63 protein-coding genes and 1 pseudogene (2 of these 64 running past the window's edge) are annotated in these 54304 nt (G+C 57.5%); 9 read left to right on the top strand and 55 right to left on the bottom strand.

Annotation, left to right across the window (positions count from 1 at the left end):
• From pstB (CIC07_RS08680) to CIC07_RS08660, 5 genes are all read right to left on the bottom strand, one after another.
• Positions 1-575 carry the 5' portion of a phosphate ABC transporter ATP-binding protein PstB gene (gene pstB / locus CIC07_RS08680; RefSeq protein WP_048745432.1) on the bottom strand. 181 nt of this gene lie to the left of the window's left edge, so 575 of the gene's 756 nt are visible here — the first part of the coding sequence; its start codon is at positions 573-575; the stop codon falls past the left edge of the window.
• Positions 576-606: 31 nt separating this feature from the next.
• Positions 607-1413 carry a phosphate ABC transporter ATP-binding protein PstB gene (gene pstB / locus CIC07_RS08675; RefSeq protein ID WP_083688382.1) on the bottom strand — a complete coding sequence of 269 codons (807 nt, stop codon included), beginning with the start codon at positions 1411-1413 and terminating at the stop codon, positions 607-609.
• A 24-nt stretch (positions 1414-1437) separates the two neighbouring features.
• Positions 1438-2325: a phosphate ABC transporter permease PstA gene (pstA, locus tag CIC07_RS08670; protein WP_076358526.1), complete on the bottom strand. Its 888-nt coding sequence runs from the start codon at positions 2323-2325 to the stop codon at positions 1438-1440.
• A 2-nt stretch (positions 2326-2327) separates the two neighbouring features.
• Positions 2328-3344, bottom strand: a complete 1017-nt coding sequence (gene pstC, locus CIC07_RS08665; protein WP_234993013.1) for a phosphate ABC transporter permease subunit PstC — start codon at positions 3342-3344, stop codon at positions 2328-2330.
• Between the two features lie 106 nt (positions 3345-3450).
• Positions 3451-4365: a phosphate ABC transporter substrate-binding protein PstS family protein gene (locus tag CIC07_RS08660; protein WP_021877762.1), complete on the bottom strand. Its 915-nt coding sequence runs from the start codon at positions 4363-4365 to the stop codon at positions 3451-3453.
• Positions 4366-4551: 186 nt separating this feature from the next.
• Here CIC07_RS08660 and CIC07_RS08655 point away from each other — a divergent pair, with 186 nt between their 5' ends.
• Positions 4552-5427 (top strand): LysR family transcriptional regulator, encoded by an 876-nt coding sequence (locus tag CIC07_RS08655; protein ID WP_076358274.1) that lies wholly within the window; start codon positions 4552-4554, stop codon positions 5425-5427.
• Between the two features lie 41 nt (positions 5428-5468).
• Here the strand turns inward: CIC07_RS08655 and CIC07_RS08650 are convergent, their stop codons facing one another.
• From CIC07_RS08650 to CIC07_RS08630, 5 genes are all read right to left on the bottom strand, one after another.
• Complete coding sequence (locus tag CIC07_RS08650) at positions 5469-6155, bottom strand: TerC family protein (RefSeq protein ID WP_076358275.1); 687 nt, start codon at positions 6153-6155, stop codon at positions 5469-5471.
• A 193-nt stretch (positions 6156-6348) separates the two neighbouring features.
• Positions 6349-6708 (bottom strand): DUF3243 domain-containing protein, encoded by a 360-nt coding sequence (locus CIC07_RS08645; RefSeq protein WP_076358276.1) that lies wholly within the window; start codon positions 6706-6708, stop codon positions 6349-6351.
• Between the two features lie 133 nt (positions 6709-6841).
• Positions 6842-7507: a nitroreductase family protein gene (locus CIC07_RS08640; RefSeq protein ID WP_076358277.1), complete on the bottom strand. Its 666-nt coding sequence runs from the start codon at positions 7505-7507 to the stop codon at positions 6842-6844.
• Between the two features lie 176 nt (positions 7508-7683).
• Complete coding sequence (locus CIC07_RS08635) at positions 7684-8343, bottom strand: hypothetical protein (protein WP_076358278.1); 660 nt, start codon at positions 8341-8343, stop codon at positions 7684-7686.
• A 94-nt stretch (positions 8344-8437) separates the two neighbouring features.
• Positions 8438-9274, bottom strand: a complete 837-nt coding sequence (locus CIC07_RS08630; protein ID WP_076358279.1) for a transglutaminase domain-containing protein — start codon at positions 9272-9274, stop codon at positions 8438-8440.
• A gap of 339 nt (positions 9275-9613) precedes the next feature.
• Between CIC07_RS08630 and CIC07_RS08625 the strand changes: the two genes are divergently transcribed.
• Complete coding sequence (locus CIC07_RS08625) at positions 9614-9868, top strand: GlsB/YeaQ/YmgE family stress response membrane protein (RefSeq protein WP_076358280.1); 255 nt, start codon at positions 9614-9616, stop codon at positions 9866-9868.
• A 293-nt stretch (positions 9869-10161) separates the two neighbouring features.
• On the opposite strand, the gene CIC07_RS08620 is transcribed toward CIC07_RS08625, so the two are convergent.
• From CIC07_RS08620 to CIC07_RS08590, 7 genes are all read right to left on the bottom strand, one after another.
• Positions 10162-10641 carry a hypothetical protein gene (locus tag CIC07_RS08620; RefSeq protein ID WP_139334440.1) on the bottom strand — a complete coding sequence of 160 codons (480 nt, stop codon included), beginning with the start codon at positions 10639-10641 and terminating at the stop codon, positions 10162-10164.
• 432 nt (positions 10642-11073) lie between these two features.
• Entirely contained in the window at positions 11074-11337 is a 264-nt protein-coding gene (locus CIC07_RS08615; protein WP_076358282.1) for an HPr family phosphocarrier protein, read from the bottom strand.
• Between the two features lie 2 nt (positions 11338-11339).
• Positions 11340-13064 carry a phosphoenolpyruvate--protein phosphotransferase gene (gene ptsP / locus CIC07_RS08610; protein WP_076358283.1) on the bottom strand — a complete coding sequence of 575 codons (1725 nt, stop codon included), beginning with the start codon at positions 13062-13064 and terminating at the stop codon, positions 11340-11342.
• A gap of 45 nt (positions 13065-13109) precedes the next feature.
• Entirely contained in the window at positions 13110-14249 is a 1140-nt protein-coding gene (locus tag CIC07_RS08605) for a mannitol-1-phosphate 5-dehydrogenase (protein WP_076358284.1), read from the bottom strand.
• Complete coding sequence (locus tag CIC07_RS08600; protein WP_076358285.1) at positions 14246-14683, bottom strand: PTS mannitol transporter subunit IIA; 438 nt, start codon at positions 14681-14683, stop codon at positions 14246-14248. The genes CIC07_RS08605 and CIC07_RS08600 overlap by 4 nt, the downstream gene beginning before the upstream one ends.
• 5 nt (positions 14684-14688) lie before the next feature.
• Positions 14689-16878 carry a BglG family transcription antiterminator gene (locus CIC07_RS08595; RefSeq protein WP_076358286.1) on the bottom strand — a complete coding sequence of 730 codons (2190 nt, stop codon included), beginning with the start codon at positions 16876-16878 and terminating at the stop codon, positions 14689-14691.
• A gap of 78 nt (positions 16879-16956) precedes the next feature.
• Positions 16957-18426, bottom strand: coding sequence for a PTS mannitol transporter subunit IIBC (locus tag CIC07_RS08590; protein WP_277345206.1), 1470 nt, complete (start codon positions 18424-18426; stop codon positions 16957-16959).
• A 278-nt stretch (positions 18427-18704) separates the two neighbouring features.
• On the opposite strand from CIC07_RS08590, the gene CIC07_RS08585 reads away from it, so the two are divergent.
• Positions 18705-19877, top strand: coding sequence for a M20 family metallopeptidase (locus CIC07_RS08585; protein ID WP_076358288.1), 1173 nt, complete (start codon positions 18705-18707; stop codon positions 19875-19877).
• Positions 19878-20680: 803 nt separating this feature from the next.
• Here CIC07_RS08585 and CIC07_RS08580 read toward each other — a convergent pair.
• A complete protein-coding gene (locus tag CIC07_RS08580) occupies positions 20681-21760 on the bottom strand; it encodes a Gfo/Idh/MocA family protein (protein WP_076358289.1) in 1080 nt (359 codons plus the stop codon).
• 177 nt (positions 21761-21937) lie between these two features.
• Between CIC07_RS08580 and CIC07_RS08575 the strand changes: the two genes are divergently transcribed.
• Entirely contained in the window at positions 21938-22813 is an 876-nt protein-coding gene (locus tag CIC07_RS08575) for a helix-turn-helix domain-containing protein (protein WP_076358290.1), read from the top strand.
• Between the two features lie 133 nt (positions 22814-22946).
• Here CIC07_RS08575 and CIC07_RS08570 read toward each other — a convergent pair whose 3' ends face one another.
• The 6 genes from CIC07_RS08570 to CIC07_RS08545 form a co-directional block, all read right to left on the bottom strand.
• Entirely contained in the window at positions 22947-23666 is a 720-nt protein-coding gene (locus CIC07_RS08570; RefSeq protein ID WP_049867018.1) for a response regulator transcription factor, read from the bottom strand.
• Between the two features lie 179 nt (positions 23667-23845).
• The gene (gene pnpS / locus CIC07_RS08565; RefSeq protein ID WP_076358291.1) at positions 23846-25633 is read right to left on the bottom strand and encodes a two-component system histidine kinase PnpS; all 1788 of its coding nucleotides are present in this window, start codon (positions 25631-25633) and stop codon (positions 23846-23848) included.
• A gap of 596 nt (positions 25634-26229) precedes the next feature.
• Positions 26230-27864 carry a glycoside hydrolase family 3 protein gene (locus CIC07_RS08560; RefSeq protein WP_083688394.1) on the bottom strand — a complete coding sequence of 545 codons (1635 nt, stop codon included), beginning with the start codon at positions 27862-27864 and terminating at the stop codon, positions 26230-26232.
• A 53-nt stretch (positions 27865-27917) separates the two neighbouring features.
• Positions 27918-29528, bottom strand: coding sequence for a response regulator transcription factor (locus CIC07_RS08555; RefSeq protein WP_076358292.1), 1611 nt, complete (start codon positions 29526-29528; stop codon positions 27918-27920).
• Positions 29525-31321: a cache domain-containing sensor histidine kinase gene (locus tag CIC07_RS08550; RefSeq protein WP_076358293.1), complete on the bottom strand. Its 1797-nt coding sequence runs from the start codon at positions 31319-31321 to the stop codon at positions 29525-29527. Before CIC07_RS08550 ends, CIC07_RS08555 begins: the two co-directional genes overlap by 4 nt.
• Positions 31322-31381: 60 nt before the next feature.
• Complete coding sequence (locus tag CIC07_RS08545; protein ID WP_076358294.1) at positions 31382-32722, bottom strand: extracellular solute-binding protein; 1341 nt, start codon at positions 32720-32722, stop codon at positions 31382-31384.
• Positions 32723-32915: 193 nt separating this feature from the next.
• On the opposite strand from CIC07_RS08545, the gene CIC07_RS08540 reads away from it, so the two are divergent.
• Positions 32916-33260 (top strand): PadR family transcriptional regulator, encoded by a 345-nt coding sequence (locus CIC07_RS08540; RefSeq protein WP_076358295.1) that lies wholly within the window; start codon positions 32916-32918, stop codon positions 33258-33260.
• Positions 33260-33835: a DUF1700 domain-containing protein gene (locus CIC07_RS08535; RefSeq protein ID WP_076358296.1), complete on the top strand. Its 576-nt coding sequence runs from the start codon at positions 33260-33262 to the stop codon at positions 33833-33835. The genes CIC07_RS08540 and CIC07_RS08535 overlap by 1 nt, the downstream gene beginning before the upstream one ends.
• Before the next feature lie 74 nt (positions 33836-33909).
• Here the strand turns inward: CIC07_RS08535 and CIC07_RS08530 are convergent, their stop codons facing one another.
• The 4 genes from CIC07_RS08530 to CIC07_RS08515 all read right to left on the bottom strand — a co-directional run bounded on the left by CIC07_RS08530 (position 33910) and on the right by CIC07_RS08515 (position 39482).
• The gene (locus CIC07_RS08530) at positions 33910-34083 is read right to left on the bottom strand and encodes a hypothetical protein (RefSeq protein WP_157741882.1); all 174 of its coding nucleotides are present in this window, start codon (positions 34081-34083) and stop codon (positions 33910-33912) included.
• Positions 34084-34123: 40 nt separating this feature from the next.
• The gene (locus CIC07_RS08525) at positions 34124-37009 is read right to left on the bottom strand and encodes a DEAD/DEAH box helicase (protein ID WP_234993012.1); all 2886 of its coding nucleotides are present in this window, start codon (positions 37007-37009) and stop codon (positions 34124-34126) included.
• On the bottom strand, positions 37006-38679 hold the full coding sequence (locus CIC07_RS08520) for an SWIM zinc finger family protein (protein WP_076358297.1): 1674 nt from the start codon (positions 38677-38679) through the stop codon (positions 37006-37008). Before CIC07_RS08520 ends, CIC07_RS08525 begins: the two co-directional genes overlap by 4 nt.
• Positions 38680-38801: 122 nt before the next feature.
• Complete coding sequence (locus tag CIC07_RS08515) at positions 38802-39482, bottom strand: hypothetical protein (protein WP_076358298.1); 681 nt, start codon at positions 39480-39482, stop codon at positions 38802-38804.
• 254 nt (positions 39483-39736) lie between these two features.
• On the opposite strand from CIC07_RS08515, the pseudogene CIC07_RS25375 reads away from it, so the two are divergent.
• A pseudogene (locus CIC07_RS25375) lies at positions 39737-39820 on the top strand (helix-turn-helix domain-containing protein); the annotation flags it as partial.
• A 51-nt stretch (positions 39821-39871) separates the two neighbouring features.
• On the opposite strand, the gene CIC07_RS08505 reads toward CIC07_RS25375, so the two are convergent.
• From CIC07_RS08505 to CIC07_RS08430, 16 genes are all read right to left on the bottom strand, one after another.
• On the bottom strand, positions 39872-40102 hold the full coding sequence (locus CIC07_RS08505) for a hypothetical protein (RefSeq protein ID WP_094247997.1): 231 nt from the start codon (positions 40100-40102) through the stop codon (positions 39872-39874).
• A gap of 25 nt (positions 40103-40127) precedes the next feature.
• Positions 40128-40616: an ArpU family phage packaging/lysis transcriptional regulator gene (locus CIC07_RS08500; RefSeq protein ID WP_206109143.1), complete on the bottom strand. Its 489-nt coding sequence runs from the start codon at positions 40614-40616 to the stop codon at positions 40128-40130.
• 20 nt (positions 40617-40636) lie between these two features.
• A complete protein-coding gene (locus tag CIC07_RS08495; RefSeq protein WP_157741881.1) occupies positions 40637-40909 on the bottom strand; it encodes a zinc-finger domain-containing protein in 273 nt (90 codons plus the stop codon).
• Positions 40899-41138, bottom strand: a complete 240-nt coding sequence (locus CIC07_RS08490; RefSeq protein ID WP_094247995.1) for a hypothetical protein — start codon at positions 41136-41138, stop codon at positions 40899-40901. Before CIC07_RS08490 ends, CIC07_RS08495 begins: the two co-directional genes overlap by 11 nt.
• A 15-nt stretch (positions 41139-41153) precedes the next feature.
• A complete protein-coding gene (locus tag CIC07_RS08485) occupies positions 41154-41405 on the bottom strand; it encodes a hypothetical protein (RefSeq protein ID WP_094247994.1) in 252 nt (83 codons plus the stop codon).
• Positions 41383-41829, bottom strand: coding sequence for a hypothetical protein (locus CIC07_RS08480; RefSeq protein WP_094247993.1), 447 nt, complete (start codon positions 41827-41829; stop codon positions 41383-41385). Before CIC07_RS08480 ends, CIC07_RS08485 begins: the two co-directional genes overlap by 23 nt.
• A 12-nt stretch (positions 41830-41841) precedes the next feature.
• On the bottom strand, positions 41842-42195 hold the full coding sequence (locus CIC07_RS08475; protein WP_094247992.1) for a hypothetical protein: 354 nt from the start codon (positions 42193-42195) through the stop codon (positions 41842-41844).
• Positions 42185-43492, bottom strand: a complete 1308-nt coding sequence (locus CIC07_RS08470; RefSeq protein WP_094247991.1) for a DnaB-like helicase C-terminal domain-containing protein — start codon at positions 43490-43492, stop codon at positions 42185-42187. Before CIC07_RS08470 ends, CIC07_RS08475 begins: the two co-directional genes overlap by 11 nt.
• The gene (locus CIC07_RS08465) at positions 43492-43761 is read right to left on the bottom strand and encodes a replicative helicase loader/inhibitor (RefSeq protein ID WP_094247990.1); all 270 of its coding nucleotides are present in this window, start codon (positions 43759-43761) and stop codon (positions 43492-43494) included. The genes CIC07_RS08470 and CIC07_RS08465 overlap by 1 nt, the downstream gene beginning before the upstream one ends.
• Entirely contained in the window at positions 43751-44581 is an 831-nt protein-coding gene (locus CIC07_RS08460) for a hypothetical protein (RefSeq protein ID WP_094247989.1), read from the bottom strand. The genes CIC07_RS08465 and CIC07_RS08460 overlap by 11 nt, the downstream gene beginning before the upstream one ends.
• Before the next feature lie 12 nt (positions 44582-44593).
• Positions 44594-44989, bottom strand: a complete 396-nt coding sequence (locus CIC07_RS08455) for a hypothetical protein (RefSeq protein WP_094247988.1) — start codon at positions 44987-44989, stop codon at positions 44594-44596.
• Positions 44990-45002: 13 nt separating this feature from the next.
• Positions 45003-45272, bottom strand: a complete 270-nt coding sequence (locus tag CIC07_RS08450) for a hypothetical protein (RefSeq protein ID WP_094247987.1) — start codon at positions 45270-45272, stop codon at positions 45003-45005.
• 144 nt (positions 45273-45416) lie between these two features.
• Positions 45417-46052 (bottom strand): hypothetical protein, encoded by a 636-nt coding sequence (locus CIC07_RS08445; RefSeq protein ID WP_094247986.1) that lies wholly within the window; start codon positions 46050-46052, stop codon positions 45417-45419.
• The gene (locus tag CIC07_RS08440; RefSeq protein WP_240923510.1) at positions 46045-46230 is read right to left on the bottom strand and encodes a helix-turn-helix domain-containing protein; all 186 of its coding nucleotides are present in this window, start codon (positions 46228-46230) and stop codon (positions 46045-46047) included. The genes CIC07_RS08445 and CIC07_RS08440 overlap by 8 nt, the downstream gene beginning before the upstream one ends.
• A 59-nt stretch (positions 46231-46289) precedes the next feature.
• On the bottom strand, positions 46290-46445 hold the full coding sequence (locus tag CIC07_RS08435; RefSeq protein ID WP_157741880.1) for a hypothetical protein: 156 nt from the start codon (positions 46443-46445) through the stop codon (positions 46290-46292).
• Positions 46446-46522: 77 nt separating this feature from the next.
• Entirely contained in the window at positions 46523-46744 is a 222-nt protein-coding gene (locus tag CIC07_RS08430) for a helix-turn-helix domain-containing protein (protein ID WP_094247984.1), read from the bottom strand.
• Between the two features lie 230 nt (positions 46745-46974).
• On the opposite strand from CIC07_RS08430, the gene CIC07_RS08425 reads away from it, so the two are divergent.
• Entirely contained in the window at positions 46975-47376 is a 402-nt protein-coding gene (locus CIC07_RS08425; protein ID WP_094247983.1) for a helix-turn-helix domain-containing protein, read from the top strand.
• Between the two features lie 196 nt (positions 47377-47572).
• The gene (locus CIC07_RS08420) at positions 47573-47803 is read left to right on the top strand and encodes a helix-turn-helix transcriptional regulator (RefSeq protein ID WP_094247982.1); all 231 of its coding nucleotides are present in this window, start codon (positions 47573-47575) and stop codon (positions 47801-47803) included.
• 226 nt (positions 47804-48029) lie between these two features.
• On the opposite strand, the gene CIC07_RS08415 is transcribed toward CIC07_RS08420, so the two are convergent.
• The 11 genes from CIC07_RS08415 to CIC07_RS08365 form a co-directional block, all read right to left on the bottom strand.
• Entirely contained in the window at positions 48030-48437 is a 408-nt protein-coding gene (locus tag CIC07_RS08415) for a hypothetical protein (protein WP_094247981.1), read from the bottom strand.
• Between the two features lie 12 nt (positions 48438-48449).
• Positions 48450-48581 carry a cyclic lactone autoinducer peptide gene (locus tag CIC07_RS08410; RefSeq protein WP_094247980.1) on the bottom strand — a complete coding sequence of 44 codons (132 nt, stop codon included), beginning with the start codon at positions 48579-48581 and terminating at the stop codon, positions 48450-48452.
• Positions 48578-49111, bottom strand: a complete 534-nt coding sequence (locus CIC07_RS08405) for an accessory gene regulator B family protein (protein ID WP_094247979.1) — start codon at positions 49109-49111, stop codon at positions 48578-48580. Before CIC07_RS08405 ends, CIC07_RS08410 begins: the two co-directional genes overlap by 4 nt.
• The gene (locus CIC07_RS08400; RefSeq protein WP_094247978.1) at positions 49108-49746 is read right to left on the bottom strand and encodes a hypothetical protein; all 639 of its coding nucleotides are present in this window, start codon (positions 49744-49746) and stop codon (positions 49108-49110) included. The genes CIC07_RS08405 and CIC07_RS08400 overlap by 4 nt, the downstream gene beginning before the upstream one ends.
• On the bottom strand, positions 49743-49961 hold the full coding sequence (locus tag CIC07_RS25825; protein WP_157741879.1) for a helix-turn-helix domain-containing protein: 219 nt from the start codon (positions 49959-49961) through the stop codon (positions 49743-49745). Before CIC07_RS25825 ends, CIC07_RS08400 begins: the two co-directional genes overlap by 4 nt.
• 94 nt (positions 49962-50055) lie before the next feature.
• Entirely contained in the window at positions 50056-52410 is a 2355-nt protein-coding gene (locus tag CIC07_RS08390) for a type IV secretory system conjugative DNA transfer family protein (RefSeq protein ID WP_094247976.1), read from the bottom strand.
• Entirely contained in the window at positions 52407-53090 is a 684-nt protein-coding gene (locus CIC07_RS08385; protein WP_094247975.1) for a M23 family metallopeptidase, read from the bottom strand. Before CIC07_RS08385 ends, CIC07_RS08390 begins: the two co-directional genes overlap by 4 nt.
• A gap of 5 nt (positions 53091-53095) precedes the next feature.
• A complete protein-coding gene (locus tag CIC07_RS08380) occupies positions 53096-53557 on the bottom strand; it encodes a hypothetical protein (protein ID WP_094247974.1) in 462 nt (153 codons plus the stop codon).
• A gap of 113 nt (positions 53558-53670) precedes the next feature.
• A complete protein-coding gene (locus CIC07_RS08375; protein WP_157741878.1) occupies positions 53671-53814 on the bottom strand; it encodes a hypothetical protein in 144 nt (47 codons plus the stop codon).
• A 79-nt stretch (positions 53815-53893) separates the two neighbouring features.
• The gene (locus CIC07_RS08370) at positions 53894-54136 is read right to left on the bottom strand and encodes a hypothetical protein (protein ID WP_157741877.1); all 243 of its coding nucleotides are present in this window, start codon (positions 54134-54136) and stop codon (positions 53894-53896) included.
• Positions 54126-54304, bottom strand: partial view of a ParM/StbA family protein gene (locus CIC07_RS08365; protein ID WP_094247972.1) — the end only. Its footprint extends 637 nt past the window's final position; only the last 179 of its 816 coding nucleotides appear in the window; its start codon lies off the right edge, out of view — the gene reads right to left on this strand; it ends in the stop codon at positions 54126-54128. The genes CIC07_RS08370 and CIC07_RS08365 overlap by 11 nt, the downstream gene beginning before the upstream one ends.

Genomic DNA, 54304 nt, shown 5'->3' with positions numbered 1-54304 from the left:
TCGCGGACGAGCTCCTCGATCTTGAGCGTCGAGATCGGGTCCAGAGCGGATGTGGCCTCGTCCATGAGCAGCACCTCCGGCTCCACGGCCAGCGCGCGCGCGATGCACAGCCGCTGTTGCTGGCCGCCCGAGAGGCTCAGCGCGGACTTGCCGAGCAGATCCTTCACTTCCTCCCAGAGGGAGGCGCCGCGCAGGCTGCGCTCGACGATGTCGTTCAGGCGGGATTTGTCCCGGATGCCGTGCAGGCGCGGACCGTAGGCGACATTGTCGAAGATCGATTTGGGAAAAGGATTGGGCTGCTGGAACACCATGCCGACACGCTTGCGGAGCACTTCCACGTCGGTGTCCGCGCCGTAGATATCCTGTCCGTCCAGCTTGACGCTGCCGCCGATCTGAACGCCCGGCACGAGGTCGTTCATCCGGTTCAGCGTGCGGAGGAAGGTGGACTTGCCGCAGCCGGACGGTCCGATGAAGGCCGTCACGGTTTTTTCGGGAATGCCGAGATTGATCTCCTTCAGGGCGTGAAAGTCTCCATAATGCAAATTAAGACGGTCGATCTCCATTACCTGGTTCATAGTGTCCCCTGCTCCCATTCGTCTTGGAATCTTAGCCGAAGCGGCCCGAGATGTAATCGTCGGTCTGCTTGTTTTCCGGATTCGTGAAAATGATGTTCGTATCGTTGTGCTCGATCAGGTTGCCCATATAAAAGAATGCGGTCTTGTCCGACACACGGGCGGCTTGCGCCATGTTGTGCGTGACGATGACGATGCAGTATTCCTGCTTCAGCTCCGAGATCAGCTCTTCGATCTTGGACGTGGAGACGGGATCCAGCGCCGATGCCGGCTCGTCCATCAGCAGCACTTCCGGCTCGACCGACAGCGTGCGGGCGATGCACAGGCGCTGCTGCTGGCCGCCGGACAGCGACAGCGCGGACTGGTTGAGGCGATCCTTCGTCTCCTCCCACAGAGCCGTACGGCGCAGGCAGGATTCCACGATCTCGTCCAGCTCCCGCTTCTTCTTCACGCCATGATAGCGCGGACCGAAGGCGATGTTCTCGTAGATCGACTTGTAGAACGGATTCGGCTTCTGCCAGACCATTCCGATCCGCTGCCTCAGGGAGACGACATCGGTGCCAGGAGCATTGATGTCCGCTCCGTCGAACCAGATGCTCCCGGTCATGCGGGCATCGGGAATGGTGTCGTTCATCCGGTTCAGGCTGCGCAGGAACGTCGACTTGCCGCAGCCGGAAGGACCGATCAAGGCGTTGACGCTTCCCTTGGCGAAGCGCAGGCTGACCTTCTTCACCGCTTCCTTTTCCCCGTAAAATACGCTCAGGTTATCCGCGCTAAGCGCATCCGTCCCGGCGTGTTCCTCTGCACGGGCCCCGGGGGCCGACTGTGTAGACAATGCCATGGAATATAGCCTCCTCAGATGAGATTAACGAGATGCGGTCAGCTTGCGGTATAGGAAGCGGCCCAGCCAGCGCGACCCGAGGTTGAACAGCAGCACGGTCAGGATGAGCACCGCCGATGCGCCGGCGGCGATCTGCGCCGCGTCGGGCGCGACGCCTTCGCTGTTGATCTTCCAGATGTGGACGGCCAGCGTCTCGGCAGGCCTCATCGGATTGAGAGGCGATACCGGACTGAACGGATTCCAGTCCGTGAAGTCCAGGCGCGGAGAGCTCATGCCCGCCGTAAACAGCAGCGCCGCCGCTTCGCCGAAGACGCGGCCTGCAGCGAGGATGGTGCCGGTCAGAATCGTCGGCAGCGATACCGGCAGCAGCACCTTGGTGATCGTATGCCAGCGGGTCAGGCCGAGCGCAAGCCCGGCTTCCTTCTGTTCACGCGGCACTCCGCGGATGCCTTGCTCGGTGATCCTCACCATGAGCGGCAGGTTGAACACCGTCAGAGCCAGCGCTCCTGCGAGCAGCGAGAACTTAAGGTCGAAATACTGCACGAACACGAGCAGGCCGAACAGGCCGACGACAATGGAAGGGAAGGAAGAGAGCACTTCGACAACGAGGCGGATGAAGTCCGTGAACCGTCCCGGACGCGAATATTCCGCCATATAGATGCCGGCTCCGATGCCGAGGGGAACCGTTATGATCATGGTCAGAACAAGCAGGAACAAGGAGTTGAAGAGCTGCGGCCCGATGCCGCCTCCCGTCTTGAACGTCTCTGGAGGAGAGGTCAGGAAATGCCAGCTGATCTGTCCGAGGCCCCGGTACAGGATGAATCCGATCAGCGAAGCCAGGACGGCGATGATCAGGAAAGCGAAGAAATAGAATACGGCGGTCGCGATGCGGTCGGCCGTTTTGTTGGACATTCTCATCTGCGTGCTCTCCTCTCCAGAAGGCGTACAATGCCGACAAATACAAACGTCATGACGAGCAGGACGAGAGCCAGGCTCCAAAGAACGTTATTCTGCACGGTGTCTTTGACCGTGTTGCCCATGCTCAGCGTAATGACGCTCGTCAGCGTGGAAGCCGATTCGAACAGGGATCTGGGAATATGCGGCGAGTTGCCGATGACCATCTGAACGGCAAGCGCCTCGCCGAACGCGCGGGCGATGCCGAGCACGACGCCGGTCAGCATCGATGGAAGCACAGCGGGCAATATGCTGCGGGAAATCGTCTGCCAGCGGGTGGCTCCGAGCGCATAGCTGCCTTCCTTGAGGCCGCGCGGCAGGTTGGACAAGGAGTCCGTGGCGATCGAAGTGATCGTCGGAAGGATCATGATCGAGAGGACGATTGCGCCCGCGGCGATGCCGAGTCCCTGTCCGGGAAAGATCGAGCGCAGGAACGGCACGACGACGCTGAGGCCGACAAAGCCGTACACGACCGAAGGAATGCCGGCGAGCAGCTCGATGACCGGCTGCATGAAGCGTTTGCCGAACTTCGGCATCAGCTCCGTCATGAAGACGGCCGCGCAGAAGCTGAGCGGCGCCGCGATGCAGGCCGCAAGGATGGAAGTCGCGAACGATCCCGTGATGAACGGAAGCGCGCCAAAAGACGGAGGCTCGCCGTCCGGCGACCACTTGATGCCGGTCAGGAACTCCGATATGCTGACCCCGTTTTTGAAGAAGGTGGCAAGCCCTTTGGATGCGACGAAAAAGACCATCGAAAAAATCGTGATAATAAGTATGGCTACGCAAATAAGGGTATAGGCCTTGCCCTGCCATTCGCTCGCCGTGCGGCTGCGTCTGGAACGCTTCGGCCGAGCTGGATTGCCGGCGGAAGGCCCCCCCTTCTTGGCTCCGGCGGAATCAGGCTTGCCTTCGGCTGGCGCTGCTGCAGGCTTTGCGTCTCCGGGGCCGCCCGGGGAAGGTTGTCTCATGGCGTTCATTTCTCATCTCTCCTTACGCCTTGGCATTATCATGGCGCAAAGCCAAGGCGCGGAAGTGGTTTCCGCGCACTTGGCCTGCTGCAGCGCGCCGTTGGCGCAACTGATCTTATTTCGTAATATTGCCTGCTTCGTCACGTTTTACTTGCATCTCGTGGATCGAGATGTAGCCCAGATCCGTGATGTCGGTTTTTTGAACGTCGTCGCTCAGCATGTAGTCGATGAAAGCTTTCACGATTTCGTTAGGCTCGCCTTTCGTGTACATGTGCTCGTAAGCCCATACCGGGTAAGAACCGGATTTCACGTTGTCGGCCGTAGCGTCTACGCCGTCAAGCTTGATCGTTTTGACGGAATCGTCCAGGTAGGAGAGAGCCAGGTAGCCGATGGCTCCAGGAGTTTCGCCGACAAGCTTCTTGACTGTGCCGGAGGAATCTTCTTGAATGTTGCCGGGAAGGTCTTCGGATGCCGTTCCAAGAGCGTATTTCTCGAATGTCTTGCGCGTTCCGGAGCTGGATGGACGGTTGACGATGACGATTTTCTCGTCTTTGCCGCCAGCGTCTTTCCAGTTCGTGATCTTGCCGGTGAAGATATCGACCAGCTGCTGCTTCGTCAGGTTGTCGATGCCGACTTCCTTGTTCACGACCGTTGCCATGGCTACGACTGCGACTTGATGGTCAACCAGCTCTTGAGCTTTCGCCGCATCGGCATCTTTGAATTTCTCGCCGGCGAAGATGTCGGAGTTGCCGATATCGGCTTGACCTTCGGATACTTGCGTCAGGCCGGTGCCGCTGCCGCCGCCTTGGACTTGAACGGTGATGCTGGAATATTTGGAGTCGGCCATGAATTTCTTGGACACCTGCTCAACCAGCGGCTGCATAGCCGTCGAGCCTGCTGCCAGGATGGAACCGCTGAGCTCGGAGCCGCCTGCTGCATTGTTCGTGCCGTTGTCGTTTGCTTTGCTTCCGCAGGCTGCCAGCGTCAGCGCAAGCACCATCGTCATCAGGACCAACATCGTTTTCTTCATTTCGTTTTAAATCCCCTTCCGAGAACCAAGTTTGTTCTGCCTCACAAGACTTATTGTACAAGCGCCTTGTTAAAGGGATATCTTCGGTTTGTAAAGGCAATTGTAAAATTGAATAGATGTTCTCTATGAATATCCAATAAAATGATATACTGATTCTATACTCTAACCGGAATGAGGTCATTTATCATGACGTTGATCAAATGGAGAATCATCGTGCTCCTTGAACAACTGAAAAAAGTCACCTTGGTCGCTCAGGAACTGGGCCTGAAGCAGCCTACGGTGACCTTTCATATGAAGTCGATGGAGGAAGAATGGGGAATGCCTCTGTTCGAAATAAAGACAGGCCGGATCCTTCTGACGGACGCAGGCCGCAGGCTTCACCGGTACGCGCTGAAGATGCTGGCGCTGCAGGAGGAGGCCGCTCGCGAGATGAGGCTCCGGGGAGGCAGCGTGAAGCGCTTGTCCCTGCTCGCGGACGCTTCTTGCAGCAGCATCATGGCGTCATTCGCCGCGTTCGCGCTGGAGCCGGCCGGGTACGGAATCGAATGGCTCCGGATCGAAGAAGAAACCGTCATGCATGCCGATATCCATATTCGGGAGCGGCAGGAAAACGCTGAAGCGGACTGGCTGCCCCTTCCCGATGCCGACCTGAGACTTGCCGTCTCCCGTGAATGGGCCCAGGCAGCAGGAATCCAAGCCGCGCAGGCCGCCCTGGAATCGGGCAGGCCCTGGATCGCGCCGCCGGCCGGCAGCAGGCTGCGGAGCCAAATCTTGTCCTGGGCGGCAGCTAGGGGACTGGATCTGGAAGAGGGGCATACGGTGCCGGATGCCGGCATCGCGGCTTCGCTCGCGGCAGCCGGGCTTGGCATGGCTGTCGTGCCTGTATTTTCGGATTCCCGCCTCGCCGAAGCGTCGTCAAGCGTCCTGCCGGATCCGAGCCGAATGCTGCTGCTGCCGATGAACGGCATTCTGCCCTATCAGCTTGAACTCAAGCTAGGCGCCAGACTTCCATCCGAAGCGCGGCTCGCGCTATCCTCCTGGCTGCAGAGCCCGACGGAATAAGCAGCTGCAAGCCGCATCTGGCTTGCAGAGCGGCCGACCGCTCAACGGTCCCCCGCCTCCGGCTTCGGTTCCGCCGATGAATGGCGGCCGTTCAGGATGCGCCCGGCAACCAGCACGGCAATGGCGATGGCGACCGGGATGATGTGGTCCGCATAAGCGAACAGCCCGGACAGCTTCTCCCCGACCGCCTTGTCGTCCAGAAGCATCTCCCCTGCCGTATAGCCGAGCAGCGCGGCTCCAAGAATGACGATGATCGGATACTTGTCCATAATCATGACGAGCAGCTTGCTTGCCCATATGATGAGGGGAACCGTCATGGCCAGGCCGATGAAGATGAGCAGGTAGTTGCCTTGCGCGGCGCCGGCCATGGCCAGCACGTTGTCGAGGCTCATGACGAGGTCCGCGAGAATGATCGTCCGGATCGCAGCGCCCAGTGAGCCGCCTGCCTTGATTTCCTCTCCCTTGTCTCCGGTCTGGAGAAGCTGCACGGCGATATATACGAGCAGGATGGCACCGGCCAGCTGCAGGTAAGGGATCGAGAGCAGCTTCACCGCCACGAACGTCAGCATGACCCGCAGTGCGATGGCTCCGACGCTGCCCCACAGGATCGCCTTTTTTTGCTGTTCCGGCGGCAGCTTGCGGCTTGCCATCGCTACAACGACCGCGTTGTCTCCGCTCAGGACGATATTGATCAGGATCAATTCCAACAATCCAACCCAAAATTCCAACGCAAGTCCTTCTTTCCGGAGCAGGCTCCAGCCTGCTGCCCGTCCATAATCTTGATGAGTAAACTTATTATATGTAAACATATTATAAAACCCAGATCAAATTCCGCTTAGGCTCGGCTTGTCTCGAAGGCCAAACGAAAAGGCATCCGCTCCGGGCTGCGACGCAGCCTCGGCCAGATGCCTTCTCCTCCTGCTAGGAGCGCTCGATTGCAGGCTCATTCGTTTCCTGGCTCAAGCGGACCAGCATGTGAGCAAGCTTGTGGCGCTCATCGTCCTTGCCGACCTTCCACAGCTCCTGCAGCAGCTTCTCCTCGCTGTTGCGGGGCTCTTCGTGCTTGGCCAGGTAATCGGCGACTTTCTCGGCGGCTACCGCCAGCTGCTCTTCATCGAGGCCGATTCTCCTCGCCAGATCGATCCGGTTGCCCAGATAGCTCTTGAATTCGCCGAAACTGGCGAGAATCTGTTCTTTTTTGCCCTCGTCCATGTTTCCGATCGTTTCCTTGACTTTGTCGTAGGCTTCCGCGCCGTTCTTGATCTCCTGCTCTTGTGCCATAGTCATTTCATCCTCTCGGGGTAAAGGGTTTGTCCTGCCTGAGCCTTCATTACCCTGGGGATATTCGCCTTAAACGAAGAAATGGACCTGACGCATGCCCGCGAAGGTCCATTCCAAAGCCATTATTGAAAAGTTATTGATGGAATTCGTTCCAGCTGGTCACTTCGTCCACGGATAGGCGGACGGTCGGATGGCCCGGCTCGGCCGCCTTGCCGACGGCGATCAGCATGACGTTCGCATACCGCTCCGACACGCCGAACATCTCGCGGAACTGCTCCGTATTGTAGCCTGCCATCGGCACCGTATCCAGTCCTCTTGCGCGGGCGGCCAGCATCAGCTGCTGGGACACCAGGCCGCCGTCGATCAAGGCTCCATGCAGAACGCGGTCACGGCTGAGACCGCCGTAGAACTTGTTCATGTTGCCGATCAGCTTGTCGGCTGTCTCCTGGTTCATGTAACCAGCGTCTACCGCCTTACCGTAGATCCGCGGCGCTGTCTTGTAGGACTCCAGGTCGACAAGCACGGCGATGACGGCGGAGGAAGCCACGATCTGCTCCTGGTTGAAGGCTACCGGAAGAAGCTTCTGCTTCAATTCCGGATCCGTAATGACGATGAAGCGCCATGGCTGCATGTTGCTGCCCGAAGGCGCCAGCACGGCTGCCGACAGCAGCTCCCGGATTTCCTCGTCCGTCAGCTTATGGGATGCGTCATACTTGCGGACGGAACGGCGTTCCTTGATGACCGTGTGAAAATCGATGACCGGCTGCTGGACCTTGCTTTGCTCAGGAATGATGGACATTCTCCGCACTCTCCTCATCGTCAACTGTCTCTCTATCGATGACAGTATAGTATCATCCTGCGATATCCGTGTCAACGGATAGGAATAAATGGTTTTAACCTGGAAAAAGAGACAGGAGCGGATCGCCGATCCGCTCCTGTCCGCCTTGCATGCCGCACCTCCGTACGGACGTTCAATTACGCATCCAGTCCATGTTCCTCGCGGATCTTGTACATGCCGGTGACAAGCGGATCCGCCGTATCCCTGTTGAGCAGATGGAGCGCGAGCAGGTAATGGAACGGCAGGGCGACGACGTTGTTCCCGTCGGTGATGGACGGGAATCCGGCTTCGACAACCGGCCCATGCTCGGGATGGACATCGATATCGACATGCACCGACTCCGGAGCGAATTCCTCGCGGACCGTCTTGGCGATATGCGGGACGATGACCTGGTCGAACAGGAACTTCGCCTCGTCTTCGTTCTGAGGCGGAGGCGGCACGAGCCTGCTGCGTTCTCCCCTTAGAATATCCACGAAGAAGGAAGACAACCATAAGGCCGGGTCTTCGTTTTTCTGGAAATTCTGGACGAGCTCGTTCATGAAAAATCCGCAGGTATACAAGTTGCCGTTAGGATCCGTCAGCCTGTACATGACGAGAGGTCCGTACATCGGGTGGCTGATGACCTGCCCGTCCACTTCGTATTCATCCTGGTAAAACGTTCTAAGCGCCGTCTCTCCATGCTGGTAGAGCGCCGATATCATGTTCATCAATTCGGTTTCGGTAAGTCCGGGCTGTCCTTCAGGAACTTCGGTTCCCGGAGCTGCCTGCTTGTCTTCGGTATCATGGTTTGTCGTCATGCACGCATCCTCCTATCATGCGTCCATCTTACCATCCCGCATAGGAAAGGGAAAGCCATAAAGCGATTTCAGCAGTGGAATAAATTTCCTTTTTTCATCCTTTTGCCGCCGGATACTCGGAACGGACCCAGCTGTGATCCTTGCCGATGACGTCGTCCGACACAAGCAGGTAAGCCGTTCCCGGCTTTCCGGCGCCGCCCTCGTCAAGGGTCGTATCCAGGTGGAGCCACGAATCGCCCAGCTTGACCAGATTCCATACATGCTTGGATCCCTTGGAGTCCCCGTATACGATCCGGCTGTCGAATCCAGCCGCCTCCAGCATCCGCTGCGTCATCAGAGCATAGCCCTGGCAGACGGTGCTCCCGCCCTTCACCAAGCCGTCGTAAGCCGAATGGCTGGAGAGCGAATAATCATAGGCGAATCGGCCGATCACCCAATCGTGGATCGACTTGACCTGCTGCCTGTCCGTCATGCCCGGCTTCAGCAGCGAATCGACGGCTTCCTTAGCCGTTTTGCGGACATACTCGCTCTGCTCGGCGGTTTCCCAATACTCCATCTTGAACGTGATGGCGGCCTGGTATCGGGTGCTCGTCCAGCTCCAGCTCATTTTCTTCAATACAAAGCGCATGTAGTCGTCCTTGCTTCCGATCTGCTTGAACAGCTTGTCCAGCTGCTTGGCCAAGTCGGAGGTGTCGCCTGCATAGTCGACCGTGACGGAAGTCCCGTACGACTGCTTCATGACGCCGTAGACGATGGATGCCGCTTCCTCGAAGGAATCGGCCGCGTAGGCGCCTCCTGCGGCATAGACGGCGGCTGCGGCAGGCTCCGCCGCTGCCGACGCCTGCAGGGGAGCTGCGATCAATGCGGCTGCCGCGGCTGCGGATACGATTCCTTTGAACCATCCTTCGAATGCTGAGCGAATAACCTTCATTCCGATAACCTCCGTTTGAGCCCGCGGCCTCATCTGTTATGTATCTATCGAACTATCAATATATCATTTTGTAGTTCGTAAGTAGCGGGTATTTGTTTACTAGATTATTCGGATGGAACCATTTCATAATTTATATATGACTATAGAAATAGTTCTTTAGGCCTATCATAAACTTTTCGCTTCCTCTATATGGGTGGAATAAAGACCGGATTCACGGTACGTCCGTCCGAACAAATTTCGATGAGCCTCGCCGGCAGCCTGATTCTAAATCTGCGGCAAGGGTTACTTAATGGCATGAGGGAAACACGACACTGAAAGAAGAAAAGGGAGGAAATCATCATGACTTGGTTATGGGCACTGATTGTTGGAGGCATCATCGGCTGGCTGGCGGGCATGCTCGTGGGACGCGACGTTCCGGGAGGCATCATCGGAAACATCATTGCAGGTTTTGTCGGCGCATGGCTCGGTTCCATGCTGATCGGCGAGTGGGGTCCTGTCGTCGGAGGCTTCTACTTCATTCCGGCTTTGATCGGAGCTATCGTGCTTGTCGCGATCGTCAGCCTTATTCTTGGAAGCATGCGCAGAGCTTCTTGATTGGAAGCCTTGCAACGCCTATGAAATATAGCGCATGAAAAAAACCGCCCGGACCGGGCGGTTTTTTTCATGGTCTATTGGCACGCTATTGGCACGCTATTGGCACGCTATTGGCACGCTATTGGCTCAGCGGAGCAAGAAGGTTTCCTGGTCTTATTCTTGTGAGGGAGTTTGGAGCAAGGGGAGGAGCTGTCACGCTAGCCGATCGCCGATTGCTCGATCCGCTCCGTATCCTGCCGCCTATGCAGACGCCGGCTCATTGCCGGCGCCCTCTCTCAGGCTTGTTCCCTTTTTCAGCTCCACTCGCCTGTTACGAGCCCGCGCGCCGCAGTCAGCAGCGCGCTTTTTTGGGCTTCCGCCTGGGCCTCGGTCAATTCCCCGGAGGAGAGCTGGCGCTCCAATTCCGCCTCCCATGGCTGATAAACGCCGCGGATGACGGCGTCCTCCGCGCTGCTGGACAAGCTGGCCGCTTCGGCCGGCGTCTCTCCGTTCCTCAGCCGCTCCACGAGCTCGTCTACAGGCAGTCCCGCCGCTTGCGCGGCCGCGGCCGTCCACCCTATGCGGCTTGCACCGATCCGGTCGGACTGCGTCTTCTCCAGAGCGGCAGCCGATGCATGCGCGCGGGAAGGGACGGACATCGCGCTGCTCATCGACAGCATCAGCAGCAGAGCGCTGGCTGCGATCAGCCGGGCTTGCCTGGATTTGCGGTCGCTCCTTGAAGTCTTCGCCGCAGCGCTGACAGCCGGGAGCTCAGGTCCTTGTCTTTGATCCACGTTCATACCGCCTTTCGCCGGCGTCCGGATGCCCGGACTTGCCGCTTGTATGCCTTCATTGTAACGGGCATAGGTTAAGCCCGGTTTAAGCGACTCTTAAAAAAGCATTAAATTTCGCCGGCATCGGCATCACTCGCCGATATTGGCAAGGCATTGAATTCAGTTTATTCATTGAAATCAAGAAATATGACTTTAGAAAAAAATCAGCAGGGTCAAGGACCTGTTTGATCCGGATTTATTGTGCGTTTATTTTCACCCCATTCCCCTTTCGGCAGGAATTCATTTTGAAAATTCCGTTTATTTTTGATGAGTCCATATGAAGCTGGTGTCATCCCTCGCTCTTCTTATGAAGCGGTAATAAAAACAGCCGTTTGGCGGCGCCGCTCTCGGAGCGGCGCCGCCAAACGGCCTGTATGCGTTTCGCAGGAAAATCTATTCCTCGTAAATCTTAGTCAGCATCGCGCCGAGCTCCTGCAGCGCCTGCTCATCCTGCTCGCCTTCGGTCTCCACCGTGATCTCGTCGCCGGCGGCGATGCCGAGCGTCAGAAGGCCGAGAGAGCTTTTGCCGTTGGCTTTTTTGCTGCCCTTATGCAGCGTCACCTTGCAAGGGAAAGAGCTTGCCTTTTCCACGAACAGCTTGGACGGACGGGCATGGAAGCCCTGGGGATGAATGACGGTGAACGTTCCGGTTGCCATAATTATGCTTCACTCCTTAGTTGTTGGTTGACAAAATCGAGCACTTCCTGCTGCGAGTCCATGCCGAGAGCTTCCTCGGCCAGCACGGCCCATTCCTGCTGAGACAGGCGCGACACCAGCTCGCGAGCCGGCAGCACCGAGGAGGCGCTCATGCTGAATTCATGCAGGCCCATGCCGAGCAGCAGCGGGATCGCTGCCGCATCGCCCGCCATCTCGCCGCACATGCCGGCCCATTTGCCGTGCTTTTTGGCGGCTTGGATGACCATGTTGACCAGCCTCAGGATGGATGGATGATGCGGCTGGTACAGATAAGCGACCGATTCGTTCATGCGGTCTGCGGCCATCGTGTACTGGATGAGATCGTTCGTGCCGATGCTGAAAAAGTCCACTTCCTTCACAAGCGCTTCGGCATTCAGCGCCGCTGCCGGAATCTCGATCATGATTCCGACCTCGAGCGAATTGGATACCGGCACGCCCTCGGATTCCAGAGAAGCGCGCTCCTCCGCCAGGATGCGCTTCGCTTCGCGAAGCTCGCTGACGACAGCGATCATCGGGAACATGATCGCCAGCTTTCCGTGGGCGCTCGCCCGCAGCAGCGCGCGGAGCTGGGCGCGGAACAGATCCTGCCGCTCCAGGCAGAGCCGGACGGCGCGGAGGCCGAGGAACGGATTCGCTTCCTTAGGCAGCGTCAAGTAGGGCAGCTCCTTGTCTCCGCCGATGTCGAGCGTGCGGATGACGACGCGCTTGCCGTTCATTTTCTCCAGCACATGCTTGTAGACGGTGAACTGCTCTTCCTCGGACGGGAACGTCGAACGGCCCATATATAGGAACTCCGTCCGGAACAGCCCGATGCCGTCCGAGCCGTTCGCCAGCACCTTCTCCAGATCCTCGACGCCGCCGATGTTGCTGGCCAGCTCCACCTCATGGCCGTCGGACGTGACGGAAGGACGGTTCACGAACTGCTGCATGCGCAGCTTGTAGTCCTCGTATTCCCGCTTGCGGGCTTGATAGTCCTGAAGCTGGGAATCGGAAGGATCCACAATCACCTCGCCTCCGACCGCATCCAGAATGACGATGCTGCCGGACTCGATCCGCGCCGCGGCGGCTCCCGCGCCTACGACGGCGGGCAGCTCCAGGGAACGGGCCATGATCGCGGAATGGGAAGTGCGGCTGCCGATCTCCGTCACGAAGCCGCGCACATAATCGAGATCGAGCTGAGCCGTATCGGACGGCGTAAGATCGTTCGCGATCAGGATCGTCTCCTCGTCCAGCTCCGACAGCGCGCTGTGCTCGCGGCCTTCCAGCTTGCTGATGACCCGCCCGGCGACATCCTTCACGTCCGCGGCGCGTTCCCTCAGCAGCTCGTTGTCCATGGATCGAAGCACGTCGATGATGGACGAGGACACTTCATGCAGCGCATAAGCGGCATCCACTCCATCGCTGTCGATCATGTCCATCGCGGCGTCGATCAGATCGGGATCGTCAAGCAGGAACAGATGCGCTTCGAATATTTCCGCCTTCTGCGCGCCCAGCTTATCCAGCGTCCGCTCCCGAATGCGGTCGATATCGACCCGAGCCGCCTCGACGGCCTCCTTCAGCCGCTGCTTCTCCGCTCCGGCGTCCTCTGCGGGCTTGCGCGAAGGAACCGTCTCCGACTGCTGAAGGCGGTATGCCTTCGCGATCGCGATTCCGGGCGATGCGGCTACTCCAGTAATCAGTTGGCTCATGCTGAACTCCTTCTTTCTCTATCGCACTCGTTGTCTCTGTCTGTTCTATACCCGGTTGAACTTCTCGATGACGCTCACCGCGAGCGGATGGCCCGATTCCACTCCGCTCACTTCGCTGAAGGCTGCGGCTGCGCCGCTCGCGGCGATCATCGCCTGAAGCTTGACTGCCTCGGGATCCTCGGCGTAGTCGAACTTCAAGGCCAGCGCCATCACCTCGGCCAGGGAGTCCGCATGTCCGCCCTGCTCCAGGGCGCGAAGCGCCGGCCGGATCAGCCGGTCGTCCGGAGACAGCTTGCGGATCGGAGAGCGGCCGACGCGCACGACCTCGTCGGTGAGATACGGATTGCGGAAGCGGTCGAGAATCGTATCGATGTAGACCTTATGCTCGCCTTCGTCGAATCCGTATGCCTTCACGAGCATCGCGCCCGTCTCCGCCAGCGCTCCCGAGACAAGCTTCACGATCTCCTCGTCCTGCATCGACTGCTGGATCGTTTCGCAGCCTTTGCTGTATCCCGCATAGGCGGCACTGCAATGGCCGGTATTGACGGTGAAGAGCTTGCGCTCGATGTAAGGCACGAGATCGTCCACATAATGCACGCCGCTGATTTCCTGCGATCCCGGCAGCATCTGCGAGCGGTTGACGACCCATTCGTAAAAGGGCTCCACGGTAACGGCAAGAGGATCCTCATGATGCTGGATCGGCACGATCCGATCGACGGCCGAATCGGGGAATGCCGCGGCCGCTTCCGCACGCTTGGCATCCTCAGGCCCGAGCAGGGCGTAGACATGCTCTTTGAGCTGCGTGCTGGCGCCGATTGCATTCTCGCAGGCGATCACATGCAGGGGAGAAGCGCCGCGCTCCATGCGCAGCTTCAACCCATCCGCAATGCCGGGAGCGATATGCTTCAGGATCGGCACTCCGACCGCTGTCGTGACCAGATCCGCCGAGGCGACCGCTTCGGCTACGGCTGCGGCGTCGCGGCCGTCGATAGCCGACACTCCGGTCACCTCGATGGCTTCTCCGCCTTCATCCGCGAGCGTCACCGTATAGGAGCCGCGCTCCCGCAGCGCGTTGACGAGCGTTCCGTTCACATCGGAAAAGACGACATCGTAGCCGGAACGCGACAGCAGCAGCCCGATAAAGCCCCGACCGATGTTGCCTGCGCCGAAATGGAGAGCCTTCATTCTTCCATCCCGCTTTCGAAGATCGAGATGATTTCCTCGGCCGATCCCGCAGTACGGATCTTCTCCATGTTGTCCTCGTCGGAGCAGACCATCGCGACGCTCGTCAGAATATCCATATGCTCGCCGTTCTGCGCGGCGATGCCGACGATCAGCACGGCAGGCTCGTCGCCGCCGAAGTCGACGCCGCCCGGAACCTGCAGCACGGCTAGGCCGGTCGACCGGATCATCGCCTTGGCTTCGTTCGTGCCATGGGGAATGGCCAGTCCGCTGCCCATATAGGTCGAGAGCGCGTTTTCGCGCTCGATCATTTTCTCGATATAGCCTTGGTCGGCGTGTCCGGCGTCGACCAGCATCTGGCCCGCCATGCGGATCGCTTCGAATTTGTCGGCCACCTGTACGTTCAATCTGATTTTGTCTGCCGATAAAATGCTCATCTTCCTCACTCGCTTTCCAGTTTTGTTTTGAGATAGCCGCGCAGATGGGAGGCGATCAGCGCCCTGATCCTGTCCTCCCGGCCCTCCGCGAGAGCCTGGATCATTTCGTCGTCCAGCAGCGTGACGCTGACCTCGCTGAGCACCTCGAGGCTTTCGCGAGACAGCTGGCGGGGCGCCAGCATGAGCAGGAAGCGGGCAAGCCGCGGCCCTTCCGCGCCGTCCAGCCGCAAGGCCGATTCCATCTCGAACAACAACAGAGACGGCTTGAGCACGGCGTCGGTGCGGGTATGGAAGAGCGCCAGCTCCGTGCCCGGTATGAGCTGCGTCCCGTTCTCCTCGCGGCGCAGCAGCAGATCGACGACCCGATGGACATCCTTCACCGTGTCTCCGAGCGCCTCGTGTCCGCATGCGGCGCTCAGCCACTTCTCCAGGGCTGGCCGTCCGTCTACGGACAGCCGCAGCACCCTGAAGGCGTTCAACAGCTCGATGCACTGCTTGGTAGCCGCCCCAAGCTGCTCCAGTCCCGCAAGGCCGGCCGCTTCCGACGCTTTGCCGGCATCGTTCGGAACGGGTCCTGCAGCCGGGGATTCCCATTCCTTGATCAGCTCCGCTGCGGCCGCAGCCGCATCGCCGGCCGGCTTCGGCCGGAGACCCTCGCCCTGCCAGCTCTTGCTCTGGATGAATTCCCGGAGGCGATCCGCCTCCGGCGGGGTGAGAAGCGGGCTCAGCTTCAAATACTGGTCCTCGGGCAGCGGCAAGTCCACCGTGCTGATGATGAGGTCGTAATCCGACCGCGGTATGCGCGCCGCCTCATACCAGGATGCCTGATCCACGATCTGCAGCTGCGGGAACTCCTTGCGCAGGCGGACCGCAATCATTTTGGAAGACCCGATGCCGCTCGTGCATACGACGATTGCCCGCATCACTTGGCTTACTTGCCGGAGACGCTCTCTGGAAGCCCCGAAATGCATGACAAGAAATGCGATCTCCTCATCGGGAACCGTGAATCCGGGCAGGGCGGAATCGGCTGCCTGGCGAACCTGGCGATACAGCTCCGGGTATTCCTTGCGTATCGCCTCCAGCAGCGGATTGCGGATCCGCTGGCCTGCCCCCAGCCTCTCGAGAGCCGCCTTCAGATGGGCGAACAGCCCGTCGCGCAGCGAGCGGTCCGCCGAATAATCGGTCCCGTCCAGCTCGCTCATGCGGCGGATGAACGACCGCACCTTGCCGGCCAGCTCCAGATCGTCCGCCGCCAGCGAGCCGGAAGAATGTGAGGCCGCACGGCGCAGCAGCTCCGCCGCATAGGCGGCTTCCGCGACGGAATAGGCGATGCCGAGAGCCTCCCCCAGCATGCGGCACAGGATGGCGGCCGAACCGGTCTCGCTTCCGGCGGCTTCGCCGGCCGCATGTCCGGAGGCTGCGCTTTTGCGCGCATAGGCGAGCCGGTCCATATCCCCTTCGCTGACCGTCATCCCCGCTTCTATTCTTACCGCACCGATCGACAGCCGAACAAGCAGATCGGTATAGGCCTCCTCGCTAAGCGTTTCCCGCTGGTTGCCCTCTTCCCATCTCCAGAGAGCCTCTTCCACGAGCCCGATCCGATCCGCGCCCGCCATGCCCGCAATCATCGCGTCTACCGGATGGATCGGCTGGTCGTCGCTGCCGGCGATCAGCCGCAAGTCGTCCAGGCGCAAGCGCACGACCGCTCTCACCGCTTCCCGCAGCAGAGGTTCGGAGCCTGTGATTTCAACCCCGTATCCCCGTCTGCGGATGAGCAGCAGACCTTGTTTTCCCGTCCATTCGGACAGGTCGTCCAGATCGGCTCCTACGGTCGGCACGGTCACCTTCATCTCCGAAGCCAGCGAGAACAGCTTCACCGGCTCCTTGGACGCCAGCAGCCGGCAGAGCAGGTACACCTGCCGCTCATCGGAGGAGTACTCCGCCTCCTCGGGAATGAGCACTTGGGCCCGGAGAGCTTCCAGGCGCTCCGGATCCCCCTCGACGCTGAGCCCCGACCCTGCTTTGCGGCGAAGCATGATTCCGCTGCGATGCAGGAAGCTCTCGACCGCGTCCAATTCCCTGTGCACCGTCCGGGCGCTGACGCGGATCGTACGAGCGATTTCCGCCACGGTGATCTCGTATGGGGGACGAAGCAGCGAATCGAGAATCTGGCGCATCCGATACGTTAGCTCCATGAGCCTGCTCCCCCCGTACGGCCGCAAAAAGGCGGTTGGATGCCGGCAATTTGCCCGCATCCACTCGCCTCAAGCCTATTATTCGTTCGTCAGTCGTTTGACGAGCTCGTCGTATTCCGGACTTTTCAAGAAATTGTCGATGGAAATATGCTCCGCCTTCGGCGCTACGCCGCGAGCGCGGTCGGTAAGCGTTTTGTGCGTAATGACGATGTCCGCATCCGACGGGATGTCGCTGATCGCCGTATTCGTGACTTCGATCGGCGAGCCCGCAGCCTTCATCTTCTTGCGGAGGATGGATGCGCCCATCGCGCTGGATCCCATGCCTGCGTCGCAGGAGAAGACGATTTTATGCACTTCATCCTTGCCTTTCAGTCCGGCGGACATTCCTGCGGTCGCTTCGCGAGCGCCTTCGGATGCCGCAGCTGCGGCCGAGGCCGGAGTGCCGGTAGCCTTCATGTCTTTCATGCGCTGGGTTGCAGCTTCCAGATCGTCCTCGTCTTCGACCGCCTTCTTGCTCGTCTTGAGCAGCAGCGCGGCAATGAGGAAGGATACGACCGCAGCCGTGATCACGCCGCTGAGAACCGGGAGAATCTCGCCGCGCGGCGCCATCGCCAGGTAAGCGATGATGCTGCCCGGGGACGGAGGTCCGACCAGGCCTGCGCTGAACAGGGAGAACGTGAACGTGCCGGTCACGCCGCCTGCGATGGCAGCCAGGATCAGGCGAGGGTTCATCAGGATGTACGGGAAGTAGATCTCGTGAATCCCGCCGAAGAAATGGATGATCGCTGCGCCGGGAGCGGACTGGCGGGCAGCTCCGCGGCCGACGAACATGTAGGCCAGCAGGATGCCGAGGCCCGGACCCGGGTTGGATTCGAGCATGAACAGGATCGACTTGCCGGCTTCCTTGGCTTGCTCGACCGCGATCGGGTTCAGGACGCCGTGGTTGATCGCGTTGTTCAGGAACAGGATCTTCGCCGGCTCGATGAGGATGTTGACCAGCGGAATAAGATGGTGGGCGACCAGCCAATCCACGCCTGTGGAGAGGATGTTCGTCAGGCCTTCAATGATGCGTCCGATGAGCGCGTAAGCGACCAGGACGAGTCCGCCGCCGATGATGCCGAGCGAGAAGTTGTTGACGAGCATCTCGAAGCCGGGACGGATCTTTCCTTCGACGGCCTGGTCAAACTTCTTCAGCACCCATGCCGCGCCTGGACCTACGACCATCGCACCGAGGAACATCGGAATGTCGGTGCCGACGATGACGCCCATGGTGACGAGTGCGCCGATGACGCCGCCGCGCTGCTTGTGGATCATCGAACCGCCGGTATAACCGATCAGCAGCGGAAGCAGATAGGTGATCATCGGGCCGACGAGCTTGGCGAGATATTCGTTCGGGAACCAGCCTGTCGGTATGAACAAGGCCGTGATCAATCCCCAAGCGATGAACGCTCCGATATTCGGCATGACCATGCCGCTAAGGAAGCGTCCGAATTTTTGAACTCCTACCCGGGCACCGCCGGATGAGGAGGATGGAGTGGTTTTGGCCACGAGGTGTACCTCCCTATGGTTGTCTTCTGTCGAACGGCAAGATGGCATGAGCCGTTCGTCCTGTATTCATCCTATCCCACAACATCCGCGCCAACAACAAAATGAAAACGCTATATTGTCAGGAAGCCTGCTGACAAGACTTTATTAAACATCCGGAATACATCTGAATATTCCAGCGATTCCGGGACATTGCGGCGGCATAGGCATGCGGATGGTATACTGATGGGACAGGAAGCGAAGGATTCATTCTTACATTGTTTGTATAGGGAGGAAGAACTATGCCCGTAGACCACGGCATCATCCAAAAAACGATTCAGCGGCACGGAGAGCGGTGGAAGGAAATTTCTCTGCGCATCGCCAAAAATCCCGAGCTCGGCCATGAGGAGTTCCTGGCCTCTTCCCTGCTTGCCGACGAGCTCGAGCAGCAAGGCTTCTCCGTGGAGCGAGGCACTCTCGGCATGAAGACAGCCTTTGTCGCCACATACGATTCCGGCAAGCCTGGGCCGGTCGCCGCTTTTCTGTGCGAATATGACGCTCTTCCCGAGATCGGCCATGCCTGCGGCCATCATATCATCGGCGTCATGGGCGTCGCGGCTGCTTCAGCCCTGAAGGCGGCCATCGGTGAGACGGGCGGAAGCATCCGCGTTTTCGGCACCCCGGCCGAGGAAACGAGCGGCGGCAAAGTGCCCATGAGCGAGGCGGGCCTTTTCGACGACTGCGGCTTCGCGCTCATGGCTCATCCCTACCACTCCCATGAACGCTCCGGAGCTTCGCTTGCCCTCGATGCCGTCCGCTTCGAGTATCACGGCCGGACGGCCCATGCGGCGGCGAGCCCGCATCTGGGCATCAACGCCCTCGATGCCGTGCTGATGCTGTTCGGCTCCAGCAACGCCATGCGCCAGCAGACGCGCAGCGACGGACGCATACACGGCATCATCGACCACGGCGGCCAGGCGCCCAACATCATTCCCGGCTATGCTTCCGCCAAGTTCTACGTCCGCTCTGGCGACCGGGCTTATACGGATGAGCTGACGGCAAGGCTGACCGCCTGCGCGGAGGGCGCGGCACTCCAGACCGGCTGCAAGCTGGAAGTGTCGCGGTTCGAGTTCAGCTATGACGAGCTGCGGACGAACGAGGCGCTGTCTGCCGTCTATACCTCGAACCTGATCGCGTCCGGCATTTCGGAGGAAGAGATCATATCGGGCAGCGACCACGGCTCGCTTGATCTCGGCAACGTCTCTCTCCGCTGTCCGGCGATCCACCCCTATCTGAAGGTCGTGAACGGGAAGCTGGGCCTTCATACGGCGGAATTCCGGGATGCCGCCATGAAGGAGGAGGCGCTGGAAGCGATGCTGCAAGGCGCCGGCCTGCTCGCCTCCACCGCCCTCGACGTATTGGCGGATCCGGAGCTGTACCGGCGGATCCGGGAGGAGTTCGGGCGCGGGAAGTAAATCGGAGCCGGGACTGGCGCAGGTGATCTCTCCCGCTAGCTCCGCACGGCTCGATGGCTGACCGATAGGCCTTGTCTGGAGAAGCGAGCCCAGGCATAACCGTTTTCCGTTTTGCTAAGCATCTGCGCTTTGATCACAACGGAACGCCAACGTATCGGACATACGATCCGTTATTTTGAAAGTAAAGGCGGTTCTTGGAGATGATCGGACATACGATCCGTTATTCTGCCAAAAACCGCCTCCTTATGGTGTTTTTTCTGAGAATAGCGGAACTCATGTCCGATAAAATGTCTTGAATGCCCATAAAGCAGTGGATAGCGGATCGTATGTCCGATATCACTCCTTTTCCACCTCCGGCCCCGTTCCGATGCTGCAGCTTTAATCCGAGTCCGACTCCGCTCCCTTCCCATATTCCAACATCCCACTGCACTCTAAATCCACTCTCGCTGCCATCCCGATCCTGAACTTCCAATTCCACATGCGGTTCCTGTTCCGTTTCGCGTCCGCAAGCACTCTGGTCCCTCGGCAACATACTAAGGCGTCTTACTGAGCCGCGCGCCCGTGTTGATTCCGCGGCTCGCGGCCGATTCTTCCACTGGCACTTGTCCATCATGGACTTGAACCTGGATACACCTGATATCCAACCCTCGCAGCGTATTTTTGCGGAGCAAACAAGCAACGCCCATAGTGGAATCCTCTACTCCCGATCCATGCGGTTCACATCCCGCGCTCCACGCATGCTGGCAACAAAAAAACCGCCGCCGAAGTCTGTCGACTCCAAGCAGCGGCATCTTTTTGTTGTATTAGTCGAAGTAAACGGCTTTGCCCGTCTTGGAGGATTCGTAGATCGCTTCGAGAATCTCGGAGACGACCAGCGCCTGCTCCGGCGTCACGACCGGCGTCGTGTCGTTGATGACGCTCTGGATCCAGGAGCGCGCTTCCAGCTCGCCCGGATCTTCCGATGCGCCCTCGTAGAAGGCGACGCCGCCGCTGCCAAGCTCGATTTCCTTGACGTACAGGCGGGCGTTGTCTTCGCCGTTGATGCGAAGGCCGTTCTTCATGTCCGCGCCGGCCTTCGTGCCGCTCAGCGATACTTTCGCCTCGTCGACTTCAAGGGAGTTCAGGGCCCAGCTGGATTCCAGCACGATGGAAGCGCCGTTCTCCATGGTGATCATGGCGAAAGCGGAATCCTCGACCGTGAACTGCTTCGGATCCCATGGACCCCATGCATTCGCAGCGTTCTCGTTCTGGGACAGCTTGTGGTAGGCGCGTCCAAGCACGGCTTTGGGCTTGTAGTTGTCCATCATCCACAGAGCCAGGTCAAGCGCATGCGTGCCGATGTCGATGAGCGGTCCGCCGCCTTGTTTTTCTTCGTCCAGGAACACGCCCCAGGTCGGAACCGCGCGGCGGCGGATGGCATGGGCCTTGGCGTAGTAAACTTCGCCGAGCTCGTCCTTCGCGCAAGCGTCCTTCAGGAAGCGGGAGTCGGAGCGGAAGCGGTTCTGGTAGCCGATCGTCAGCTTCTTGCCGGTACGCTTGGCGGCTTCCAGCATGCGGCGCGCGTCGTCAGCCGTTTTGGCCATCGGCTTTTCGCACATGACATGCTTGCCGGCTTCCAGAGCGGCGATCGCGATATCCGCATGGGAATCGTTCGGCGTGCACACATGCACGACTTGAATGGAAGAATCATTCAGAAGGTCATGGAAATTCTCGTATACCGCCGCTTCCGGAGAGCCGAATTTGGACTTGGCGTCTTCGGCGCGGTCGCGGTGGATATCGCAAAACGCCACCATTTCAGCCTCTTGAATTTTGGACAGGGAAGGCATATGTTTGCCGTTGGCGATGCCCCCGCATCCGATAATGCCCACACGTACTTTGGACATGGATCTTCCTCCTCGCTATAAATCCGTTATTTTGGGTTTTTGGGTATGGATCGCAGAGGGACGCTTGCTTGTGGATGCCCTCTGACACTAGAATAAGTATAGATAACAGCCCATTAAAAAGAAAGCGTCTTTATAGCGATGCTTTTATGCAATATTGGTATTGGAGGCGCTTCGGCTTTGGAAGTCTACAACGAAAAGGTCCTGTATGAAAACCCTCTCCTGTCTCTGCGCATCTTCCAGTCGCAACGCGAGGACAACCTGCTCATCAACTGGCATTACCACCGGGAGCTGGAGCTTCTGCTCGTCCAGAGCGGCAGCATGGAAGTGTTCGTCGAGGAAGATGTCTTCAAGCTGGAAGCCGGAGACGTTGCGATCATCGGCGCCAACCAGCTCCACCGTGACCGGAGCTCGGCCGAAAGGCTGGATTACATCGTGCTTCAGTTCGACTTGGAGCAGTTTTTCGACCACAGCACGATGCCCTACATGCGCTACTTCACGGAAACCAACCATCCTCTCAGCCAGGTGAATTATATTTTCAAGGAGAATTCCTCCGTCAAGGAAGACATCGGGGATTGCGTCCGCGAGATTCTATCGGAGGCGACCGTCAAGCAGACCGGCTACGAGCTCGCGGTCAACATGCTGATCAAGAAGATCCTGCTCCTCATGCTCCGCAACGACAAGCGCAAGGTGCTCGCCGAGCAGGAGGATTTCGACCGGGTCCGCCTGCGGCCCGTGCTCAGCTTCGTGGAGCAGCATCTCACCGACCGGATCCAGGTGGAGGAAGTGTGCAAGCTGGCGAACATGAGCTACTATTATTTCGTCAAATACTTCAAGAAATCCATCGGGCTCAGCTTCACCGAGTACGTCAATTACCGCAAGATCAAATGGGCCGAGCGCATTCTGCTCACCAAGGATCTCAGCGTCTCCGAGGTCGGGGACCGGATCGGCATGCCGAACATGGCCCACTTCTACAAGATGTTCAAAAAGTACAACGACTGCTCGCCGAAGGAGTTCCAGAAGCGGATGCTCGCCTGGGGCGGGCGGAGCAGCTGATCTCCCCTCACCGCCGCCGCATTCTCATGAGGCAGCGATTCAAGCCAAAAAACCGCCGCAGGGGTCCGGACCCTTGCGGCGGTTTTTCAGTCTTCGGAGCCATCCCCCCGGAATCGTTCCGGCGGCAGCCCCTCTACAGCGAAGATCCGGCTTTCTTAGGCAGCACCAGCTTGTAGCCGACGCCGCGGATCGATTCGATGCAGACGGACTGCGCGCCAAGCTCGAGCTTCTTGCGCAGCGAGCTGACATGGACATCGACGGTCCGCTGGCCGCCGATATAGTCGAAGCCCCAGACGACATTCATGAGATCGTCGCGGGTGATGACCATGCCCGGCCGCTGGATCAAATACAGCAGAACTTCGAATTCCTTCGGCCTCAGCGGCACCTGCTCGCCCGCGAGCACGACCTCGTAGCGGTCGGGATAGATGGACAGCTCCCCGGCCGTAATGACCTTGTCCTGCGGGTCCGCGGCATCCGGCAAGCCGCCGCCCGAACGCCGGAGCACGGCGGATACCCGCGCCAGCAGCTCAGCCACGCCGAACGGCTTGGTGATATAATCGTCCGCGCCGTGCTTCAGTCCCTGCACGACCTCTTCCTCCGCGTTGCGCGCGGTCAGGATGATGATCGGCGTCCGGATGCCGCTCTGCCTCAGCTTGCCCAGCACCTCGAAGCCGTTCATGCCCGGAAGCATGATATCGAGCATGATCAGGTCGAAGCTGCGCTGCAGAGCCGCCTGCAGCCCGTCCGCCCCGTTCTCCGATACGGTTACTTCATACCCTTCTTGCGTCAGGTTATAAGACAAAAGCCTGGATAATGTCGGCTCGTCCTCGATGACCAGCACCTTGTGCGTCATATTCTATCGACCTCCAGCCTCGTGAGCCGACGCCCGGGTGCGGATCTCTCCGCCGCCCGTCTGCCGGTTCCGCTTGCGTTGCAGCATATGCGCCGGAGCCTGCGGCTCCGGCTGCTTGTCTCTTACCAGTGTACCATGCGGCGGCAAGGAAACGAAGGAAGCGGAGAAAGCTCGCTTCGTCAAGGCTGAATGACGGGCAGCTCGATCGTGAACGCCGTTCCGACGCCGACCGTGCTGTCGACCGTGATGCTGCCGTGATGCAGCTCGACCAGATGCTTGACGATCGACAGCCCGAGGCCGGTGCCGCCGCTGACCCGCGACCTTGCCTTGTCCACCCGATAAAACCGTTCGAATATTCTCGGCAGATCTTTGCGCGGAATCCCGATGCCGGTATCTACGATCCGGATCTGCACCATCTCCGAGCCGCCCTCGCTCTGCACGAGGCTTGTCCGCACGCTTACCTTGCCGCCTTCCGGCGTGTAGCTGATGCCGTTCTGCAGCAGGTTGGCCACGACCTGCCGCAGCCTGTCTTCATCCGCTTCCAGATAAATGCCCGGCGCATTGTCAAGCGTCATCGCAATCGATTTGCGCGCGGCTTCCGACTCCAGTATCGTCATGCTCCGCTCCATGAATGAAGCCAGATCGATCGGAGAAAATTGGAGAGGGACGCGGCGGGATTCGATTTTGGACAGCTCCAGAATGTCGCCGATCAGCCGGTTCAGCCGCTCGCTCTCGTCATAGATGATCTGCATGAATTGCTTGGACATGACGGGATCGTTGACGGCTCCGCCGAGAAGCGTCTCCGCGAAGCCTTTGATCGCCGTAATCGGCGTCTTGAGCTCATGCGACACATTGGCCACGAATTCGCTGCGCATCCGCTCCAGGCGGCGGATCGCCGAGACGTCATGAAGGACGAGCAGCAAGCCGCCGAAGGAATCGTCGCTCTGGTGGACAGGCACCAGATTCAGCTCCAGCAACCGCTCCTCCGGGAAATAGAACGTAATCTCCTCGTGGACGGCTTCCTGCTTCTCCAGTCCCTGCTGAATGATCTGGGACAGCTCGTACTGCTGCTTGGCCTCGCTGTAAGGCCGGCCCACCATCTCCCTATGCTCGAAGCCGAGCACCTCTTCCGCCCGGCGGTTCAGCAGCATCATGCGGCCGGCGGGATCGATCATGACAACGCCGCTCGTCATGTTGTCCAGCACGCTGTAGAGCTGCGTCTCGTTCTGCTGGATGCGGTTCATCTGCACCTGCAGGCCTTCAGCCATGGAGTTGATGGCCGCTCCCAGCTCGCCGATCTCATCCTTGTTGTGGACGTCGACGCGCACGCTGTAATCCATGGAGCGGATCCGCTTGGCTGCGTCGGTGATCTGCTCGAGGGGACTGGTCAGCCCCTTCGCGATCCGGTAGCTGACGACAGCGGCCACCAGGAAGAGCAGCAGCAGGCCGATGATGAGCACCGTCCAGAGGCGGTTGATGTTCCTTTCGACGGTTTCCAGGCTATACGAAAGCCGGATGATGTCCGAATGGGGACTGTCCTTGTCCACGGCCATGGCCACATACAGCATGTTCCGGCTGATCGTGTCGCTGTGGCGGATCGCGCGGCCGATCCCGCTCTGCTCCGCCTGCTTCACTTCCGTGCGGCCGAGATGGTTGTCCATCGTGGAGGGATCATGATCCGAATCCCCGAGGACGATGCCGTCCTTGCGGATGAAGGTGACCCTCGCTCCCGTCAAATCTTTCAGTTCCTTGGCTTTCGCCTGGAAATACGATTCCGCCTCGGCCTGGGATGCAAACTGCCAAGCCGTATTGGAATTGATGATTCTCATCTCCCGGACCATGCTGTCCTCTAGCGCCGAGATATGGTTGGATTTATAGGTTTTGCCCATCATGAGCCCGGCTGCCGTCACCGACAGGCCGATCATGAGGATAATGATAAGCGTCAACCGCATGCGAAAACGTTTCAAGCCGGCACCTCTCCCATGTCTCTTTCTGAACCCTTTCCTATCGTACCCTCCTTGTCCCAGCGGCGCTATGGGGGTATTGTAAACTTTATGTAAAACTTTCATGCACGGGTAGCTGGCAGTCGGAGGTTCATGCTGCTCAGTCGGAAGTTCGTTTCGATCGCTGCTGAATCCGGATTTCTTGGATGCCATTTCCTCCTGGGAGGAAATCCGGCTTCAAAGGCGAACGCTGACGCTTCTGCACGATTCTTCCGGCTGCTCCGCGCGACAGGGGTTAAAAGACAAACCGAGAACCCTTCGAACGGCCAAACCCTATTCGACTGCCAAACCCTCTGCGACAGTCAAATCCTCTGCGACAGCCTAATCCTCCATACTTATTCGAATTGCCTATATTTTCAACGCCTGCGGAGTTCAGCCGCCTCCATCCTATCCTCCGCCCGTTCCTATCGGTCAAATGCGCGCAACCAAATAGAGCGGACGCAAAAGCGCCGCTCCATGATGGCAAAGCATTTTTAATTTCGAGTAATTGAAGTACTAGCAGAGCTGAGTCCGAACGGATCTGTCAGCCGAACAGCTCACAGAACGTCTCTCCGAAGACATCAAAGACCGAAGCCGAACGGATATTCGGACGAAAGCTCCATCGGAAGCCGTCCGGAAGGCTTGAGCTCTCCGGCAAGAGCTTTGGCGGCGGACTGAAGGGCAAGCGGCCGGCATTCATATACGGCCAGGTAGGCCTGGACATCCGGGAACAGGTTGATGTCCAGAGGGTTGCGGACCGAGACGGCGACCGTCTTCTCGGGAGCAAGACTCATCAGCCGCTCGGCCGTCGTCCTCTCCAGCGGATGCTTCATCGCGTCGTAGCTGACGAAGACGATGCGGTCGAAATGCTCCAGTCCCGCAAGCGGATCGCTGCCGCTCATCCGGCGCTCCTCCACGTTCGGCAGCCGCTTCTGCAGCTGCGAGCCGAGCGTCCCGTCGCCGGCGAGCATCTCGTCGGCGACCGACACGGCGACGATCTCCGGCCACAGGACGAGCGTGCGCCCTTCGGCCGGCAGAGGCAGCAGGCCGCCTTCATTTTTGACGAGCGTTACGGAAGCCTCGCTCCAGCGCTCAGCGGCATCGCGATGATCCTGGGTGAAGATGGTGCGGGAAGCTTCGTCCCATGGCAGCAGCGGCTCGCCCTTGGCCAGCTTGTCCTTGAGCGCCAGTATCCGCCCCAGCGATTCGTCGATGCGGGCTTCGTCGAGCTGTCCGTTCTCGACGGCAGCAGCGACGGCTTCAAGCGCGGCGAGCTGCTTCTCCGGCGTATGGCTGACGAGCAGGAGGTCGGCTCCGGCTTCGATGGCTTTGACGGAGCCTTGGCCCGGACCGTAGAAGCGGTCGATCGCGTCCATCTCGAGGCAGTCGGTCACGATGACGCCTTCGTAGCCGAGATCGCCGCGCAGCAGCCCCGTCAGCACCGGCTTCGACAAGGTGGACGGAACGCCGCTCGGATCGAGCGACGGCAAGCAGATGTGAGCGGTCATGATGAGGTCCGTGCCGGCTTCGATAGCGGCCTTGAACGGAGGCAGCTCTACGGCGTCGAGGCGCGCGCGGTCATGCGGGACGACGGGCAGATCGTGGTGGGAGTCGACGCTCGTGTCGCCATGCCCGGGGAAATGCTTGACCGTAGCGGACACGCCCGCCGCCTGGTAGCCGCGGACGGCTGCCGCTCCCAGCCTGGACACCAGCTCCGGCCGGTCTCCGAAGGAGCGCACATTGATGACCGGATTGTCCGGATTGTTGTTGACGTCGAGGCAAGGCGCCAGGTTGAGGTTGATGCCCAGCCTGCGCAGCTCTTCGCCGGAGATCCGGGCCGTCTCGTACGCCGCTTGCTCCGAGCCTGTCGCGCCGAGCGCCATATTGCCGGGCATGAGGGTGACGCCGTCCACGATGCGGGCGACCATGCCGCCTTCCTGGTCGATGCTGACGAGCAGCGGCGGACGCCCCGCCTCGGCGGCGGCTGCGCCGAGCTGACCGGACAGCTCATGAACCTGGCGGGCGTCCTGGACGTTGCGGGAGAAATAGATGACGCCTCCGACACCGTAATCCCGGATGACGTCCAGGATGTCATCCGATGGCCGCTTGCCATGGAAGCCGAAGATGAACAGCTGCGCGATCTTTTCCTTGAGCGGCCAGCCCTCGTAAGGCTTGCCCGCGCTATCGGCGATAGTGGATGGTTGATTGATGGACATAGAGAAACCCCTGCCTTCCAAAATGTAGGTTGAGTCAAATGCGGCCCGGAGCCTTACGCGGGAGGCTGGCTCAGCCTGGCCCGGAAATCCGTCGGGTTCTCGCCGGTGTACTTCATGAATACTTTGGTGAAATACCTTCGTTCGGAATAACCGACTTCCTTGGAGATCAGAGCGACGCTCTTCGACGTATCGGCGAGCAGCGACTTGGCCTTCTCCATCCGCTGCCGCGTGACGTATTCGATGAACGTCTCGCCGTAGGTCTGCTTGAAGAGCAGGCTGAAATAAGAAGTGCTCAGTCCGACGCGGGTAGCCGCTTCTTCGACGCTGATGTCCCGGAAGAGGTTGCGGTCCAGATAAGCCCGCGCTTCCGCGATCGTCCGCTCCGAATGTTTCTTCTTGTCGCTCGATCCCGCCAGCCCGGCGTCGGCCGTCTGGCGGATGACGCCCATGAGGTCCTTGGCGCTGATCCTCCGGTCCAGCTTGCGCCACAACGCGTCTTCCTGCTCCTTGCCGAGCAGCTGCATGTCCTTCATCTCCCTCATGAGGTGGAGAGCGAAGTAGTGCAGCACGGGCTTGGCTCTGCCCAGCTCGGGCGTGCTGAGAGTCTGCAGATGGGCGGACAGCTGCCGGATGACCTCATGCACCTCGCTGGACGAGCCGCCCTTCATCGCCTCCAGGATCCGTTCGGAGTTCGCCCACAACTCCTCGTGGGAGGTGTCGCTCTCCACGCTGTCGTCGGTGAAGAAGCGGATGCGCTCCGCCTCGGGATCCAGCTGCATGGAGCGGTGGACGCGCTTGTAGGCGGACGACAGCCCCTTGAGCGGGACCGGCTCATGCCAGATGCCGGCATGGAGATTGAGCTTCACATGCCGGCTGACTTCTCCGAGCAGCTGCTCGGTCCGCTCCGCCATGACATTGAGGTCAAGCCGCGAGAGGCCCGTCTCCAGCAGCAGGCACCATTCCCCGTCCCGCATCTGGATGACGGCATTGCGGATTCCGCTGCGGCGAAGCGCTTCCCGGACGACATTGCTCACGGCGAAGTTCCAGAGCTTGCGCTCCTTGTCGTTCCACTCCCTCCAGTCCTTCGCCTCCTCGGAGCCGGCGTCCAGATCGAATACGATCAGGATGTAGCTGCGTCCTGCCGGCTCGAGCTCATCCTCGGCCATGAGCCAATGGTTGTGGGCCACGTCCGTATAATCCTTCAGCACGTCGAACAGCACTTTCTCATTGGCCAAATCCATGACGGCATCCAGCCTCTGCCGCTCGCTCTGCAGCTGCTTCATGCGGGTGCGCCGCTGGTTCATGACCCGAGCGATGACTCCGGTCAATTCGTCGTAAGGAATCGGCTTCAGGATATAATCCTGGACTCCGTACTGGATGGCGGTACGGGTATAGCTGAAGTCCTGGTAGCCGGACAGCATGATGATGTCCAGATCCATGCCCGCTTCGCGGATCGTCCTCACAAGCGTCATTCCATCCATCACGGGCATGCGGATGTCGCACAAGAGCAGATCCGTGTCGCCGTCCTGGAGAAGCTCCAGCGCCTCGCGCCCGTTTTTTGCCGTTGCCGCCACCTGGAGTCCGAGCATTTCCCAGGGAATGACCTTCTCCAGGTTGCGTGTGATATGCGGTTCGTCGTCGACGATCATGACCTTTCCCGTCATGCCTGTTCCCCCCTATTGCGCGGAATGGTGCACCGGATCGTCGTTCCTTGTCCGGGGCTGCTGCATATCATCATGCCATAGCCGGGTCCGTAATGGATCCGGAGCCGGTCCGCGACGTTGCGCAGGCCGAGGCCGCCCCTCTCCCCATCCTCCATCGGACTCCATTTCTCCTCTTTCCTGCCCTCCGCGATCCGGCCCATCGCCTCCCCGTCCATGCCGATGCCGTTGTCGGCCACTTCAAGGACGATGCTGCCGGAAACGATGCTCACGGACACCCGGATCATGCCTGCGTGCTCCAGTCCGTCGAAGCCGTGCTGGATGCTGTTCTCGACGAGCGGCTGCAGCGTCAGCTTGAGAATCCGGTATTCCAGCGCCTCCTCGTCGACATCCAGCTCGTAGTGGAACAGATCCTCGAAGCGGTACTTTTGGATTTCCAGATAACTTCGGACATGCTCCAGCTCCTCATGCACCGTGATCTCTTCCTTATGGTGCATGCTCGTCCTCAGCAGCCGGCTGAGGCGATGGACCATGAGCATGATCTTGGCGCCCTCGTTCTGCGCAGCCAGCGCATTGATGGACTCCAGCGTATTGAACAGGAAATGGGGCTTGATCTGCGCTTGCATGAGCATCATTTCGGCACGCTGCTTGCGTACCTGCTCCTCCCTCACCTCGGTCAGCAAGCCTCCCAGCCTCTCGGTCATGCTGTTGAAGCTGCTCCCGAGCAGCACCGTCTCGTCCTTGCCCTGCACCGGAACCCGGATATCCAGCAATCCCTGCTCGACCAGACGCATCTTGCGGACGACGCGGATGATCGACTTGGCCACCCGGTTGACGAAGAAGACGTTGAACAGAATCGCCGACAGCAGGCACAGGCCGGTGATCAGGCTGATCCATTTGACGAAGTTGACGTTCTCGCTCATCAGGGAATTCCAGGGCTTGGCCGATACGAGCATCCAGTCGTTGATGCCGAGCCAATAAGAGGAGGTCAGGCTGTCGACTCCCTGGAACTTGGCCCGCTCGCTCGCGTAAGGCTGCTCCGCGCTGGAGGGCAGATAGCTCTTCCCGTCCAGCACTTGCCCGGCAAGCTTCGTCTCGCTGTCGAGCAGCACGAGGCCGCGCTGGTTGACGATGTAATACCTTGAGCCGTCCGAGAGGCTGCCCCGGAAGTTCGTCAGAATGTCGTCCACGCCGGACGACTTGAACTGGGTGACCATGATGCCCAGATTGTCCAGGCTGTCCCTGTCCTTCACGACGCGCATCTGGGTGAACAGCGAGTATTCCTTGCCGGTCAGCTCCTCCTGTTCATAAGGCCCGATCCAGAGCGGCTTGGCGTTGAGGCGCTCCGCCTTGGCATAGGACGGATGGGATTTGAGCCGCTCGTATGTGACGGGCTTGAACGTCGTGGGATCGTTGCGGGTGGAGCGGAACAAGGCGCCGTTGTTCGCATACAGGATGATGTAGCTCATCGCCGGATTCTGGAACAGCAGCTCGCCCATTTCCTTTTCCGCCTGGCCTTTGGCGATCAGGGAGCTGGCGCCGCCGTTCGGATCGGCGTTGAGCTTGAGCGTTTCCTGCACGACGGAGCTCGTCAGGCTCGCATCGGTGAGACGGTTCATCTCATCGAAAAAATTGCGGATGTTGCTGCCGACCGCATGCATCGTCATCTCGGTCTGCTCGTTGTACTTTTTCTCCAGGAGATGCTCGTAATAGAGGAAGGATACGACCCCTGAAGATGCGACGGGCACTACGATCAGAAGGATGAAGGCCAGCAGCAGCTTCGGTCTTAGATTCACAGCCTGTCGAACCCCTCTCTTGTCAGCTCACGTCCATGATCGGTCGGGAAGGCCGCATCTTCATTTCTCGTCGCGCAGGACGCTGTCCTGCACAGCCTGGATTTCCGCCGCCACGGCTTCGGGGGAGCGGATCTGCCCGATCAGCTCCTGCAGCCCGATGCCGACCTTCGTGTTGATCTTGTACGGCATGTAGTAGTCGAACGCCCGGAATGTGGACGGCGCATTGCCCACGACTTGAAGAACTTCGGATATCAGCGGATCCACGCCGGAAAAATCGCTGAGCTTCATGGAAGGAAGCGTCTTGTCCTCCAGCAGGATCCGCTTCTGGTTGGCTTCGTTGAAGTAGCTGCGGATGAAGCTGGTCACCATGGCGATCTGATCCCGGGACAGGGTGGACGAAAATCCGAAGCCGTTGGAGTATCCGGTGTTGAGGGCGTGCAAGTCTCCCGCTCCTCCCGGAATCGACGGAAAAGAGAAGTAGCCGAGATCGTTCTTGTACGGGCCTGCGTTGTCGCCGGTCAGAGCCGCCAGATCCCAGGTGCCGGTGAACAGCATGGCCGCTTTGCCGTAGAGCAGATCCTTGGCCTGCTGCTTGTCGGACTGGCTCAGCGCGTCGGCGGGAAAATAGCCTGCCTTGACGATCTCGGAATAGGCGCGGAAGCTCGCCACCATGTCCGGATCGGTCCATTTGTCCGTTCCGGCCGCGATCCGTGCCAGCTTGTCCGTGCCGGCGTACCGGTCCATGATCGTGTTCCACATCATGCCGGCGATCCAGGGATCCTTGGCGGACAGCGCGAACGGCGTATAACCGCCCTTTTTGATTTTGTCCGCAGCCCGCATGAGCTCGTCCCAGGTGGTCGGAATGTCCAGCCCGAGCTCCTTGAAGATGCTTTTGTTGTAATACAGCGCTTCGCTGTAGCCGCCGAAAGGAAGGCCGTACACCTTGCCGTCGACCGTGAACTCCTCCAGGCTCTGGAATTGGTTCTCGATGCCCAGCTCGCGGATGATCGGAGTCAGGTCCAGCAGACGACCGGCCTTCACGTACAGCCTGACGTCAGAACCGCCGAAGATTTCAAATATATCGGGAGTGGTCCCGGTAGCCATCTCGGCCTTGAGCTTCTGGTCCCGGTTGATGATTTCGTCGATGCCTTCAAGCTGGAATTTCAAGCCCGGATTCTGTCTCTCCGTCTCGCTCACGACATCCTGAAGGATTCTCAGCCTGGCCTTGGCGGACTCCTTGATCTGGGTATGCCTCAGGGTCAGCGTCACCGGCTCGGAGGGGCTGCTCTGGGGAACGGAAGGATCGGCAACCGGCTTGTTTTCGCCCGATTCATTGAAGCAGCCTGCCGTAGGAACCAGCAAGACGGCCGCCAGCGCCGCGCAGGCAAAGCGTTTGATCATGGAATGACCTCCCGGATCTCTATGACTCTATTATAGACGGAAGGCCTGCCTCGTTGCAGGATGAAAAATAAACTGTCAAGGGATACAATTCTACTTCTTTCCGTCTGCAGCAAGCCGGATTTCATTTCCTTTCCCTCGCTACCTTGCGCTGCACAGTACCTTGTAGTAACATGTTCCTTGAGGAGTGGTCGGCATGGAAATATCGGAATGGAATTCCCAGGTCCGGAGGGGGATTCTCGAGTTTTGCATCTTGCTTTTGATCAGCGGCAGTCCCCGTTACGGCTATGAGCTCGTTACGCTCCTGAACAAATGGGAGCCGCTCGCCGTCACCGAGGGAACGCTCTACCCTCTCTTGCGGCGGATGCTGAAGGAGAACTATCTGGAGTCCTTCTGGCAGGAGTCGGAATCCGGACCGCCCCGCAAATACTACAGCCTGACCGATGACGGCCGCAGGCTCATGCATGACATGTCAGCCGAATGGGGAAAATTCGCGGCCGCCATTCATCAAATCCAACTATACCGAGGAGATGAAGCTTGATGAGTCCGCAAGGCAGAGCTTATCTGGAACGATTCCATCACCTGCTGAACGGCATTCCCGACGAAGAAAAGCTTGACGCCGTAAGGGAAATCGAAAGCCACATCGCCGAGGGAATCGCACATGGCCGGCAGGAGTCCGAGGTGCTGGCCCGGCTCGGCGATCCCCGCAAGCTCGCCAGGGCTTACCGCAGCGAATATATCATCGGACGCAGCTCGAGCCCGTCTTTGCGGAACATGCTCGTCATGGCCAGGTTTTACTGCACGACAGGCCTGCTCAGCATCATGGTCATTCCCGTGCTTGCGACGGTCGCATACGGCTTCGCCTTCTGCGCGGCTCTCGCTTTATTGGCGGGAATCATCCGCTCGTTCGGCCAGACGTGGATTTCCATGACTGTCTATCCCGGAGTGGAAGTACCGACCGAATGGAGCATGGCCTACGCAGTCGTCCTGGCGGGAATCACCGGATCCATCGCTTATGTCAGCCGGAAGTACTTGCGCAAGTACATGCTTTTCCTTTCGGCAAGCTACAGGAAGATTTTGCCGGAAACCGCCCCTCATTCCCATTATGGAGCTTGAACGGCCTGCTCCCTTTGAACATCGAGACGCACAAAAAAAAGCCCGCCGGGAGGCGGGCTTTTCCTTTGCTGTCGTCATTTCCTCATGCCCTGCACAGAGCTGCGGACCGCTTCGTAAAAAGCGGCCCAGGCTTGCTCGTGGCCGGCTTCCTCGGCCTCCGGCCGCGCTTGCCCGGCCGCAGCTTCCTCTGCGGACAACGGAAGGACGGCCTCTGTCTCCGGAAGTCCGGAACGGCTCGAATCTTTCATTCCATCGCACCCTTCTTAATGGCGTCGACTTCCCTGCAGCTCAGCCCTGGAGCCATTGGCGGCGAAGCGTGAACAGCTCCCTCAGCTCGTCGGTCGACAGCTCCGTGATCCACTGCTCCGACTGGCCGACCACCTGGTCGTTCAGCGACTGCTTGCGCTCGATCATCTCATGGATCCGCTCTTCCAGCGTCCCGAGGGCGACGAACTTGTGGACCTGCACCTGCCGGGTCTGCCCGATGCGGAAAGCGCGGTCCGTCGCCTGGTTCTCGACAGCCGGATTCCACCAGCGGTCATAGTGGAACACATGGTTCGCCGCCGTCAGATTCAGCCCGGTTCCGCCCGCCTTCAGCGAAAGCACGAACGCTCCATGCGGCAGATCCGGATTTTGGAAGTCGGCGATCATGTCATCGCGCTTGGCCTTCGGCACCCCGCCATGCAAATAAGGAACCGGGAGGCCGAGCCTTTCCTTGAGCAGCCTCTGCAAGGCCGCTCCCATATCGACGAACTGCGTGAAGATAAGCGCCCGTTCCCCTTCTGCGGCCGCCTCCTCGCACATCTCCAGCAGCCTCATCGTCTTGGCCGAGCGTTCCGGATTCCAGGCGGCCGAATCGCTTTCCGCCTCGCGCAGGAGCAGCGCGGGATGATCGCATACCTGCTTCAGCTTGGTGATGGAGGCAAGGATGAGGCCGCGCCGCTGCATCGGACCGAGCGTATCGAGCTTCTCCAGCAGGTCGGAGACGATGGATTCGTACATCGCTCCCTGCTCCGCCGTGAGCGTGACGTAGACCTGGCCCTCGTTCTTCTCGGGCAGCGACAGCTGGATGGCGGGATCCTTCTTGACCCGCCGCAGCATGAACGGCTTCACCCAGCGCTGCAGGGCGGATATCGTCCGCTCGTCCCGCTCCTTCTCGATCGGCAGGATGACGTTGCGCCGGAATTCCGGCAGCGTGCCGAGATATCCCGGATTCGTAAAATCGTAGATCGACCAGAGCTCGCTCAGCCGGTTCTCCATCGGAGTGCCGGTAAGAGCGATCCGATGCTCCGCCGTCAGATTCCGGATGGCCGACGATTGCTTCGTGTACACATTCTTGATGTTCTGGGCTTCGTCCAGGCAGAGGCTTTCCCACTGCAGTCCCGACAGCTCTTCCTCATCGAGCGGAGCCAGCGCGTAGGAGGTGATGACCAGATCCGCGCCTTCCGCGAATGCCGCGAACGCTTCCCGGCCTCTGGCGCGCTTGGGACCGTAATGCAGCCTTACGTCCAGCGACGGGGCGAACCGCTGCAGCTCCTTCTCCCAGTTGCCGATGACCGATGTCGGGCAGATCAGCAGCGACGGAGCCGGCCGGCGGCCTTCGAGCTCCCGGATCGAGAGCAGATAGACCGTATACTGGATCGTTTTGCCCAGACCCATGTCATCGGCCAAAGTAGCCCCCAAGCCGAAGCGCCGCAGGAAGGCAAGCCAGGACACGCCCTGCAGCTGGTAGGGCCGCAGCTCGCCAAGGAATGTGGCGGGGACGCCGACGAGCGGCAGCTCGCTCGTATCCTGCAGCTGTCCGATGAGGCGGTGCAGATGCTCGTTCAGCTCCACTTCGGCGACCAGATCGTCCTCGCCGCCCTCTTCCTCTTCCGAGAGGACGATGCCTCCCTGCAGATGCATCTGCATGACGTCGCGGAAGCTCAGTCCTTTGCGTCCTCCGGCCTTCTTCATCCATTTCCGGATCTTCGATACATCCTCCGGATCCAGATGCACCCACTCGTCTCCGATCCGGAACAGGCGCTTGTTCTCGGCGGCCAGGCTCATGAACTGCTCCTCGGTCAGATCCAGCCCGCCGAGCGCGAGCTTCCAGTCGAACTGGACGATCTGGGACAGCCCGAACATCGGCTGGTCGGCGGATCCGGCAGCGGACTTCAGCTTCGCCTTCACCCGGATCCGGCGCTTGCGGACCGTTTCCCACCACCCCGGAAGCAGGACGGAAGAGCCGGCGTCAAGCAGGCGCAAGCTGGCGTTCTCCAGGAAATCCCACGCCTCGTCATCCTGAAGCGAATGCTTGACGACGACGCCGGCATCGGAGCTCCATTCCGGCAGGGCGAGCAGCCACTTGCCCTCTTCTCTCGCCAGCCGATCGTGAAGGAGATCGAGCCATTCCTCGGGAATGCGAAGCTCCGACCCGCTGACCGGACGCCAGCCGCCCGGCTCCTCTCCGCGCTCCAGCGGTATCCAGGGGCCGCTTCCCTCGCGGTCGCGGATGGCGGCCCGCAGCCGCCATTCGCCGCCCTGCTCCGGCTCCGCCAGCTGCAAGGCGACGCGGAACGGAAACGTATCCTTGCGCAGCCCGATTCCGATATACCAGTCTTCTTCGGATGGCGACTTGCGCTCCAGCACCTGGCCGGTCGCCCTCTCCAGCTCATGCCAGGCGTCGCGGACGGCGCGGCTGCCCTCAATGAGCTCTTCCACCGCCGCGCTCAGCCATTCATGGACGACCGCCTCCTGATGGGGCTCGACGGCGCCTATGGCCGGCTCCCAGCCCTCCCGCAGCCGCCAGCTTCTGCGCTCCTCCGACCAGCCCTGCCAATCCGGCTCGAACGCCCCGTCCAGCAGCGCTTGGCGAATCAGTCCGGCATAACGGGCAAGCCTTGCCAGCTCGTCGTCATACTCGATCGCCAGCAAGCGCACAGGCTGCGGCATGGCCAGATAATCGCTCGCGAGCAGCGGCGCGATGAGCAAGGACCTGCCCGCGCCGGTGCCGGGATCCGCATCCAATTGCTCCACTTCGGCTCCATACCAGGAAGGGGCATGCCAGGCAAAAAGCAGATCGCGCAGCCTTGCGTCGAACTCGCCGGGCTCCGAAGCATGCAGCTGGATGCCGCTGCCGGTCCAGCGGCCGCTCAGCCTGATCGGCTTGGCCGTAGATAGTCCTCTCATCATTTCAGCAGGCTTCCTTTCCTCAGTTCCTCCTGGAGCGCCCGCATCCGCTGGTATTTCAGCGCGATGCGGGACATATAGCGGGTCCAGGCTTCCGTATTCCGTTCGGCCTGGTACAGCTTCTCAAGCTTTTTGAGCTGCTTCACAGCCATCCGGTAGCTCTGGCGGTTGCGGATGCCGATCCAGCTCTCCACAGACTGGTGGTAGAGCGGAATCAGCATCGCAGGCGCAAGCTTGGCGACGGATCGGACATCCGCCGGATCGAGCTCGTCTGGCCTCAAGCCCATCGCGAGCTGAAGATCCGCCCATTGTTCGAAATCGCCCTTATCCAGAAGCTGGTCGGACAGCGCCATATAGGAGAAGGGCAGCTTTTGCACCAAGTATTCCATCCAGATCGGGTTGTCGCTTTGCTCCATGTCCGCGCTCCTGCACAAAAGCAGAAACGGCTGAATCGCCGAGCCGCCCCGTTTGCCGTCCGTCGTCTTGGACAGATAGTCCATCCAGATGGCGAGTCCGCTCCAATCCTTGCTCTCCAGCCGCTTCCTCGCCGTATCGAGCGCCAATCCGGCCGCCTGATCGGATGGACCCTGCAGCAGCAGATCGACGGCTTGCCGGTCATGGCCGCGGAACGCTTCCAGATGCGCCAGGGCAATGATGGGAAAATAGACCCTGGAATCTCCGTCCGCTCCGCCTCTATCGTCCTGGGGGCGGCGGACGTCGTTCATCCCCGGCTCCGGCAGGAGCTCGTCGGATGCGGTCTGCCTCGCCTTCCGCAGGATGGAGCGGAGCTGATCCGACTCCCTCTCCATCCAGTCTCCCCTTGCATGTAGCTTCTCCGCCAAGGCATAGTAGAGCCGGTCCCAGCGGAACAGCTTGCCGGCCGTATCGGCTCCCCGCTCGCGGAGAAGACCGGTCAGGAAGTCGAGCCACTCCAGCTGCCTGCCCTTCATCTGGACCGGCTCCAGCTCTCCGGCCAGCGCATGGAAATGGTCCACCCACGGCTCCGCCATCCGGGTGAAGCTCATCTCCTGGTAATAACGGCTGAATGCATCCGCAAGCCGCAAGGCGCGCTCCGCCTGGTCGAGGACGAACAGGATCGAAGCCATCCAATGAAGCCTCTGCAGCGGCTTCGGCCAGTCCCGGGCTGAGCCTTTGAGCGCCGACAGCACCGGCTGCAGCGGATGAAGAGTATGCTTGCAGCCATGCCAGGTCTCTCCATACGATCTGTCCATCCATTCCAGCCACTCCTCCGGACTGGCTTCCTCCCCGGGAGAAGAGGTCTGGCCGGACGGACGGCTGGCGCTCGCAGGTTCCGCATTCGAGCCGATGCGGCTGATCGTCACCGGTCCGCCGCCGGTGAGCCGCTCGAGCGCCCGCTCCGCGTCGCCGCCGTTCTCCTGCAAGCCTTTGAAGTATACGGCTGCCATATGCTTGCACCATCCGCTGACCGGACAATCGCAGCTGCAATCGTCATGCCTGGTTCCCAGCATCACCATGTAATCATGGCTGCCGCTGACAACGGCAGCCAGCTTCGAGCCGACCATTCGAACCGCGGCGACCTTGCCCCTGCTGGAATAGTCCCAGCCTCGACGGATGGCATCCGGCCGCATATATTTGGAGATCATTGCCTCCATGTCCATGAAGAAGGGATTCACCCTGCTGTCCGTGCCCATTCCCTTCCCCCTCCGCTTCTGTTCGGCATTCTTATCATTATACCAAAAAAAGAACAAAAAAAGAGCAAGGACGGCTCATACACATGCCGCAATGCTCTTCTTTTTCTTTTTGGAGCTTCAGCTCAGCCGGCGTTTTTGCGCAGGAAGCACAGAAGCGCCCAGCGCCTTTCCTGGCGCTTTTTGTATCGCGGCAGCATCCGGTACAGGCGAAGCCCTTCCTCGTAGGCCTCCTTCGCCTGCTCCGGACGGCCGAGCCCGCTCTGCAGCCGGCCCATCCTGTAGTAGCCTTCGCAGGAAGAGGATTGGATGCGGCTGAACGCCTCCAGCTCCCGCAGCGCCTTCTCCTTGTCCGCAGGGGCAAAGTATGCCGCCAGACGCAGATGCGGCTGCCCGTACTTCACTCTCGGGTTCAGCTCCAGCGCCTTGCGGATGCAGGCTTCACCCTCTTGCGGCTGTCCCGTATGCAGCAGGCTCGTGCCGTAATCGTCCCAGAACTCGGCCGACTCCTCCATGACGAGCGTTTCCTTGAGCGGCTCCAGCGTCCGGCGCGCTTCTCCGTACTTGCGGCGGTCCAGGAGCAGCTTGGCGAGCTCCAGGCGGGAGCCGCTGTTGCTCGGATTGGCGTCGATCTCCCTGCGGAGCGCGGCTCTCCGGCTGCGGGCGCGGATCGGCCTCAGCAGGCTCGGCGTCAGGCCGATGAACCGGCGATCCAAAAGATAAAGGACGACGAGCAAGACGATCAGGGCAAGGAAGGGATTGCCCAGAAGAGTCCACAACAAGCCGAACAGCAGGAAAATTTTCATGGATAAGGCAGCCCCGTTTCTCCCAAAGAATGCAATGGTCCATCCGCCAACATCATAGCATATGCCGCCGGTTTGGAAAATCGGGGGAAAGGCGAAAAGCGCGGCCCGTCTCCTCCATCCGGAATGTATTCCGGCCGATGCGCCCATTTCCGCAATTAGCCGCACCCTGCAGGGCGGTTGTTCATAAGATAAGTTGACTGTATCCCTTAACCTTGTTGTATCCCACAAAAACCCGAGCAAGGAGGGGTGGCATTTTGAAAGGCACCGATCACAAAAACAAATTTCTGCTGACTCACCGGGAACGCGAAGTATTCGAACTACTGGTCCAGGACAAATCAAAAGGGTACAGATAACATCAAACGAAATGACAAAAAAAAGGAAGCCTCTGGTTATCCCTGGGCATCCTTTTTTTTGTTTCGTTCAATTGCACTTCTAATTGCCACCTGCGCCAATGATTCCAAGAACGACTTTTTGTCTTGATCGGTTGATTTTTTATCAGGACGAATGATTCCGATTTTCCCGTGTTTTCCTTGGATGAAGAGGGATACCCGCTTTTCTTTACCATCATCCTTTCCCGTAAAAGAATAAATACTTTCCATGTCTTCCTTCGGCATTTCCAAACGCGATCCCTCCTCTTCCACCACTCTATTCCAAACAGTTTGTTCGAGATTCCTGACAATCCTTTTCCTTTTCCACTGCTATATCTAAAGCCAAGGCCAACTGGTAAAATGCCCGCCAGCGAATTCGTGAGTAGGTCATCTCGCTAATCGGTGGATTAAATTTGAATTTGTAGACTTGGTAATCAAGTACGTAATCCTCGTTCATGTATTTTTCCTCAATCAACAGTCGTTGCTTTGGATGCAGGCGTTTTACCGTTCTTTCTACACGCTCGCAGAATGCTCTTCTTTGAGCCGGTAAGTCCACGTTATGAATGGCGATGCTGGCCGTTTGATCCGTCGTCGTGCCGGTGTAGCTTCGCGGCATGTCGGAGTATCCGGCCGTCGTGCTTGCCTCACGTTCCTCGAACGTAATGAACTTAAAGATGCGATATTTCTCTAAGGCGGCCTCGACGGCAGCCTGGGTTTTCTTACGATCCAACTCAGGTAATTCAAAACCCAGCTGCTTCGACTTCATCTAGAAAACACCCCTTTTTTCTAATCCCCTGCCAGGGAGGTCAACGACTTCGCGAGATCGTCGGCTTCTTCTGGTTCATCCCATTGAACTTGCTTTCTCTCCCTGCAGCCAAGCATCTCTCCGAGCTGCTGCAGTTTTATTCCATGGGTACATTCGGACTTGCAATATCTATCCATACGGCTGAGATTTCCCTTGGAGGATTTGGCTAGGTCTTTCTTAACGGAACAATTGATGCATTGCCCATCTAAGATGGCGCTGATCCGCTCCAGGACTTCCACTCGTTCAACCACCATCAACCTCCCCTCCCGCCAATACCCGCCGAGCATATTTCGCCGTTTCCGGATCTGTTGTCGACTTTTCAACGTTCTTCAATACGCGGAGCAAGGCGGCAACCTGACCTTCAAGCTTTTTGATGGTACGCCGCTGGTCAATCATATTCTTGAACGGCTCACTGGCTCGTGTGACCGCATCGTCCCGCTCCTGCTCAAGGCGCCTTATCTTTTGGCCTGCCGTCTCTTTCATGACCGTTACGCTCCCTCAATAGAATTTCATGGTCGTCTGTTGCGGCCGACTTTCCCGCTCCAAACGTTGACGTTGAGTTTCTTCCCGCTCCAGCTCCTCTTTTCCCCAAAAGGATAGGCGGATGTAGTGCCGATATTCCTCAACCAGCTTGTCGTATTTTGAATGAGCTGCCGGCAACTTTGGATCGCCAGGCGCCAGCGATTCAATAAACTCGGCGCCTGTGACGATCCTGGCGTGCAGCTCGCTATAGTACCTCTCGTCCTGCATCGATCGATCCATCTTTCAGGAATTCCATTGGCCAGCGCCTGCGGGACTCATGGTACTCGCGCACGCCTTCTGCGATGCCTCCGGAATCCGCTCCGGGGATGATTTTGGAAATCAGCCGGACCTTTTCCATATAAGTCGCACCGTTCAAGTCGACTCGGTCGATTTCGGCCAATTCGTACAAGGCCTTGCAGAGTTCATATACATGCCAGACGATTTCATCATTGCATAGCCGGATGGCCTGCTGGCGACGCCACACGTTCGCGATAGCCTCGCTGTGAAGGATCTCTTTCCTCTCCGCATCAGTAGCCTTCCGCAGCCTATCGAGACGCTCGATAACGCCGCCCCGACCTCGCTCCTTGCACATGCTTGCCACAGTTCCCGCGAGTAGCTCCGCTTGACTTTTTCCGCTGAAAAGCTTCAACATGAAATTTCCTCCTCAAGCCCACTCTTGGGCACGGTAGTCATCAAGAAGCTTAGTCAGCATCTCGACGCTTTTCTCCAGCGATTCCCGCTCCGATTGCAGCAACTCTGCTTTCCGCAAAAGTTCAGCCATCAAGTTCTTGTGCCAGAAATGATACTGGTAATCCTGCTCGGACTCGATGTCTCTGACCGGCATCGTCTTTTTGAAAAGCAGGTAATCGAAATCCTTGTCCGGCAGCCGATCTATGATTTCGTCCAGGTGATCGATGAGGTAGTCCTCATAGACCGGTGACGCGGCGCCGCCCTTTACCGCAAGACGGCACATCCGGATCGTAATCGCCTTGTACTCCTCTCGGATGTCATCTTTCATCCTTGATTTCCGTGATGTACATCCGATCCTTATTGAAGCTGCACCAGATCGTGCCGCCTTTCTCGCCGCGGCGCACTTTCTTGTTCACGATCTTGTGAGTCGCGCCAGCCGGGCATGTGTTGACCTCTTCTTTGCCGATCGGTCTAAACAAGAACATGCCGTCGGCTTCGTTTTCCATTTGCTTGGCGCCCTGCAGTTTACCATCTTCGTTCAGTTGAGCGATCAGAATGACGCATGCATTGATCTCCTGCGCAAGACGCTTGCTGTTTTTGGCAATGTCCCGCATGACTTGCCACTCCTGCTTGCCGCGAGAACTATCTAATTCCATGCGGCCTACATAGTCGATGACCAGGAGATCCAGCTTTCCGTAGCGTGTCTTGAACTGACGGGCAAGGCCGCGGCTCCGCTCCGGAGTGAGGATCGGCAGACTGGAGATAAAAACCTTGGATTGAGCAAAGGCATCAAACTCCCGAAGCACATGATCCTTGTCTGCTCCCTGGAGCGATCCTGTATAGATGCCAGTGAACGATTTCCCGGTCTTTTGAGAGATAAAACGGAAAACCATCTCATCGGGATTCATCTCTGTATTTTGGTAATAGGTCTGGAAGTCTTGGTGAATTGAGGCGTGTCGCACGATATTCTGCGCGAGAGCGGTTTTCCCATCTCCGGTTTCAGCAGCTATGATAATCAGGTCTCCACCTTTGAGGCCTTTCAACGCTTCGTCAAGACTGGGGAAACCATCGATTCCGGGTGCGCCGTTTCGTGCAGTCGGACGGGAGAGTTTAATGCCGTGGACTTTTACTGGAGAATTCTGCCGTCGCACGAACTCTGCTTTGGCCCTGGTGCTGGCTTGCTGCGGGGTGATGATTTGATCTGCGGTTTCAAGTGTACCGGCTTGCAAAATCCGTTCTTCAACCAGCTCGCGAATTTCCGCAATTGGCTTGTCCGATTTGCACAGGTTGGCGATGTCGACGGCCGCCTTGTAATAGTTCCTCCGGGCATGCTGATCATTCAGCACCCCAATCCAGTGAGCGAAACTGTTTTCGGTCACTGGAGCCGTCTTGACTTGAGTTAGTATCTCAGCCGCTTCGCTACCGGCATCCCTCAATTCCTTGTAGATCATGGCCCATGTAGGAGGCGCCTTTTCCGCAAAGGCTGCGGTCTTCTCGAATGCCGCTCTCAGGATAGGTGCTTGGAAATGATCAGGGGTTAGCTGACTCAGCCCGTCATAGAGCATATTCTCCGATTGAAGCATGCCTGCAAGGACACAGACTTGAGTCTCGATATCTGCGGCCATCACTCACCCACCCCCATCATGTCATCAGGAGGGTCCAGCGGGACCAGCTTGTCCGGGTCAAAGTCGTTTCGATAAAGCTCCAGGAGGTCCGCCGGCATAGGAGCGAATCGGCTCTGACTGAAATACTGGTACATATACCGCTCGGCATCCTCGTATGACATGACTCCGAGAATCCTTTTCCAACTCGCGGCCGCCCCAGCCGTCGGCTGGTAGTTCGGGACAAAGTTACTGATGATAACCAGCAGCCTCCCTGCCTCTTCAAGTAGCATCGCCGTCTTCCTCCTTCAAGGAACTCAAAAAGTCGTCTTCGTTGAACGCCTGCCGCCGTCCAGTCTTCTGCGGTCCCAACCGCAGGCGCTCCAATTTCGCCCGTGCTTCATCCTCTGTCGCGTTCCGTATGATGCCGAAAGTATACTCTTCCTGGGCGCTCGCCTTCTGAGGCAAGCTCATGTGAGTGCGGATGCCGTACTCGACGATTGTCGGGGAGAAACGATCAAAGTAAGCGAGCACCTTTTTAACAACGCTGTCCGCAATCCGCTTTGACTTTCGCATCTCGGCGATGAATTGGAGATATTCGTCTATTAGTTTTAAGAGATCCGATTCATAACGCTTCCGGAAGGCTTCAATTTCCGGATAAAGGGGATTCTTTTCATTCTCACCCTTCTTACCATTCTTGTTTGTGCTCACTTGTTGCTCATTTGATGCTCCGTTGTTGCTCACTTGTTGCTCGTTTTCTTGCTCACGAGATTGATAAAACTCCCAGTTTGTTATGGAAACAGTGGAGTATTTGTTGCTCGTTCTGATGCTCAGAAAACCGTGTTTCTCCAAACTTTGCAGCCACCTCCACACGGTATAGTCGCCAAGTGCTCTATCCGCTTTCGGAAGGCCTTTATTGTACATGTCACGGAGGTCAAAACGGCCAGTAATGAACTGTCCAGGCTCCAGTGGAATGATCTGTTTTCCGATGGCTTGGTCATGAGGTTTATGTGTCGCTTCAAGGAGGCAAATGGTCCAGAGACGATAGAGCTGCAGGTCGTTGAAGACCGGATTGTCTCTGATTTTCCTGTGAAGCTTAATCCATCCGGCCACGATCCCACCCTCTTATTCGTTGTTCATTTCCTTGAGAAACCGGTAGCCAGCCAGAAAGCCGGCGACATAGCCGCAATCGTGAAGGGTATAGGCGTAACACTTTGATGAGGTATAAAAATCATTTAGCTGAGATGATATGGCTTCTGGAAACGAATCCGAAAGCTTGGCAAATTCAGCTTCGAGCTTTTCTTCCTCCTGAACTTCCTCCGCATAAAGCGGATTGTCCATTTGATGTACAAAGCGTAGGTTTGTGGTTGCCACCTCAGCTAAGACCTTTTCCATGCCCGCTTCGTACATCTGCATCTCCATGTAAGCACCTGGGCTCGGTTGCGCCTTTACCTTCTTGGATTTACATACCTGATCTATGCCGACATATCCAATCATTCCTCTGAGCGTGCCGTTTCCCATTGAAAGTTCCTCCTCAAAATTTAAAAATTGTGCACCCGGCTTGAATTCCATCAAGATATCCGAGTTTGAAGAATCGTTGAGTACGTTCGGCTTCCTGGCGGGCGATGAGATCGGACACCTTCTCGTAAGCAACTGATTGCTCCGGGGTGAGGCACTCCGCAAAAGCAGCCTCTGCTTCGCCGACCAAGTTACCCGCCAGAGTGGAGCCTTCTTTCTCAAGCAGCTCCCAGTAACGCTCAGCCAATTCATCCGAAAGCTTGGCCACCGTATTTTCCATGGACATTCAAATCTATCCCTTCTTGTCGCCAGCGGGGCGCTCGTAGTATAATGGCGCTAATAATTTTTTTATCGCGTTTTGCTTTTTTCCCAACCTGTTGGGAAAGTTTCTTTCGGCCAGACCTTGCGGCTCCTACCCCGCGAGGTCTTTTTAGTTTTTAGGAGGCACGAGGGCGAAAACTTCTTCTGCGCACTGAATGTAGCGAGAGCTGCTGTAGATCCTGTTTATCCATTCATCGCGTTCAATCAGGCTCATTCGCCTCAATTCTTGCTTGATTGCAGCTGCAGTTTTTCCATACCGGCGAGTCTGGAGAAGACGAAAGAAGTTATTCATGAACTCCGTAGCAACAGGATTCTTTTCTTCAACCATTAATCGATAGCTCAAAGAGATAAGGCCACGAGCTGAAATGAGTTTTCCGCCCTTACCGTCATCCTGGAAATCTTCGTCGAAACGTTGGACCGCTTGCTGCTTCCGATCGTCCTCTTTCTTCAATCGCCGAAGGGTCAGGTGCCCTTTCATTTGGGCTTCACTCGAAATGAAACGAACGTCCCGGCTGTAGTCCGAGTCCAAACCTTCGGCTTCGAGGGCCTCCATAAAGACCTTGATATAACTAGCCGCTTCCTCCACCGGAACCGCTTTGTCGTAAACGAAGAACTTCTTCCCATCATGAATGCACACTGCATAAAGGCTGATCGGATTCAATTCGTCTACTGGGAACATTATGACTTTCCCTCCAAGCTGTTCCCGATAGCTAACAGCCCTTTTTTCAATTTCGGCTTTATTCATCTCGAAAACCTCCATTTCCAGGTACGCTTGTCCGTCCTAATAAATAGTCACACGAAACGCCCAGGGTGTCTGCGAAGCTAGAAATCAAAGTCAAGCTCGGTTCCCGGAAGCCTCTTTCGTAATGGCTTAAAGCTGCTCTTGTGATTCCGAGCTTGTCCGAAAATTGGTACTGATTCATTCCTCTGCGACGTCTTTCGCCTACCAGCCGTTTTCCAAACTCCAGGCCAACGACGGAACTCATTTCAAATCTTCTTGAAAAGCAATATCTAATTCGAGTTCCGCTATCTCCTTGTCAAGCCAGCATTCCGCCGCTTCCACGAGAGCGCCGCTTTGACGGAAAGCATGCAATTTGTTCAAGTACCAGATCGCCTCGACGTTCGTTTTCTCAGGCATTTACTTTCACCCCCTCCGAATTCTTCAATGCAGCTACCGCAGACCGGCTTTGCCAAAAACACTCTCGGAGCTCACCTTTAAATTTTCATTTTCTGATTTGGGTCCTCTTGTTCGTACTCAAATCGAATTTGTATATCCAAGACTTCGCAAATTTTATTGATGGAGTCTTCGTTCCACCGTCTTTCCCCACTCATCAAGTCGTGAATGTGCTGAGCGCTATACCCGGCTCTTCTAGCAATTTCGGCCGGCTTAATATTTTTTACAGCAGCAGCTTTTCTCACTACGTCCGAGAAGCTCATGATTTGTATCACCTCCCATGCATAAAATATAAACAAATAGCTTACAATAGACAAAGGGAGAAAATAAGCAAATAGCTGGTAAAATCCGCATAATCATGATAAAATAAACTATATGCTTTCACATTCTCTGTTTTGCTATATATATCAACCATTTGCTTATTGTTTAGGTCACACATAGGTGGTAATATCGTCGTATAAGCTATTTGCTGATTGAAAAAGAGGAGGCGCCAATGATGGCTGCACATAGGATTAAGGAACTGCGAGCGACTTATAAAGATTTGAACGGCAAAAAGCTGAGCGGGTACTTCATCGCTCAGCGCCTTGGAATTACGCCACAGTATTTTTATGACATTGAAAAAGGTGAACGCAATTTGAGCGCGGAAAAAGCATCTAAACTTGCCGATATTTTTGGTGTAACAGTTGATTATCTGATAGGAAAAGACGATATAAAAGTTGAAATTCAAAAAGACTCCTCTCCGGCTGGAGAAGAGTCTTCAGAAAATGATGATATTGATTTGCCTATTGAAGATTTAATAAAGAAAAATCTGTCCTATGCAGGACGCCGCCTTTCCGAAGAACAAAAAGAGCGATTTGCTAAGTTTGTTCAGGCAGGTGCTGATCTTCTGAAATGAGATTCTTCAGGAAATCAACATACGGTTGAGGATCAACCCCAGCCCTCTTGAGCTCTGCTATGTACCGTTCAAGTGCAATGTCCGTTTTCTGTACGGCGGGGTCCGTTTCCTTCACGGCGGGGTCACCTCTCAAGAGTTGTTTTGAGTATAACACCATTTTCTAATAAGAACAAGTGTTCCTAGAAAAGGAGATATTATGGCTTCCTCCCTTCGTTTGGGGGAGAGCCGGTTGCCTTCGTTGTTGCGTAAAGCCGACATGACTCAGGCAGAATTTGCACGCCGTTTAGGCGTGTCACGCCAGTACATCACGAAGATCATCAAGAGAGAGCGAACATTCACCCTTGAACAAGGGATTCATGCTGGCTTTATCCTAGACTGCGACACCAATGACCTTTATGTCATTGATTTTACCAACCGGCGAGAGTAGGATTTCTACTCCTCCCCGGACGGAGTGTCACCCAATAGTGTTACAAATGCCATAGAGGATGTCTGCGTTTCGTTCAACTCATCGGCATCTTTACAATAGAATTATCCAACATTTGGGACAAAGAGTAAATCTATACTCGTCCCGCTGAATTTTCTTAAAATGCCTTCAAGTTTCGACAGACATCGACCTATCAAATATGTTAATGACGAGATAAGGGCAGCTCACATTAGTGAGCTGCCCTTATCTTTGGATTTGGATTGAACTTAAAATCAATCGCGTTTTCGCCCATGAAGTTGTGGAGGAGTTTGAAGCCTCGATCCGACATGGAGCATTCCTTGCTGTGGTCGTCCCCGAAAAACGCCTTGGCATACTTCTGGTCCATCAAGGTGACATGCCCAGGATTGACTCTCAAGTTGCGATCGACATCAAAAAGTCCAGTAAAGCCTGTTGACTCAATCATGTTCATCCAAAACTTGAGAGCCCCAGGAAGAAATCCGTCTTGGACAGTATTGTAAACCCAAATCCCGTCCTTTGTCCGGTCGTAGTAGACGAATTGGATCAAAGGCAAATCTACATTAAACATCATTGTAGGATCAGGCTTATCGGCTATGGATAGGGTGGAATCACAAATCATAGCGGCGGCCTCCTATCGGAGAAGTTCTTCAGGGGTATCACCCTGATGAACGAACCACACACTTGCTGTCGAAACGAACATCAGCGCGACCAAAGAAAATAGCGACGCAGCCGGATAGGCAACCTTCACGAGTGCTTTTTTCATACAATCTCCTCCTTCCTTCTAAGCCTTATTAATGACAACCCCTGAATAAAAAAAGCAGTTACAATCTCTGATGAATTTGTAAACAATGAGCTTACAATTACGATTATAGATAAAAATTTGAGCAATGGATAGTATCTCTTTTTAATCCGGCTCTGGCCTTCAATATTTGAAGGAGCAAACAAAGCGAAAAGGACAATATTTAACAGCGTAATGCTTATAATTGCAGCTTCATTTTGAAAACTCACTAAAGAACAAATCGTTATTCCAATGGTTGAAACGATGAAACATTGTAAGCTTGATTTAAAATGGAATCCACCTGATAGCTGTCGAAGTATCCCAAAGCCGATCATAACGGCTATAACTTCTGAGGTCTGTCCCGTTAGTAGGGATAGCAATAGAGTAGTTATTATAATAGGGGTGAGGTTCAGAAAGATTTCGATTGAAAATTTTAAAACAGGAACAGAAATGGGGTGGTCAGGAATCAGAGCTTTCCACGCAACGGCGATTTTATATGCTAGGGGTTCGTTCATTCTTTTCGCTCCCTTATAATCGAATAGTATAAGAAAAACGCCATAGCTGCTAACAAGACAACGAGCATTAGAAAGCGATCTCGACTATACAGAACAAACCCAAAAGACACTAGGACAATTATGACTGAGATTACAATTACCGTTCCTTCATGTTTTAAGCGCTTCTCATCGAAGTCAAACGAAAAGCCTAAGCCCCTTGAGTAAAGATACCTGGAAATGTAATATACGGGGGCAGCCGTGAGTAGTTGTAGTAAGTATCCCTTGAACAAACTTTCCTCGACCGCAGCTTGAGAAAAGACACCGAATGAGGCCGTTGAAATTACAATCTGAAAAATGATGTACCCTACGTACCCGGCTAATGAAACGAATAGAGCCCAGTGAGCTGGAACTTTGAGAAAAATGGTCAGCATCAAGGATATGAAAATTGCATTGACGATTGGGACAAGGACAGCAATTTGAAGTTCCTCCCGTAGCAGAAAGCTCTGGAGTGTCATGAGGAATACCGTGATGCCAACGGGCCAGTATGATTCGGAAATCTTAAAACGGTACAAGGCAAGTACCAATGCAATTAATGCGAATCCTTCAATTGACCCGAAGAACATGAACCCCAAGAACTCTGCAACGGCTTCTATCATGAGCCTTCATCCTCGCCCTCGTCATCTACTTTTCCTGTCCGTCGCCTTGATGCATATCTCTCGATGCTGCTCTTTAAAACCAGCAACCCGCCTGGGGCGTCTCTATGCTGTAGCTTACCTTGATTGCAAAGCCTTGCGATCTGACGTCGAGTGACGTTCAAAACCTCAGCTGCTTCAGCCGCAGTCAGCACTTGATACAATGGTCCTTTATTCATTTCCCTCTCCCTTCCTATAAGTCTCGAACGAGACATTATTTATACATTAAATATAGTCTCGATTGAGACTCACAGTCAATTGCAAAAAGTCCGCTTATTGAGGGCGGACTGGTTTTGGAAGTCGCGTTATGAATCTACCATAACCTTCCTGATTTTTGATCAGGTTGAGAGAGTGGAACCGCGGCAGCTTCAGCAGGTCTTCTTCCTGGTACGGGTACAGCTCGCTCTTGAGCTCGTCGAAGTTCTTCTTGTCAGCACCCGATATAATCATGTAGCTTGCATTGGCGGATCGCAGCTCATCCCGGATGTGCCGGATTTGGTTGAGGTAGTGGGCACTGATGATCGGCTTGAGCCCAAACTTGGCGTACTGGGAAAGCTTGCTGCGCATGAACTGCTCCGTATGCTGCACCTGATAGAGCTCGTCGACGATCAGGTTGACCTTGAGCATCTTTGCCCGGTCGCCCCCTAGCCGCTTGCTCCGCATCTGGAGAGCGAGCCATATCTTGGTGCTCCAATAGGTCGTATAGACGTCCCGCTCGCTGTCGGTTCCAAACATGTCGGACGGCATGCGGATGCAGATCAGCTGGTTCTTTTGCATCTCCGCGACCAAATCGACGTTCCCCGCGGTCCCCTTGTCGAGCATCCTTTCCATATATGCGTTTTGCTCCAGCTGATTGAGGCGATCGATGATGCCGACGACATACGTCTCCTTGGTGCCTGTGATTACGCCGCCCTTGTCGCGGTCGTCCAGCTCGCCGAGCGATCGGATGTACTTGCGCAGGTTCTCCCGCTGCGCCACAGGCACGGCTTTGATGAGGCGCTCCCTCGTCTCGTGATCCTGCAGGCAGTCAAATACGTCCCGGACGCTGCCGCCGCTGATAAAGGCCACCAGGGCCGCGCTAACTAGATATCGCTGCATCTTGGCCGAAAGTTTGGTTTCCTCCGCGTTGATACTGTTGACCAGCGTCAGCAGCTGGGTCGTCTGTTTCTTAGCGCCGTCATAGGATTCAAAGGGATCTGCACTCTTGCCTACCTCGTTATAGCCGATGCCCTGCAGCCGGCGAGGATCCGCGCAGTCAATTATGAGTGTCTTGCCTGGCGGGATCGCCGCCGCCACCTCTCGACTAAGCTCACACTGCCCGACGAAGTCAAATATGATGACGCACTCCCCGGCAGCGATGGCGTCCCGGCTCAGGTTGCCGATCAGCGTCGACTTGCCGGCCCGCGTCGGCCCGATCAGGACGGTCGTCAGGTTTTGATACTCCCGATCGGTCGATAAATAGGCAGCCTGGTCATGGCCTCTGTAGGTGTTGGTGCCGATACACATGACGCCTTGCTTGAGATCGTCCGGCACCTCCGTCTCATGCGTCTCTACACGCTCGATGAAGTTGTAGCGCTCCAGCACGTCGCGGCCGGCCAGGGCGATGAAGGACTGCGCCTCCTCGTCTCCTATCTTGTTGCGCCCGGCGCGGATGTCCCTGGCCGTCATGTCGAGTTGCCGGCGGTATGGGCGGTACTGCAGGCGGTTGTCCTCGGAGACCGTGTCGAAGGACTGTGCAAGGCTCCGGGCAGCGTTGCGCTGCCTCATGCCATCCACGCTCTCTGCCATCACGATAATCTGCGTATCGATGACGGTCGCGGCGGCCTTCTTTGCCGTGCTCTCCGACACTCTACGCGCTCCATTGAGCCTGTCGAGCAGCGAGTCCATATAGTCGCCACCCCCGGATGCTCCGGACGTCTTGTGCCCGCTGCCGAGCGCCTCCGCGATCTCCTTAAAGATGACGTTGCCGGCCGCGAGCAGGTACTTTGCCAGATACCACGATCCGATCTTGTTGCGCTCTACCGGCAGCCGGCGGTTGACCTTGTCGATCGTGGCCTTGTAGAGATGACGCCAGGACAACTGCGAGCCCGGCAGGAAGTTGTAGAAGACTCCGAGCCGGTCGCCCTCCTCCAGCAGCTCCACGGCGTTGAGATTGGAATTGAGCAGGTCATTGCTCCGCCGATCGACGGCAAGGCTCAAGGCATCTTCCTTCTCATAAATCAGTTCGTAGCGTGTAGCTCCCTCGCCGAATGCCGGCAGCTCCTTCACCTCCTCGATCGTCACCTGCCCCCAGACGTCCGACATCTTCTCGCGTAGATAGCTGAGATGAGGCCGAGGGACGATGAAGTAGAACTCGACCTTTTTCTGCTCCATGTAAACGAAGTAGGAAACCTTTGCAGGCAGCGTCCAGCTGTACCGCGTGCCGACGACAAACTCCCGGCCTAGCACCTTGATGACGCGCTGCTCCTCCGCTTTGATGTTGGCCAGAGCGCCCTTGTAAAGCGCGGCGATGGCGCGGGCGATCCTGTGCGTACCTTGGTTGCGTACGGCGTTGTTGGGCTTGATGCGCAGAAAGGCGTACTCCGGCCGGACTACCTGCAACAGCTGTGTAAATGGAATGCCTTTCATCGACTCAACCCTCCTCCGAGCAGTCGGATAAGAGAGTAAGCCCCGAAGACCAGCCCCGACCAGCGGTAGCCATCTCGCATGCCGAGCGCTCCAAGGATGATGAGCACGCTGCAGCCGATCAGGCCGATGCCGTAGCTGAGATCCACAAGTACCCCGCCAGCCTCAGCAAGCCAATGGAGGATATGGTCCCGAGCGCCGTGCGCAACATGCTCCGCCGCATGATCCACGACCTTGTCGGCCACCCAGCCCGCCGGCCCCTTGATGCCGAGGATGGACGGTCCGGCAATCTCGCCGCTGTAACGCTGCAGGTCAGGGATCAGGCCAGTCGGATCAGCAAAGCCGCCGTCCTTTATCAGCCCAAAGTGGAGATGCGGACCGCTGCTGTGCCCGGTGTTGCCGCTCATGCCAAGGAGCTCGCCGGGGAATACCCGCTCGCCGGCATGCACCGCGACGCTGTCCATGTGGCCGTATACGTGCAGCTCGCCGCTATCTGTCCGGATAATGACGCCGCGGCCGATGTTGTCGGCCCCATGATTGACGACCCGCTCCACGGTGCCGGACGTGATACTGTGCAGCTCCGTCCCCTGCGGCATTGCCAGATCGACACCATGGTGCTCCCGGCCGCCGCGGATCTCCTCGAGGACGCCGTATTCGGAACTGACGCGAAATTTCATCGGCATGCTGCTCACATCCCCTCGAAGAGAAGCTCGACTTGCCCAAACGCCCAGGGTAGCCCAAGTAGGATCGCATAGACCATGAGGTAAGCGAGCCCGGACTTTCGTGCTTGCACAAAGTCACCTTGCACCGTCGCCTGAATCGTGTCGAAGGCCCCTTTAATGATGATGACCCACTTTCCAATGCTGATGAGCTTGTGGTAGAGCTTCTGAGCGCCAACATCCAGACCGAGCCCGGAGGCGTCGCTGGCCGCGAAGACTTGGTCCAATCCGCCGGCGCCGAGCAGCACCATAATGGTAACCGCACCGACACGGTAGATAAGCTTGTGCCGTTCGACATGCTCCACAACGATCTTTGCGCCGGCCTGCAGCCGCTCCATAAGCATGTGCCTTGTCGGCTCCGGCAGAGCAACCGCAGCAGCCGGGCGCAGGTCGATTCGGTAGCCGGTCGGCCGCATGGCTAATGTCGCCATAAAATATCCTCCTCGCAAATCGTGATGTACTGGCATCTTCTTTGATCCTGCCGCATATGCTGAGGGTAAACCGCCCGCAGCGCCCTAGCCGGATTCTGCCCCAGGCGGTTTTTCTATTTCCGGACGCTCCTTAGCAGCCACACGACCGCCCGCCCCGGGCTGATAATGATCGCCCAAAAGTCCTCGATGATCTCCATGCGCCTCTGCTCCTCTGCCGCCAGCTCCGCCGGATCCTTGCCATTGATGATCGTCTTCATATTTAATCCTCCTCGTTTTCGCAACAAGTTGCGAAAGGTCTTGCCATGATGGGAATACCTTGCAGAGCGACGGTAGGATTCAGACAAACCCCGCAGCATCAAAGCTCAAACTCGCCGACGTCGGAGAATTCAACGACGTCGTTGAAACTAAGAGTGGGAACGTCCCCACTTGTGGGGATGAAGCATCCATATCCCGCTGAATCAGCCGCTTGAGGTAGCCCGAGCGGTTTTTCTTCGTCTGCACCCATTTGAAAAGAGCGACCTGATCGGGATCGTCCTGGCTGAAGTAGACAGGGATTTTTTCAATACGTCTACTGGACACCTCCATACAGCCCCTTTGCTATCAGATGGAACGCCTCGACGTTTGCATAGAGATTCATGCCGGGCTTGAGCAGCTGCGCGGACGTGAAATGCATCCTGATGTCGGGTAGCAATGCTTCAGCTCCACCGCCGCATAATACGACGACGTCGTCGCTTTTCCACTTCAAGC

This window comes from Paenibacillus sp. RUD330 (genome assembly GCF_002243345.2).
Classification (GTDB): domain Bacteria; phylum Bacillota; class Bacilli; order Paenibacillales; family Paenibacillaceae; genus Paenibacillus_O.
Note: the sequence above shows the minus strand (reverse complement) of the source record. Positions and strands in the feature narration are given on the sequence as shown.

What these genes read in the sequence shown, in the direction of transcription:
- CIC07_RS08525 (WP_234993012.1), bottom strand. Translation starts at nt 37,009, where the DNA reads ATGATGAGAGGACTATCTACGGCCAAGCCGATCAGGCTGAGCGGCCGC.
- CIC07_RS08420 (WP_094247982.1), top strand. Translation starts at nt 47,573, where the DNA reads ATGGCTTCCTCCCTTCGTTTGGGGGAGAGCCGGTTGCCTTCGTTGTTG.
- CIC07_RS08445 (WP_094247986.1), bottom strand. Translation starts at nt 46,052, where the DNA reads ATGAATAAAGCCGAAATTGAAAAAAGGGCTGTTAGCTATCGGGAACAG.
- CIC07_RS08470 (WP_094247991.1), bottom strand. Translation starts at nt 43,492, where the DNA reads ATGGCCGCAGATATCGAGACTCAAGTCTGTGTCCTTGCAGGCATGCTT.
- CIC07_RS08440 (WP_240923510.1), bottom strand. Translation starts at nt 46,230, where the DNA reads ATGAATCAGTACCAATTTTCGGACAAGCTCGGAATCACAAGAGCAGCT.
- CIC07_RS08625 (WP_076358280.1), top strand. Translation starts at nt 9,614, where the DNA reads ATGACTTGGTTATGGGCACTGATTGTTGGAGGCATCATCGGCTGGCTG.
- CIC07_RS08595 (WP_076358286.1), bottom strand. Translation starts at nt 16,878, where the DNA reads ATGGAGCTAACGTATCGGATGCGCCAGATTCTCGATTCGCTGCTTCGT.
- CIC07_RS08430 (WP_094247984.1), bottom strand. Translation starts at nt 46,744, where the DNA reads ATGAGCTTCTCGGACGTAGTGAGAAAAGCTGCTGCTGTAAAAAATATT.
- CIC07_RS08485 (WP_094247994.1), bottom strand. Translation starts at nt 41,405, where the DNA reads ATGCAGGACGAGAGGTACTATAGCGAGCTGCACGCCAGGATCGTCACA.
- CIC07_RS08400 (WP_094247978.1), bottom strand. Translation starts at nt 49,746, where the DNA reads ATGATAGAAGCCGTTGCAGAGTTCTTGGGGTTCATGTTCTTCGGGTCA.
- CIC07_RS08645 (WP_076358276.1), bottom strand. Translation starts at nt 6,708, where the DNA reads ATGGCACAAGAGCAGGAGATCAAGAACGGCGCGGAAGCCTACGACAAA.
- CIC07_RS08515 (WP_076358298.1), bottom strand. Translation starts at nt 39,482, where the DNA reads ATGAAAATTTTCCTGCTGTTCGGCTTGTTGTGGACTCTTCTGGGCAAT.
- CIC07_RS08520 (WP_076358297.1), bottom strand. Translation starts at nt 38,679, where the DNA reads ATGGGCACGGACAGCAGGGTGAATCCCTTCTTCATGGACATGGAGGCA.
- CIC07_RS08385 (WP_094247975.1), bottom strand. Translation starts at nt 53,090, where the DNA reads ATGCCGATGAAATTTCGCGTCAGTTCCGAATACGGCGTCCTCGAGGAG.
- CIC07_RS08560 (WP_083688394.1), bottom strand. Translation starts at nt 27,864, where the DNA reads ATGTCCATCAATCAACCATCCACTATCGCCGATAGCGCGGGCAAGCCT.
- CIC07_RS08500 (WP_206109143.1), bottom strand. Translation starts at nt 40,616, where the DNA reads ATGAAGTCGAAGCAGCTGGGTTTTGAATTACCTGAGTTGGATCGTAAG.
- CIC07_RS08375 (WP_157741878.1), bottom strand. Translation starts at nt 53,814, where the DNA reads ATGAAGACGATCATCAATGGCAAGGATCCGGCGGAGCTGGCGGCAGAG.
- CIC07_RS08585 (WP_076358288.1), top strand. Translation starts at nt 18,705, where the DNA reads ATGCCCGTAGACCACGGCATCATCCAAAAAACGATTCAGCGGCACGGA.
- ptsP (WP_076358283.1), bottom strand. Translation starts at nt 13,064, where the DNA reads ATGAGCCAACTGATTACTGGAGTAGCCGCATCGCCCGGAATCGCGATC.
- CIC07_RS08635 (WP_076358278.1), bottom strand. Translation starts at nt 8,343, where the DNA reads ATGACGACAAACCATGATACCGAAGACAAGCAGGCAGCTCCGGGAACC.
- CIC07_RS08605 (WP_076358284.1), bottom strand. Translation starts at nt 14,249, where the DNA reads ATGAAGGCTCTCCATTTCGGCGCAGGCAACATCGGTCGGGGCTTTATC.
- CIC07_RS08655 (WP_076358274.1), top strand. Translation starts at nt 4,552, where the DNA reads ATGACGTTGATCAAATGGAGAATCATCGTGCTCCTTGAACAACTGAAA.
- CIC07_RS08615 (WP_076358282.1), bottom strand. Translation starts at nt 11,337, where the DNA reads ATGGCAACCGGAACGTTCACCGTCATTCATCCCCAGGGCTTCCATGCC.
- CIC07_RS08570 (WP_049867018.1), bottom strand. Translation starts at nt 23,666, where the DNA reads ATGACGCACAAGGTGCTGGTCATCGAGGACGAGCCGACATTATCCAGG.
- CIC07_RS08660 (WP_021877762.1), bottom strand. Translation starts at nt 4,365, where the DNA reads ATGAAGAAAACGATGTTGGTCCTGATGACGATGGTGCTTGCGCTGACG.
- CIC07_RS08425 (WP_094247983.1), top strand. Translation starts at nt 46,975, where the DNA reads ATGATGGCTGCACATAGGATTAAGGAACTGCGAGCGACTTATAAAGAT.
- CIC07_RS08540 (WP_076358295.1), top strand. Translation starts at nt 32,916, where the DNA reads ATGGAAATATCGGAATGGAATTCCCAGGTCCGGAGGGGGATTCTCGAG.
- CIC07_RS08435 (WP_157741880.1), bottom strand. Translation starts at nt 46,445, where the DNA reads ATGCCTGAGAAAACGAACGTCGAGGCGATCTGGTACTTGAACAAATTG.
- CIC07_RS08455 (WP_094247988.1), bottom strand. Translation starts at nt 44,989, where the DNA reads ATGGGAAACGGCACGCTCAGAGGAATGATTGGATATGTCGGCATAGAT.
- CIC07_RS08495 (WP_157741881.1), bottom strand. Translation starts at nt 40,909, where the DNA reads ATGGTGGTTGAACGAGTGGAAGTCCTGGAGCGGATCAGCGCCATCTTA.
- CIC07_RS08410 (WP_094247980.1), bottom strand. Translation starts at nt 48,581, where the DNA reads ATGAAAAAAGCACTCGTGAAGGTTGCCTATCCGGCTGCGTCGCTATTT.
- CIC07_RS08640 (WP_076358277.1), bottom strand. Translation starts at nt 7,507, where the DNA reads ATGTCCATCATTCCTGAGCAAAGCAAGGTCCAGCAGCCGGTCATCGAT.
- pstA (WP_076358526.1), bottom strand. Translation starts at nt 2,325, where the DNA reads ATGTCCAACAAAACGGCCGACCGCATCGCGACCGCCGTATTCTATTTC.
- pstB (WP_083688382.1), bottom strand. Translation starts at nt 1,413, where the DNA reads ATGGCATTGTCTACACAGTCGGCCCCCGGGGCCCGTGCAGAGGAACAC.
- CIC07_RS08490 (WP_094247995.1), bottom strand. Translation starts at nt 41,138, where the DNA reads ATGAAAGAGACGGCAGGCCAAAAGATAAGGCGCCTTGAGCAGGAGCGG.
- CIC07_RS08480 (WP_094247993.1), bottom strand. Translation starts at nt 41,829, where the DNA reads ATGTTGAAGCTTTTCAGCGGAAAAAGTCAAGCGGAGCTACTCGCGGGA.
- CIC07_RS08405 (WP_094247979.1), bottom strand. Translation starts at nt 49,111, where the DNA reads ATGAACGAACCCCTAGCATATAAAATCGCCGTTGCGTGGAAAGCTCTG.
- CIC07_RS08450 (WP_094247987.1), bottom strand. Translation starts at nt 45,272, where the DNA reads ATGTCCATGGAAAATACGGTGGCCAAGCTTTCGGATGAATTGGCTGAG.
- CIC07_RS25825 (WP_157741879.1), bottom strand. Translation starts at nt 49,961, where the DNA reads ATGAATAAAGGACCATTGTATCAAGTGCTGACTGCGGCTGAAGCAGCT.
- CIC07_RS08530 (WP_157741882.1), bottom strand. Translation starts at nt 34,083, where the DNA reads ATGAAAGATTCGAGCCGTTCCGGACTTCCGGAGACAGAGGCCGTCCTT.
- pstC (WP_234993013.1), bottom strand. Translation starts at nt 3,344, where the DNA reads ATGAACGCCATGAGACAACCTTCCCCGGGCGGCCCCGGAGACGCAAAG.
- CIC07_RS08580 (WP_076358289.1), bottom strand. Translation starts at nt 21,760, where the DNA reads ATGTCCAAAGTACGTGTGGGCATTATCGGATGCGGGGGCATCGCCAAC.
- CIC07_RS08390 (WP_094247976.1), bottom strand. Translation starts at nt 52,410, where the DNA reads ATGAAAGGCATTCCATTTACACAGCTGTTGCAGGTAGTCCGGCCGGAG.
- CIC07_RS08415 (WP_094247981.1), bottom strand. Translation starts at nt 48,437, where the DNA reads ATGATTTGTGATTCCACCCTATCCATAGCCGATAAGCCTGATCCTACA.
- CIC07_RS08545 (WP_076358294.1), bottom strand. Translation starts at nt 32,722, where the DNA reads ATGATCAAACGCTTTGCCTGCGCGGCGCTGGCGGCCGTCTTGCTGGTT.
- CIC07_RS08600 (WP_076358285.1), bottom strand. Translation starts at nt 14,683, where the DNA reads ATGAGCATTTTATCGGCAGACAAAATCAGATTGAACGTACAGGTGGCC.
- CIC07_RS08555 (WP_076358292.1), bottom strand. Translation starts at nt 29,528, where the DNA reads ATGACGGGAAAGGTCATGATCGTCGACGACGAACCGCATATCACACGC.
- CIC07_RS08465 (WP_094247990.1), bottom strand. Translation starts at nt 43,761, where the DNA reads ATGCTACTTGAAGAGGCAGGGAGGCTGCTGGTTATCATCAGTAACTTT.
- CIC07_RS08630 (WP_076358279.1), bottom strand. Translation starts at nt 9,274, where the DNA reads ATGAAGGTTATTCGCTCAGCATTCGAAGGATGGTTCAAAGGAATCGTA.
- CIC07_RS08535 (WP_076358296.1), top strand. Translation starts at nt 33,260, where the DNA reads ATGAGTCCGCAAGGCAGAGCTTATCTGGAACGATTCCATCACCTGCTG.
- CIC07_RS08475 (WP_094247992.1), bottom strand. Translation starts at nt 42,195, where the DNA reads ATGAAAGATGACATCCGAGAGGAGTACAAGGCGATTACGATCCGGATG.
- CIC07_RS08380 (WP_094247974.1), bottom strand. Translation starts at nt 53,557, where the DNA reads ATGGCGACATTAGCCATGCGGCCGACCGGCTACCGAATCGACCTGCGC.